Below are 49,136 nucleotides of genomic sequence, written 5' to 3'. Positions count from 1 at the left end.
GATAGCGGTTTTCCCATGATCCACCTCCACATATAGTGAATCACAAACCCTTCCTTATGGGAATCCCCGACTCTGGTTTTCCGCACGAGGCTCTATTCGAACGAAGGCGATCCGCGCGAACCCGTTCATGTGCATGTCATGAAGGACGGTGGCGAAGCCAAGTTCTGGCTCGGACCGCCGGTGACACCCGGGCGGTCCGCCGGCTTTGACGCGCGGACGCTGCGCAGGGTATCAAGGATCGTGAGCGATCACGCCTCGCAGATAGAGGAGGCCTGGAATGAGCACTTCCGCGACTGAGGTCCGGTTCGACGACGACACGATGTGGCTGTCGCTGGAGGATGGCCGGACCCTCGGCGTGCCGCTGGCGTGGTTTCCCCGGCTGCTGAACGCGACGCCGGCGGAGCGGGAGGCCGTCACGCTCAGCCCGTTCGGTCTGCATTGGGAGGCGCTGGACGAGGATCTGTCCGTCGAAGCGCTGCTTGCAGGCGAGCGGCCGGATACGCGGGCCGCCTGACGGGTTTGCGGGCCGCTTGAGGGCGTGGCCCGCCCGTCCGCTACCGCGTCACCAGCAGGACCGCGCCGCCGACCACGAGCGCCGCCACCAGCACCAGCCGCGCCGTCACCCGCTCGCCCCGGAACAGCAGCACGCCGAACAGGAGCGACCAGAACGGGGCGAGCGCCACGAGCGGCGATACCAGCGTCACCTCGCCCAGCGAAATCGCGGCGTTCAGCGACAGGATGCCGAGGCCGTTGATCACCCCGCTCGCCGCGAAGAGGCCGAGGGCGCGGGGGTCGTGCGGGATCGCCGCCGGCGCCCGGCCCGCGCGCCAGCGGACCATGAGCCCCAGCACGGCGGTCGAGGTGGTGGCGGTGACCAGCGCCGCGAAGAACGGGCTGGGCAGGTCGGTCAGGCCGACCTTCAGCGCCGGCTGCACGATGCCGCGCGCCGCGGCCGCCGCCAGCGGCAGGAGCAGCGCCCAGAGCGGCCAGCCGCGCGCCACGCCGCGGCGGCCGATGGCCGAGAGCGACAGCCCGGCGATCATCAGCGCCAGCGCCAGCGCCCCCTGCAGGCCCAGCCGCTCGTCCAGCAGCAGTACCGCCGGCACCACCGCGAAGACCGGCGTGAAGGAGCCGATGGCCGAGGTCAGCGCCGGGCCGACCCGGCCCACGGCGGCGATCTGGAACCCCTGCCCCGCCGCCGGGAAGAACAACCCCACGGCGAGAAACAGCGCCGCCGCGCCGGTCGCGAACCAGTCGAGGCGGATCATGAACGGCGCCAGCAGCCAGAGCATCGCCGCCATGCCGCCGACCGACAGGAACGCGCCGGTCAGCCCGTCGGCGCCGCGGAGCGCGCGGCCCTGCACGAAGACGTTGAAGCCGAAGAGCACCCCCGCCGCCAGCGCCAGCAGGAGCGGCAGCCAGGAGACGCCCATTCAGGTCGGATCCCGCCAGCGGTTCACCACCGGATAGCGGCGGTCGAGCCAGAACGAGCGTTTCGACAGCCGGGCGCCGGGGGCCGACTGGAACCGCTTGTACTCGCTGACATAGATCAGGTTTTCCACCTTCTTCACGACGGCGCGGTCGAAGCCCTTGTCGACCACCTGAGCGACGGAGGACTCGTTGTCGATCAGTTCTTCGAGGATCACGTCGAGCTCTTCGTAGGGCGGCAGCGAATCCGCGTCCTTCTGGTCGGCGCGCAGTTCGGCCGAGGGCGGCTTGTCGATGACGCGGGGCGGGATGACCTCGCCCGCCGGGGCCTTCATCCACGGCCGGTGGTTGGCGTTGCGCCAGCGGCAGGTCTCGAAGACGCGGGTCTTGTAGAGGTCTTTGATCGGGTTGTAGCCGCCGGACATGTCGCCGTAGATCGTGGCGTAGCCCACCGCGACCTCGGACTTGTTGCCGGTGGTCAGGAGCATCTCGCCGAACTTGTTCGACAGCGCCATGAGCAGAAGGCCGCGCAGGCGCGACTGGATGTTTTCCTCGGTCACGTCCGGCTTTGTGCCCTCGAAGAGCGGCGCGAGGGTTTCGGTGACGGCGGCGCGGGGGCCGGAGATCGGGACGTAGTCGTAATGGCAGCCGAGCGCCTTCGCCACGGCCTCGGCATCCTCCAGCGAATGCTCGGAGGTGTATTCCGACGGCAGCATGACGCAGCGCACGTTGTCGGGGCCCAGCGCGTCGGCGGCGATGGTGGCGACGAGGGCACTGTCGACGCCGCCGGAAAGGCCGAGGAGCGCCTTGGAGAAGCCCGTCTTGCGGAAGTAGTCGCGCACGGCCTCGACCATGGCGCGGTAGTCCTGCTCCCACGCATCGCCCTGCGGCACCTCCGTACCCTCGACGATGTGCCAGCCGGCGTCGTCGCGCACCAGTTCGATGGTGCGGATGTCCTCGTCGAAGGCGGGCATCTGGAAGGCCAGCCGGCCGTGGGCGTTCAGCCCGAAGGAGCCGCCGTCGAAGATCTGGTCGTCCTGCGCGCCGACCATGTTGAGGTAGATCAGCGGCAGCCCGGTCTCGACCACGCGGGCGACCATCTTGTTGAACCGCGTCTCCAGCTTGCCGCGGTAATAGGGCGAGCCGTTGGGCACGAAGAGGAACTCGGCCCCGGTCTCGGCGAGCGTTTCGGAGACGTCCGCGTGCCAGGCGTCCTCGCAGACCGGGATGCCGAGGCGCAGGCCGTCCAGGCCGCAGGGGCCGGCGAGCGGGCCGGGGGTGTAGAGGCGGCGTTCGTCGAAGACGGTCTCGTTGGGCAGCTCGTGCTTGCGCACGGTGCAGGCGATGCGGCCGTCCTTCAGGATGAAATAGGCGTTGTAGAGGCGGCCGTCCTCGAAGAGTGGCCCGCCGACGCCCAGCGCGGGGCCGTCGGCGGTGTCGGCGGCCAGCGCCTGCACCGCGTCCATCGCGTGGTGGTGGAAGGCGGGCCTCATCACCAGGTCCTGCGGCTGGTAGCCGGGGATGAACATCTCGGGCAGCGCCACGAGGTCGGCGCCGGCGTCCTTGCCCTGCCGCCACGCCGCGTAGGCGCGGTCGGCATTGGCCGGGATCGCGCCGACGGTGGGGTTCAGCTGTGCCAGGGTCAGGCGAAACCGGTCGGCCATGTCTCTCTCCGCATCGTGAGTTGCGTCTTAACAGATGCTTCGGCCATGGAAAGCCGATTGCCCGGGAAAAACGTTGCCCCCCCGGGGTCAAGCCCTTAAGTTTCAAGCAAGACAAGGATATCCAGGATGAGAACCGTCCGCATGGGAGGCAACGTGCAGAGAGTCCGGGCAGTGTCGGCGCTGGCCGCCGTCGTGGTCGTGGCCGCGGGGGCCGCCGCCGCGCAGGAGGGCGGCGAGGTCCAGGTCAAGCAATACGAGGACGGCGGCGTCTACGAGGGCACGTTCCAGGACGGCAAGCAGCATGGCGAGGGCACCTACCGGCTGCCCAACGGCTACGAGTACACCGGCGACTGGGTCGAGGGCGAGATCCGCGGCCAGGGCGTGGCGCGCTTTCCCAACGGCTCGGTCTACGAGGGCGCCTTCGAGAAGGGGCGGCCGCATGGCGTGGGCAAGATCACCTTCGCCGACGGCGGCACCTACGAGGGCGAGTGGGTCGACGGCAAGATCAACGGCGAGGGCACGGCGGTCTATGCCAACGGCGTGACCTATACCGGCGGGTTCAAGGACGCGATGCATCACGGCCAGGGCCGGATGGAGAGCCCCAACGGCTATGTCTACGAGGGCGACTGGGTCGAGGGCGTCAAGCAGGGCGAGGGCCGGATCATCTATCCCGACGGCGCCGTCTACGAGGGCGACATGGTCGACGGCCAGCGCGAGGGCGAGGGCAAGCTGACCATGCCCTCTGGGCTCGTCTACGAGGGCGAGTGGGAAGACGGCCAGATCAGCGGCACCGGCACCCTGACCCAGCCCAACGGCGACGTCTACGAGGGCGAGTTCGTCGGCGGCGAGCGCGAGGGCCAGGGCACCGTCACCTATGCCAACGGCGACGTCTACGAGGGCCAGTTCCTGGACGACCGTCGCCACGGCCAGGGCACGTTCTACGGCACCGATGGCTATGCCTACCTCGGCGAGTGGGTCGCCGGGCGGATCGAGGGCGAGGGCCAGGTGACCTATCCCGACGGCTCGATCTATGTCGGCGAGTTCCGCGACGACCTGGCCGAGGGCCAGGGGCGGATCATCTATCCCGACGGTTCCAGCTACGAGGGCGAATGGCGGGCCGGCGTCATCGAGGGCGAGGGCCGGGCGGAATACGCCAACGGGCTGGTCTACGAGGGCGAGTTCAAGGACGCCAAGAACCACGGTTACGGCACGATGACCTACACCGACGGTTACACCTACGAGGGCGAGTGGCGCGAGGGCCAGCGCCACGGCGAGGGCACCGCGACCTATGCCGACGGCACCGTCTACGAGGGCGAATTCGTCGACGGCAAGCGCGAGGGCTTCGGCAAGATCGTGATCCCCGACGACCCCGAGACCGAGGAGAACGAGAGCTTCACCTACGAAGGCCAGTGGAAGGACGGCGAGATCCACGGCGAGGGCAAGGCGATCTACTTCAACGGCGACGTCTACGAGGGCATGTTCGAGAACGGCCGCCGCCACGGCCAGGGCACGATCCGCTATGCCTCGGGCCAGGTGGCCAGTGGCATGTGGTCGGACGGCATCCTCGACCAGACCACCGCCGAGATCACCGGCGCGGAGAACGGCGGCGCGGGGAACGGCGGCGACGGCACGGTCACGGACTAGGCGGGTGGTCGCGCCGCGCCCGGTCATCCATCACATCCCGGTCTGCCCGTTCTCGCAGCGGGTCGAGATACTTCTGGAGCTGAAGGGCTGCCGCGACGCGGCGGCCTTCGACGTGATCGACATCACGCGGCCGCGGCCCGACTGGCTGTTGCAGAAGACCGGCGGCACCACGGCGCTGCCGGTGATGGATCTGGGCGGGGGCCGGGTGCTGAAGGAAAGCATGGTGCTCTTGCGCTATGCCGAAGAGGCGCTGCCGGGGCCGGCGGTGGCGCGGACGGACCCCTATGAGCGGGGCGTCGAGCGGCTGATGGCCACCCGCGAGGGGCCGTTCGCGATGTCCGGCTACCTGTTCGTGATGAACCGCGACCGGGCGAAGACGGCGGAGAAGCGCGAGGCGCTGCTGGAGCATTACCGCTGGCTGTCGGCGTTCCTCGACCGGCACAACCCGGAGGGCACCTACCTGTTCGACAGCTTCGGGCTGGCCGAGGCGATCTATACGCCGATGATGGCGCGGTTCTGGTTTCTCGACTATTACGAGGGGTTCGACCTGCCGGAGACCGCCGACTATGCCCGCGTGCGGCGCTGGCGCGACGCCTGCCTGTCGCATCCGGCGGCGCAGCAGGTGAGCTACGAGCGGATCGTGAAGCTCTACTACGACTATGCCGTGGGCTGCGGCAACGGGGCGCTGCCCGAGGGGCGGCGGGTTTCTAGCTTCACCTTTGATCCCGACTGGCGCGACCGGCCGATGCCGCCGCGCGACAAGTACGACCGGATCGCCGGGGACGCGGAGCTGGGGCTGGTGTGAGGGAGGGCGGTTCGGAGTGCGTTGGGCAAGGGCCTTGGAAGGCCCTTCTTGCGCGATTTCGAAATCGCGTGACCAAGCCGCTTCGAAGCGGCTTGCGGGCGCGGCTCGGTGGGAGGATGCTTGTCGGACGGCTGAACGAGGCCCGCGCGGAACAAGGCGAAGCCGCCGCGCAAGCGCCGCCTCTCGGCGATTGCTCTGCAATCGCCTGTCGGCAGGGCATTTCGCCAGCGAAATGCCCGAGAGACGCGCCCCCGAGCGGCGGCGCTGTGGTAGATGTTATCGCAGAGCTTGGAGGTCGCCCGCGTTTGGCCGCCATAAAGTGCGAAGCTCGACGGTCGGAGCGCCCCCGCGCGCGTCGGCCCTTGCGCGGCTTCTGGCAATACGGCCATGCCTTTCGACATCCTGCGCTCAACGAGACCGGCGTTGCCCGTCAGACCCGCGCGCCCTTCGAGAGCCGGTCCAGAAAAACCTCCGCCTCGCGCAGCACCGTCTCGCGCCGGTCCCCGTCCATCCGGTCCCAGGTGCGGTACATCTGGGCCATGCGGGGGTTGCCCTCGAACCGCGCGCGGTGGCGGTCGAGGAATTGCCAGTAGAGCAGGTTGAACGGGCAGGCATCGGGCCCCGTCTTGTCCTTCACCCTGTAGCGGCAGGATCTGCAGTAGTCCGACATCCGGTCGATGTAGCTGCCCGACGACACGTAGGGCTTCGACGCCATCAGCCCGCCATCGGCGAACTGGCTCATGCCGATGACATTGGCCGCCATGACCCAGCCGTAGGCGTCGGCGTAGCTGGCCATGTACCAGTCATGGACCTCGGCCGGGGCCACGCCGGCCAGCAGGGCGAAGTTGCCGGTGACCATCAGGCGCTGGATGTGGTGGGCATAGGCCGCGTCGCGGGTCTGTTCCACCGTCTCGGCGATGCAATGCATGTCGGTCTCGCCGGTCCAGTAGAAGGCGGGCAGCTTGCGCTGGTGGTTCAGGGCGTTGCGGCGGACGTAATCGGGGCCTTCGCGGAAATAGATGCCGCGGATGAACTCGCGCCAGCCGATGACCTGGCGGATGAAGCCCTCGGCGGCGTTGATCGGGACATCGCCGGCCTTCCAGGCGTCCTCGACCGCCCGGCAGATCTCCATCGGCGTCAGCAGGCCGGCGTTGAGGTAGACCGACAGGACGGAGTGGTAGAGGAAGCGCTGGCCGGTCAGCATGGCGTCCTGGTAGTCGCCGAAATGCGGCAGGGCGTGCTTGACGAAATGCGCCAGGGCGCGGCGGGCCTGGCTGCGATCGGTGGCGAACCGGAACGGGCGGAGGGCGCCGAAATTTCGACGAAATTTCGTGCCCACGAGGTCGAGGACCTCGTTCACGGTGTCGTCCGGCGTGAACTGCATCGGCGCCGTTTCGATGCCGTCGGGCGGCGGTTTGCGGTTGTCGTGGTCATAGTTCCACTGGCCGCCGGCCGGTTGGTCCCCGTCCATCAGCAGGCCGGTCTTGCGGCGCATTTCGCGGTAGAAATGCTCCATCCGCAGGGACTTGCGGCCTTCGGCCCAGGCGTCGAACGCCTTGGTGGAACAGACGAAGCGGTCGTCGGCGTGCCAGCGGACGGTCAGCGGGACATCGCCGCCGCGGCCGCCCAGCGCCTCGAACAGGCGCCATTCGCCGGGCTGGGTGACATGGGCCGTGTCGGTGCCGTACTGGTCGGCGCGGCGCAGGAGTTCGCCCGGGATCGAGCCGGTATTCTCCGGATCGTCCAGCCGCGTGTAGGCGACCTGCCAGCCGTCGGCCTCCAGCGCGGCGGCAAACTTGCGCATGGCGGCGAGGCAGAAGGCGATCTTCTTGGGGTGGTGGGGGACGTAGGTGGCCTCTTCCATCACCTCGGCCATGACGACGGTGTCGCGGGCCTTGTCGGCGGCCGCGAGCGCGGCGAGGGACGGGGTCAGCTGGTCGCCCAGCACGAGGACGAGGCTCACCAGGGGATCTCCCGGCCGGCATAGTCGAAAAAGCCCCCCGACTGGTCCGGCGTCAGCCCCTCGATCACGTCGAGCAGGCGGGCGGCGGCTTTGTCCGGCGTCACGGTGGCGTGGCGGCCGGCATAGGGGGCGGTCAGCGGGGTCTCGACGGTGCCGGGGTGCAGGCAGACGGCGACGGCGTCGCGATGGGTGCGGGAGAGCTCGATGGCGGCGCCGTGGATCAGCTGGTTCAGCGCGGCCTTGGAGGCGCGGTAGCCGTGCCAGCCGCCGATGCCGTTGTCGCCGATGGAGCCGACGCGGGCCGAGAGCGCGGCGAAGACCGCCCTGCCCCGCCTGGGCAGCAGCGGCAGGGCGTGCTTCAGCACCAGCATCGGGCCCAGCGCGTTGACGCGGAACAAATCGGTGAGGGCGTCGGGCGTGACCTCCTTGATCGCCTTCTCGGGGTCCGGGCCGGCGGTCAGCGCGCCGCTGGCCACGAAGACCAGGTCGAACGGCCCCTCCAGCGCCCCCAGCACCCGCGCGACGCTGGCCTCGTCGGTCACGTCCAGCCCGTCGGCCGAGCGCGACAGGCCGGTCACCCGCGCGCCGCGCGCCTCTGCTTCGGATACGAGCGCCCGGCCGATGCCGCCGGACGATCCGATCACCAATGCGTGCGCCATTGCCCCTCCTGTCTTGACCGGGGGTGAGCTAGCGCCATCCTCGATCCCGACTAGTCGCGCGGAGACCCGGCCCATGCGCCTGTCCCTGATCCTGGCCCTGATCCTTGCCCTTCTCGCCTGGCCCGCCGCGGCGCTGGAGCTGAAACTGTCGGGCTTCTACAGCCTGAACCGGCCCGCGAGCCTGGAATACGACCCGGCCTTCTGCGGGCTGTGGATCGCCAACGAGGGGCCGGAGACGATCCTGGTGACGCTGGACGGGGTGGAGATGCGGCGCTGGCGCAGCGATCTCTACCGGATCAAGGCCATCGCGTTGCAGGGCAACGATCTGATCGTCGCGGACGGGATGGGCGAATACCAGCGGGTGACCAAGGACGGCACGGCGCTGGGGCCGCCGTTCCGGCTGGGCAGCCTGCGCGCGGCGACCGAAGGCATGGTCGTGCTGCCCGACGGTCTGCTGGTGATCGTCGAGGACGACCCGGCGCGGATCGTCTGGGTGGACGAGGCCGGCGCGGTGGTGCGGCTGCTGCGGGGCGAAAGCTTCGACCCGCCGCTGACCGAGCCGCAGGGCATCGCGCGCGACCCGCGCACCGGGCACCTGCTGATCGTGGACGATTGGGAGGGAACCAATTCGCTCTACGAACTGGATCCGGAGGGGCGGCTTCTGGGCACCCTGCCGCTGATCGAGTACGGCCGCGACCCGGAAGGCATCGCGATCCGGGCCGGCGCGAACCTGCTGTTCCTGGCCTTCGACGGCGGCGCGCGGATCGCGGCGCTGGATTACACGCCGACGGTCGGCGAGAACATGGCGCTGCCCGCCCCGGGCGCCGATTGCGCGATTTCCTGAGCGCTCGGCGGACCCTCACGGTCCGTCTCGCGAGGAAGGCCGGGCACGGGCTGACGAGCGCGCCGAATTTTGGCTTTTGCTCCGGGCCGGTGCCGTGTTATGTCCCGCGGCATGATGACCGAGCCGCATATCGCGACCCTGCCCGCGCCCCGCGCGGTCCTGCCGCTCGGCCTGCTTCTGCTCCTTAGCCGCCTCTGAGCGTGCCCTTCGGCGCGACCGCTCAGAGGAGGACAGCCGCGCCACCCAACGGCTAACGGACAACAGACGGACTTCAGACATGACACGTATCGACCCAGACCGCGCCGCGTTGCAGGCGGAACCGGACCGCGTATTGATCTTCGACACCACGCTGCGCGACGGCGAGCAGTCGCCCGGCGCCACGATGACCAACGCCGAGAAGCTGGAGATCGCCCAGATGCTCGACGACATGGGCGTCGACATCATCGAGGCGGGCTTTCCCATCGCCTCCGAGGGCGACTTCGAGGCGGTCAAGGCGATCGCCCGGGCGTCGCGGAACGCCACGATCTGTGGCCTGGCGCGCGCCAACCTGGCCGATATCGACCGCTGCTGGGAGGCGGTGAAACACGCCGAGAGCCCGCGCATCCACACCTTCATCGGCACCTCGCCGCTGCACCGCGCGATCCCGGACCTGACCCAGGACGAGATGGCCGAGCGGATCCACGAGACCGTGACGCACGCCCGCAACCTCTGCGACAACGTGCAGTGGTCGCCGATGGACGCGACGCGGACCGAGTGGGACTATCTGCGCCGGGTGGTGGAGATCGCGATCAGGGCCGGCGCCACCACGATCAACATCCCCGACACGGTGGGCTATACGGCGCCGGTGGAAAGCGCCGATCTGATCCGCCGGCTGATCGCCGAGGTGGAGGATGCCGACAAGGTGATCTTCTCGACCCACTGCCACAACGATCTGGGCATGGCGACGGCGAACTCGCTGGCCGCCGTCGCGGGCGGCGCGCGGCAGATCGAGTGCACCGTCAACGGGCTGGGCGAGCGCGCCGGCAACACCGCGCTGGAAGAGGTCGTGATGGCGCTGAAGGTGCGCAACGACATCATGCCCTGGCGCACCCATGTCGACAGCCGCAAGATCATGAACATCTCGCGCCGGGTCGCCACGGTCTCCGGCTTCTCGGTGCAGTACAACAAGGCGATCGTCGGCAAGAACGCCTTTGCCCACGAAAGCGGCATCCACCAGGACGGGATGCTGAAGAACGCCGAGACCTTCGAGATCATGCGCCCCGAGGACGTCGGCCTGACCGCCACGAACATCGTCCTGGGCAAGCATTCGGGCCGCGCCGCGCTGCGGTCCAAGCTGAAGGACCTGGGCTACGAGCTGGCGGGCAACCAGCTCAACGACATGTTCGTGCGGTTCAAGGCGCTGGCCGACCGCAAGAAGGAGGTCTTCGACGACGACCTGATCGCGCTGATGCGCGAGTCCGAGATCGAGGGCGCGAACGAGCGGATCAAGGTCAAGTTCCTGCGGGTGATCTGCGGCACCGAGGCGCCGCAATCCGCCGACCTGACGCTGACCATCGACGGCGAGGACCGGCAGACCACGGCCACCGGCGACGGCCCGGTCGACGCCACCTTCAACGCGGTGCGCCAGCTGTTCCCGCATGACGTGGACCTGCAGCTCTACCAGGTGCATGCGGTGACCGAGGGCACGGACGCGCAGGCCACCGTCTCCGTCCGGCTGGAGGAAGAGGGCCGTATCGCGACCGGCCAGGCCGCGGACACCGACACCGTCGTCGCCTCGTGCAAGGCCTATGTCGCGGCGCTGAACCGGCTGCTGGTGCGGCGCGAGAAAACCGGCCCGGATTCGGACGTGAAGGCGGTCAGCTACAAGGACGCGGGCTGAGCCGCCGGGAAATTCTGGTGCGGGCGGCGGAACGGCCGCCCGGCCAGCCCGCCGGCCGCCGGCTTTCACGGATGCCGCAATCCGGAACGTGAATTGCGTATTCTTTACGGCATTTAGCGCACGATTCGAACAATCCCGAGATGCACCGAAGGCGCTGACCGCGCCCGAAACGGCACGGATCCGGGCGCTGCCGGCGGTCTTGGGCGGAAATGCGCGCACCGCCCCCCTTTCCCTCGCTTCGGCCCAACAATATAAGTCCCCCCGGTGCGGCGGCCTGAGTCCCGCGCCCCGGGATGCTTGCCCCAAGACGAAGGTCCGCGCTCATATGTCTTTTCTTTCCGGCCTGTTCTCGTCCGACATGGCCATCGACCTCGGCACCGCCAACACGCTGGTCTATGTAAAGGGCCGCGGCGTCATCCTGAACGAGCCGTCGGTGGTGGCCTACCACGTCAAGGACGGGCGCAAGCAGGTGCTGGCGGTCGGCGAGGATGCCAAGCTGATGCTCGGCCGGACCCCCGGCAGCATCGAGGCGATCCGGCCGATGCGCGAGGGCGTGATCGCCGATTTCGACGTGGCCGAGGAGATGATCAAGCACTTTATCCGCAAGGTGCACCGGCGGACGACGTTCAGTAAGCCGAAGATCATCGTCTGCGTGCCGCACGGCGCGACCCCGGTGGAGAAGCGGGCCATTCGCCAGTCGGTGCTGTCGGCGGGCGCGCGGCGCGCCGGGTTGATCGCGGAGCCCATTGCCGCGGCCATCGGGGCGGGTATGCCGATCACCGATCCGACGGGCTCGATGGTGGTGGATATCGGCGGCGGCACCACCGAGGTGGCGGTGCTGAGCCTCGGCGACATCGTCTACGCGCGCTCGGTCCGGGTCGGCGGCGACCGGATGGACGAGGCGATCATCAACTACCTGCGCCGGCAGCAGAACCTGCTGATCGGGGAATCCACGGCCGAGCGCATCAAGACTTCCATCGGCACGGCACGGATGCCGGATGACGGGCGCGGGTCCAGCTTGCAGATCCGGGGGCGCGACCTGCTGAACGGGGTGCCGAAGGAGACCGAGGTGTCCCAGGCGCAGGTGGCCGAGGCGCTGGCGGAACCGGTCATGACGATCTGCGAGGCGGTGATGACGGCGCTGGAAGCGACGCCGCCGGACCTGGCGGCGGACATCGTGGACCGGGGCGTGATGCTGACCGGCGGCGGCGCGCTTCTGGGCGAGCTGGACCTGGCACTCAGGGAACAGACCGGGCTGGCGATCTCGGTGGCGGACGAGTCACTGAATTGTGTCGCCCTGGGCACCGGCAAGGCGCTGGAATATGAAAAACAGCTTCGGCATGTGATAGACTACGAGAGCTGAGGCGCTCTCTGCGCCCCCAGGGGCGCGCCTCGCGGCGAGGAAGCCCGTGAGGGCTGACGAGCGGCGGAGACGGACATGGCCAGGAACGGCAGCAGCAGCGAGACCTATGTCCGCCCGGTCAGGCGTATCCTGATCGGCGCGCTGGTGCTGTTCCTGTTCGCCGTCTTCCTGCTCTGGCGCATCGACAGCCCGCGGGTGGAGCGGCTGCGCGCGCAGATCGTCGACCAGGTGGTGCCGAGCTTCGACTGGGTGCTGATCCCCGTCGGCAAGGCCGCCGACATGATCGAGAACTTCCGCTCCTACGCCCGCATCTACGAGCAGAACCAGGAACTGCGCCGCGAGCTGCAGCAGATGAAGGCCTGGAAGGAGGCGGCGCTGCAGCTGGAGCAGCAGAACGCCAAGCTGCTGGATCTGAACAACGTGCGGCTCGACCCGAAGCTGACCTTCGTCACCGGCGTCGTGCTGGCCGATTCCGGCTCGCCCTTCCGCCAGTCGGTGCTGCTGAACATCGGCGCGCGCGACGGCATCGTCGACGGCTGGGCCGCGACCGACGGGCTGGGCCTGGTGGGCCGGATCAGCGGCGTTGGGAAATCGACCAGCCGGGTGATCCTGCTGACCGATTCCAACAGCCGCATCCCCGTCACGATCCAGCCCTCGGGCCAGCGGTCGATCCTGTCGGGCGACAACTCCTCGCTGCCGCCGCTGGATTTCGTGGAGAACCCCGACCTCGTGCGCCCCGGCGACCGGGTGGTCAGCTCGGGCGACGGCGGCGTCTTCCCGGCCGACATGCTGGTGGGCACCGTGGTGCAGGGGCGCGACCGGCGGCTGCGCGTGCGGCTGGCGGCCGATTACGAGCGGCTCGATTTCCTGCGGGTGCTGCGGGCGCATCCCAAGGCGGCGCTGGACGACCCCGGCGGGCTGGTGCTGCCCGATGCCGACTCGGCCGGGCTGTACGAGGAGGCGGCCGATGGATAGAAGCCCGGCCGCCAACCGCGCGCTCTATGGCAGCGCCTATCTGGGGCTGAGCCTGGGGCTCATCCTGCTGCACATCATGCCCACCGATATCGGGCCCGACGGCTACCCCGGCCCCGACCTGATGCTCTGCGTCACCTTCGCCTGGGTGCTGCGTCGGCCGCAATACGTGCCGACGCTGTTGATCGCGGCGGTGTTCCTGCTGACCGATATCCTGTTCATGCGGCCACCGGGGCTGTGGACCGCGCTGGTCGTCGTCGCGGTGGAGGCGCTGCGCGCCCGCGAATCCGTCCTGCGCGAGCAGCCCGTGGCGGTGGAGCTGGGCACCGTCGCGGCGGTGCTGATCCTGCTGCACCTGGCCGACTGGCTGCTGCTCCTGCTGTTCGGCGTGCCGCAGGCGCAGTTCGGGCCGGTGTTCCTGCAGGCGATCTCGACCGCCGTGGCCTACCCGATGGTAGTGGTGCTGTCGCGGCTGGTCTTCAAGGTCCAGAAGATGAGCCCCGTGGAATACGACGCCACGCGGCGGGGGGCGCGATGAAGCGGACACCGAAGGACACCGAGGCCAGCGCCCGCGTGGTCAGCCGCCGCGGCCTGATCCTGGGCGGCGGGATGGCGGCCTTTTCCGCGGTGCTGACGGCGCGGATGCGCTACATGCAGGTGGAGCAGGCCGACCAGTTCCGCCTGCTGGCCGACGAGAACCGCATCAACATCCGCTTGGTGCCGCCGTCGCGCGGGCTGATCTTCGACCGTGCCGGCGTGATCCTGGCCGACAACGAGCAGAACTATCGCGTCGTGCTGGTGCGCGAGGATGCCGGGAATGTCGAGGATGTGCTCGCCCGGCTGCAAAAGATCATAAAACTTCCCGAAGAAGAGTTGGAAAAGGTCAAGGAAGAGATCGACCGCCGCAGCCCCTTCGTGCCCGTCACCGTGGCCGACCGGCTGAGCTGGAAGGCGTTCTCCGAGATCGCCGTCAACGCCCCCGCCCTGCCCGGCGTGACGCCCGAGGTGGGCCAAAGCCGCATCTACCCGCTGGACGAGGACTTCGCCCATATCGTCGGCTATGTCGGCCCGGTCAGCGACTACGACCTGACCGAGGGCTACCTGGCCGACGACGACGACCCGCTTTTGCAGATCCCGAAGTTCCAGGTCGGCAAGACCGGGGTCGAGGCCAAGCGCGAGCACGACCTGCGCGGCCAGGCCGGCACCCGCCGGATCGAGGTGAACGCGCAAGGTAGGGTCATGCGCGAGCTGGACCGCGTCGAGGGCCGCTCGGGCCAGGACATCCGCCTGACGGTGGACAGCGCGCTGCAGAACTACCTGCAAGTGCGGCTGGGCGACGAGAGCGCCAGCGCCGTGGTGATGAATGTCGAGACCGGCGACCTGCTGGCCATCGGCTCGGCGCCCTCCTTCGACCCCAACAAGTTCGTCCGCGGGATCAGCGTGGCCGATTACCGCGCGCTTCTGGAGGACGACCACCGCCCGCTGGCCAACAAGTCGGTGCAGGGCGCCTATCCGCCCGGCTCGACCTTCAAGATGGTCACCGCGCTCGCCGCGCTGGAGGACGGGGTGATCGAGCCGGACGAAGAGGTCTACTGCCCCGGCTACAAGGAACTGGGCCGCCGCCGCTTCCACTGCTGGAAACGCTGGGGCCACGGCGACCTCGCGCTGGTCAACGCGCTGGAGCAGTCCTGCGACGTCTACTTCTACGACATCGCCGAACGGGTGGGGATCGAGAAGATCACCGCCATGGCGCGCAAGCTGGGGCTGGGCATCCGCCACGACCTGCCGGTCTCGGCGGTGGTCGGCGGGCTGACCCCGACCAAGGCGTGGAAGCGCGAGAACCGCGACGCCGACTGGCTGATCGGCGACACGCTGAACGCGGGGATCGGCCAGGGCTTCGTGCTGACCTCGCCCCTGCAGCTGGCGGTGATGACGGCGCGGATCGCCTCGGGCCGCCAGGTGGAGCCGCGGCTGGTCCGCTCGATCGAGGCCCAGGACGAAGCGCCGGCGCCGCCGCCGCTGGATATCAACCCGGCGCATCTGCAATTCATCCGCGAGGGGATGTATTCGGTGGTGAACTCCGGCAGCGGCACCGCGCGCGGCAGCCGGGTGGTGGCCGAGGGCCTGCGCATGGCCGGCAAGACCGGCACCAGCCAGGTGCGCAACATCACCGCCGCCGAGCGCGCCCGCGGCGTCACCCGCAACGAGGACCTGCCGTGGGAGCGGCGCGACCACGCGCTGTTCGTCAGCTACGCCCCCGCCGACGCGCCGAAGCTCGCCTGCTCGGTCGTGGTCGAACATGGCGGCGGCGGGTCGCTGGCCGCCGCGCCCATCGCGCGGGACATCCTGCTGCAGGCGCTCTACGGCGGCACCCCGCCCTTGGAGGCTTACCCGACCAGCCAGCGCGGCACGATCCGCACCCGGCAGAAGGACCTGCCGCTGCGCGATCCCTCCAGCTTTACCGAGGGCCGGTCGCGCGCATGAGCTATCTCGAATACACGGTCAAGCGCGTCCCCTCGGGCGCCTCCAAGATCCTCTACCTGAACTGGCCGCTCCTGGTGCTGGTGATCGCCGCGGCAGCGGTCGGCTTCGTCATGCTCTACTCGGTCGCCGGCGGGTCGATGACCCCCTGGGCCGAGCCGCAGATGAAGCGTTTCGCCCTCGGCGTCGCGCTGATGCTCTTCGTCGCGATGGTGCCGATCTGGTTCTGGCGCAACGTCAGCGGGCTGGCCTACTGGCTGTCGATCCTGCTGCTGATCGGGGTGGAGTTCATGGGCGCCATCGGCATGGGCGCGCAGCGCTGGATCGAGATCGGGTCGTTCCGGCTGCAGCCGTCGGAGGTGACAAAGATCACGCTGGTGATGCTTCTGGCCGCCTATTACGACTGGCTCGACATCCGCAAGGTGTCGCGGCCGCTCTGGGTGCTGATCCCCGTGGTACTGATCATGATCCCGACCTTCCTGGTGCTGCGCCAGCCGGACCTGGGCACCGCGCTTCTGCTGGTGATGGGCGGCGGGCTGGTGATGTTCATCGCCGGGGTCCACTGGCTCTACTTCGCGGGCGTCTTCGCGGCGGGCGGCGGCGTGATCACCGCCGTGATCTGGTCGCGCGGGACGTCCTGGCAGCTTCTGAAGGACTACCAGTTCCGCCGCATCGACACCTTCCTGAACCCCGAATCCGACCCGCTCGGCGCCGGCTATCACATCACCCAGTCGAAGATCGCGCTGGGCTCGGGCGGGTTTTCCGGGCGCGGCTTCATGCAGGGCACGCAGTCGCGGCTGAACTTCCTGCCCGAAAAGCACACCGACTTCATCTTCACCACGCTGGCCGAGGAGTTCGGCTTTATCGGCGGTATCTCGCTTTTGGCGATCTACGCGCTGATCATCGTGTTCTGCGTGATCTCGGCGATGGGCAACCAGAACCGGTACGGCGCGATCCTGACGCTGGGGATCGCGACGACCTTCTTTCTGTTCTTCGCCGTGAACATGTCGATGGTGATGGGGCTGGCGCCGGTGGTCGGCGTGCCGCTGCCGCTGGTCAGCTACGGCGGCTCGGCGATGCTGGTGCTGCTGATCGCCTTCGGCCTCACGCAATCGGCCCATATCCACAGACCGAGGATTCGCGCATGATCCGCATCCTGTTCTCCGGCGGCCCCGAGGACCGCTGGGCGACCTATTCCGACGTGCTGCCCCAGGCGCTGGAGGCCGCCGGGATCGAGGCGGAGATCCGGCAGGACTGGCCGCCGGAACAGGTCGACTACATCGTCTACGCCCCGAACGAGGATCTGACCGACTTCTCGCCCTACGTGAACTGCAAGGCGGTGCTGAACCTCTGGGCCGGGGTCGAGGGGCTGACCAAGAACGACACCCTGACCCAGCCGCTGACGCGGATGGTGGACCGGGGACTGACCGAGGGGATGGTGGAATGGGTGACGGGCCACGTGCTGCGCCACCATCTCGGGATGGACGCGCATATCGTGAACCCCGACCACGAATGGAACTGGGCGCCGCCGCCGCTGGCGCGGAAACGCCCGGTGACGATGCTGGGGCTGGGCGAGCTCGGCGAAGCCTGCGCGCGGTCGCTGGCGGCGCTGAACTTCCCGGTCACGGGGTGGAGCCGCAGCCTCAAGGACATCGACGGGATCACCTGCGTGGCGGGCGACGACGGGCTGGCCGGGGCGCTGGCCGCGGCGGAGATCGTCGTGCTGCTGCTGCCGCTGACACCGGAAACGCGCAACCTGATGGATGCCGAGCGGCTGGCCGGGATGAAACGCGGCGCCGTTCTGATCAATCCCGGCCGCGGCCCGCTGATCGACGACGACGCGCTGCTGGCGGCGCTGGACGACGGGCAGATCGCCCACGCCACCCTCGACGTCTTCCGCGAGGAACCGCTGCCGCGGGATCACCCTTACTGGGCCCACCCCCGCGTGACGGTCACGCCGCATATCGCCAGCGCCACCCGCCCCGACACCGCCGCCGAAGTCATCGCCGAGAACATCCGCCGCGCCGAGGCTGGCGAGCCGCTTCTCTACCGCGTCGACCGCGACGCCGGGTACTGACCGCCTCGCACGCACGGCCCGTCCGGATTGGGGGCCAGCCCCCAAACCCCCGGAGTATTTCCGGCCAGAAGAAACCTGGACACACACCCCCTGTTTCTTCTCGTTCGAAATACGCCGGGGGGTCTGGGGGGCTGGCCCCCCAGAATCCGCACGAAGTGCCAGAAAGATTGCGCCGCAGGCGCGCCTTCAGATCACGCCGTGCTGTTTGAAGAGCGTCTTCAGGTCGGTCTCCGCCCGGGCGCCGATATGGCTGATGACCTCCGACGCGGCGACACAGCCCATGCGGCCGCAGGTCTCCAGGTCGTGGCCCTCGGCCAGCCCCCAGAGAAACGCGCCGGCGAACAGGTCGCCCGCGCCGGTGGCGTCGACCACCTCGGTCGGCACCGCCGGGACGTGCCAGCGCTGGCCGCCCGACAGGATATAGGCGCCGTTCTCGCTGTCGGTGCAGACGACCGTCTCGATCTCGGCCGCCGCCTTGCCGAGCGCCGCCTCGAAATCCTCGGTCTCGTACATCGACAGCATCTCGGCGCGGTTGGCGAACAGCAGGTCCACATGGTCCTTCAGCATCGCCGCGAAGGCGGCGCGGTGGCGCTCGATGCAGAACGGATCCGACAGCGTGATCGACACCTTGCCGCCGGCGCCCTTGCAGGCGGCGATCGCCTTGGCGAAGGCCTCGTGGCTGTCCGGCCCGTCGAAGCGGTAGCCCTCGAGGAAGATCCACTCGGCCTGGGCCATCTGCGCCTCGTCGATATCCGAGGGCTCCAGGAACTCGGTCACGCCGAGATAGGTGTTCATCGACCGCTCGCCGTCCTCGCTGACCAGCACGATGCAGCGGCCGGTCTCGGCCGCGTGGTCCTTCGGCGCCAGCGGCGTTTCGTAGACGGCGCCCTGGGCGCGCAGGTCGTGGGCGAAGATCGCGCCCAACTGGTCGTCCTTGACCTTGCCGACATAGGCCGTCCGCCCGCCCAGCGCCGCGGCGCCGGCGATGGTGTTCGCTGCCGAGCCGCCCGAGATCTCGCGGGCGGGGCCGACGCGGGAATACAGGTCCACCGCGCGGTTCATGTCGATCAACTGCATGATGCCCTTTTCGATGCCGTTCTCGGCCAGGAAGGCGTCGCTGGACGAGGCCAGCACGTCCACCATTGCGTTGCCGATGCCGACGATCTGGAAGGATTTGCTCATGTGGTCTTCTCCTCGTAGGGACAAAGGTCCTCGATGGGGCACACGCCGCATTTCGGTTTGCGGGCGGTGCAGATGTAACGGCCGTGCAGGATCAGCCAGTGATGCGCGTGGCGCTGGTAATCCACCGGCACGTTGTCTTCGATGGCGCGCTCGACGGCGGCCACGTCCTTGCCCGGCGCGATGCCGGTGCGGTTGGCGACGCGGAAGATGTGGGTGTCCACGGCCTGCGCCGGAAAGCCCCACCACATGTTCAGCACCACGTTCGCCGTCTTGCGCCCGACGCCGGGCAGCGCGGTCAGCGCCGCGCGCGAACTCGGCACCGCGCCGCCGTAGTCCTCGACGAGGATCCGCGACAGCTTGATGACGTTCTTCGCCTTGTTGCGATACAGGCCGATCGACTTGATGTGGTCGATCAGGCCCGCCTCGCCCAGCTCCAGCATCTTCTCGGGCGTGTCGGCCACCTTGAACAGCTCTGCCGTGGCGCGGTTGACGCCCGCATCGGTCGCCTGCGCCGACAGCGCGACGGCCACCAGAAGCGTGTAGGCGTTCACATGCGCCAGCTCGCCCTTCGGCTCCGGCTCCCGCTCGTGAAACCGGCGAAAGATCTCGCACAGCGTGTTGTAGTCGAGCTGTTTGGCCATGGTAGGGCAATGCACGCTTAGGGCCCGGGCTGCAAGCCGACAGTCCGGCAGGGGCCCCCGGACCGTTGCCCGGATACCAAGGCCGCGGCGGGGCCGGGGCCACCGGACCGCCCGGTCCGCCGCGGTCTGCCGCATGAGCGGGCAGCGCGCGAACCGGCCCCGGGCCCGACCCCCGCGCCCGGCGCCAAAAGCCGCAGGATTCGGGTCGTGCGCCGCGCGCCTCTTGCCTATTTCTACGGGCAAGAGGACGATGACCATGACCGATATGACCGTTGAGACCAGCTACCACTTCGCCGTGATGCGGCGCGCGATCGACCTGATCGACGCAGGGCACCCCGAGCCGATGTCGCTCGACGCGCTGGCCGCCGAGATGCACATGAGCCCCGCCCATTTCCAGCGCCTGTTCAGCCGCTGGGTCGGCGTGTCGCCCAAGCGCTACCAGCAGTACCTGACGCTGGACCACGCCCGCGCCATGCTGCGTGCGAACTTCACCACGCTGGCCGCGAGCCACGAGCTGGGGCTCAGCGGCTCGGGCCGGCTGCACGACCTGTTTCTCAGGTGGGAGGCGATGAGCCCCGGCGATTTTGCCCGCCACGGCGAAGGGCTGACGATCCGCTGGGGCTGGTTCGAGAGCCCGTTCGGCCCGGCGCTCGTCATGGGGACCGACAAGGGCCTCTGCGGGATCGGCTTTGCCGCCGAGACCGGCGAGGAGGCGGCGATGGCGGACCTGCTCGGCCGCTGGCCGAAGGCGGACTTCGTCGAGGATCCGATGTGCCTGCGCCCCTGGGTGCTGAACGCCTTCGGCGTGAAGAACGCGGGCCAGCCGACGCCGCTCTACCTGATCGGGGCGCCGTTCCAGATCAAGGTGTGGGAGGCGCTGCTGTCGATCCCCTCGGGCCGGGTGACGACCTATTCCGAGATCGCCGAGGCCATCGGCAAACCCAGGGCGGTGCGCGCCGTGGGCACGGCGGTGGGGCGCAACCCGATCAGCTGGCTGATTCCCTGCCACCGCGCGCTGCGCAAGTCGGGGGGCCTGGGCGGCTATCACTGGGGTCTGCCGGTGAAACGCGCGCTTCTGGCCTGGGAATCGGCAAGGGCGGAGGGCGCGGAGAGCGGAGAATTGCCGACGAATTGACCTGCCCTCCCTTGGAAGCGCTTGCACTCGGCACTATCCTGCCCGATCGAGAGCAGACCAAAATTTCCAAGGCGGTCCCTACATGACACTCAAGACTCCCCTTCTTCTCGCGAGCGCCGCGCTGCTGGCCCTGACGGCCTGTACCGACCCGGCCGTGCAGACGAACGACCCCAACCAGCGGACCAAGGAAGGCGTCGCCCTGGGCGGCCTTCTGGGCGCGATCACCGGCGCCGCGGTCAGCGACAACAAGGGCAAGGGCGCCGTGATCGGCGGCATCCTGGGCGCCGGCGCGGGCGCGGCCATCGGCTACAACCTCGACAAGCAGGCGGCCGAGTTGCAGCGCGACTTCGACAACGGGCGCATCCAGATCATCAACAACGGCTCCTCGCTGGTCGTGCGGATGCCGCAGGACATCCTGTTCGCCACCGACAGCGCCGCGGTGAACCCGACGCTGCAATCGGACCTGCGGGTGCTGGCCAACAGCCTGCAGCGCTATCCCGCCTCGACAGTGCAGGTCGTCGGCCACACCGACAACACCGGCTCGGCCAGCTACAACCAGGACCTCTCGGTGCGCCGCGCGAACTCGGTCGCCTCGGTCCTGATCGGCGCCGGCGTGCCGTCGCGCCGCATCCAGGCCTACGGCCAGGGCGAGGACGCGCCGATCGCGTCGAACCTGACGGCGGAAGGCCGGGCCAAGAACCGCCGGGTGGACATCACCATCATCCCGAACAGCAACTAAGGCGGTTCGGAAGCGAACGGAAAGGCCGGGCCGGGTGCCCGGCCTTTTCGATTCGGGGTGTCGGGACCGTGCGCTGCGGGACGGTCGCGGTCAGATCGGCGCCAGCCCCGCCGACAGCCAGTCCGCGAAGGCGGCCTCGTCGATCTGTCCCGAGGCCAGGTCCTCCATCATCCTGACGCCCTCGACCGGGTCGGGGCGGAAGGACTGCCCGTTCAGGCGCAGGAACGTCACCGCCGTCACGAAGGCCGTGCGCTTGTTGCCGTCCACGAAGGCGTGGGCCTTGGCGATGCCGAACGCATAGGCCGCCGCGATGTCGGCAAGGCCGGCGGACGCATAGGCGGCGCGATTCGTGGCGCGGGCGCACCCCATCTCCAGCAGGGACATGTCGCGCAGCCCGGGCGCACCGCCGTGGCGGGCGATCTGCCTGTCATGGATGACGACGATGGCGGGGAGCGGAACCCAATTATGGGCCGTCACGCGAGGCCCTGAAGCAGGTCGCGATTCTCGTCCATCACGACCTCTGCGGCCGCCAGAGCCTCGGCCACGGCCGGATCGTGCGCCATGAGTTTGAGGCTTCCGTCGTCGCCGCGCACGACGAAAAGCGTATCGCCTTCCTTGGCATCGAGAATCGTCAGCATTTCCGTCGTCAGGGTCATGACGGCGGAATTCCCGACTTTCCGGATCCGTGTTTCGATCATGTTGCGGCCTCTCCGTATATCTATTGGTATATACGCCAAGACGCATCCCGGGGCAAGGCGCCGGAGGTCGCGCCGAGGGGGCACGCGATCCTTTGCGAGTCGAACGGCGCGACTCGCCCCGCTCCGATGGGGCCGAGTCGCGGCCGGACTCCTCCGCGCCGAGACCGATTTGGCGCCCCGACTCCCTGGTCGCCGACGTTTCCCCGGGGCGAGGCCCTGTCCGGCGCCCCTGCGTTTCAAGAGGCTGCGGCATCGGGGCCATCGTCACACGGCGATCCCCCGACAGCCGCCATCTCTCTGAAAAAGAAAGGATTTCCGGCGCCGCCGCGGGGTCCGTCATCGAATAACACGGCCCCGGTCATCGCCTGACAGGGGGGTGACATTGCGTGACTTGGGCAGTCCCGGCCTTATCGGGTCATCGGCAACACGCCGGCCCCGAAACGAGAAATCGAAACGCGAAACCGCAACACGACCCCGCAACCCGCAACCGAAAGACCCGAACATGACCTTCTGCACCGCACATCGCCCCGCCCCGCACAGCACGCAGCAGACGGCAAGCCTCCCCTCCCCGGCCACCGAGCGCCGCGCCCGCCGGACGCAGCCCCGGCGCACCGCCCCGGGTCAGGTCTTCACCGATTGGGCGAGCATCTAGAGCCTCCTCCCTCCTCTGGCTCGCCCCGCTCCGGGTGGGACGCATTCCTCCCTGTCCCTCCCCTCCCCCAGGCGTCCCCCCGGAGCCCCTTATTTCAGCACCAAACCTTTTCAGCACGACCGCCCGGTCCCCTTTCGGGGGCCGGGCCTTTTCATGGCCCGAGGCGCCTCCGCCCCGGCCTCCCGCGCCGCCGTCCGAGGCCACGCTACACGACACGACTTCCTCGGCGTTGCCAGGTAGCGGCCCCTATCGAGCGGAACGCCGTGCAGCGCCGGCCCGCCGGGGCGCGGTCGAACTTTGCGATGTCGGAGACATAAGCATGTAGATCGGACACTTGGCACCGTCCTCGCCGGAAGCGCCGCCCCGGTGGGGGCGGGGCGGCGCTGCACGGCGTTCCGCCGCGCGATGCAGGTGGAAATGTCCCACGGAAAACCCTGTGTCATACAGTGTGGTCCGAAGGGTACAGTTACCGCTATCATCATAAAAAACAGCACGTTAACCTAGCGTCCAACCTCGGACGCTCCCCCGCCGCGGCCCCGCGCCAAAGAAAAACCCGGCCACGAGGGCCGGGTTCATTCCGTGCCGCCAGGCCGACGCCGCTCAGTGCAGCTTGGCCTCCACGGTCGAGATCGACTCGTCGATCAGCTTGTTCGCATCGGTCGCCGTCATCTTCTTGGCGATCACGTCGCGGGCCGCGGCCACGGCGACGTTGACGGCCTGGTCCCGGACCTCCTTCACCGCCTTGGCCTGGGCCGAGGCGATCTGGTCCTCCGCCGCCGCCATCCGGCGCTGCATCGAGACCTCCAGGTCCTTCTTGGCCTGCTCGCCCGCCGCGCGCGCCTCTTCCTTGGCGTTCTCGACGATGCGGGCCGACTGTTCCTCGACCTCCTTCTGCTTGCGCTCGTAGGAGGCCAGGACCGTCTGCGCCTCTTCGCGCAGCGCCTTGGCTTCGTCCAGCTCCGAGCGGATGCCGTCCGCCCGCTTGTCCAGCATGTTGCCCAGGATGCGCGGCACGCCCAGGAAGACCAGGGCGCCGACGAAGATCAGGAAGGCGATGAGGACCACGAAGTTCGTGTTCCACAGCGACACGAACGGTCCGGTGGCGGCCAGCGCCGGGCCGGCCGTCAGCAGCGCCGCTGCCAGGGTAAGCATCCGCATGGCTCAGGCCCCCTTCAGGTTCGCGTCGACGGCCTTGTCGATGGCCGCCTTGTCCGCATCGTGCCCCAGCGCCGCGACGATCTCGGCCGCGGTGGACTTGGCCACCTCCTCGACCGATTGCAGCGCGTTTTCGCGGATCTCGGCGATCGCCTTCTCCGATTCCGCGGTCTTCGCCGCGATCTCGGCATCCGCCTTGGCGTTGGCGTCGTCCAGCTCCGCCTGGATCTCGGCCTTCGCCTCGCCGATGATCTTGTTCGCCTCGGCCCGCGCGTCGGCCAGCGCCTTGTTATAGGCCTCTTCGGCCTCCTGCGCCTTGAGCTTCAGCTCTTCCGCCGCCGCGATGTCGTTGGTGACGGTCCCCGCCCTTTCCGCCAGCACCGCCGCGATGCGGGGCAGCGCGATCCGGCTGAGGATCAGGTAGATGGCCACCAGCGCGATGACCAGCCAGAAGATCTGGTTCGGCCAGCTGGAGAAGTCGAGCTGCGGCATGCCGACAGCTTCGCCGCCGCCATGCGCCGCGGCTTCGACGCCGTGCTCGCCCTCGGCCGCGTGGGTCGCCGCCTCGGCGGCTTCTGTCGTGTGTTCTGCCATGTCGTTCTCCTGACACCTCGTAAGTCACGGACGGGCGCTGTTGCCCCCGTCCGCGCGTAAGGAGTTCAGAGACGTCTCAGACGGCGAACATCAACAGCAGCGCGACGAGGAACGAGAAGATCCCCAGCGCTTCGGCGAACGCGATACCGATGAACATCGTCGCGGTCTGGCCGCCGGCGGCCGACGGGTTGCGCAGGGCGCCCGACAGGAAGTTGCCGACCACGTTGCCCACACCGACGGCGGCGCCGCCCATGCCGACCGAGGCCAGGCCCGCGCCGATGAAAGCGCCCATTTGTGCGATATCGCCTTCCATATTCGTTTCTCCTTACAGTCTGGAAGTTGGCGTAGGATGGGTGCTGGCACCCATCGCGTTCAGTGAGACGGGTGCAGCGCGTCCTTGAGGTACACGCAGGTGAGGATCGTGAAGACATAGGCCTGGATGAAGGCCACCAGCGTCTCCAGCGCGTAGATGGTCGAGATCGCAAGGATCGACAGCGGTGTCACCAGCACCCCGATGCCCGACAGCAGGATCAGCGGCGCGAAGGCGGCGAACACCTTGATGACGGCGTGGCCGGCCATCATGTTGCCCATGAGACGAATGGAGTGGCTGACCGGGCGCACGAAGTAGGAAATCACCTCGATGATCGCCAGGATCGGCCGCAGCGGCAGCGGCGCGGCCGACACCCAGAAGAGGCCCAGGAACTTCGCCCCGTGCAGCACGAAGCCGACGATGGTCACGGTGAAGAACACCGCCAGTGCCAGGAGCACGGTCACCGCCAGGTGCGAGGTCGTGGTGAAGGCCAGCGGCAAGAGCCCCAGGAAGTTCGACATCACGATGAACATGAAGACGGTGAAGATGTAGGGGAAGAAGCGCACCGCGTCCTTGCCGGCCACGTCCTCGACCATCTTGTAGATGAAGCCGTAGGACAGCTCCGCCACCGACTGGATCTTCGACGGGATCACCGCGCGGCCCCGGGTGCCCATCACCAGGAGAAGCGAGATCGCCACCACCGTCAGGAACAGCCACAGCGTGACGTTGGTCACGGTGTACCAGTGCACCGGATCGCCGGCCTCGCCGAACAGCGGCTTCACGATGAACTGGTCCATCGGGTGGAATACCAGGCCTTCGCTTTGTTCTTCCGTCGCCACGTTCCTAATCCTCGTCCTCGTCGAACGCGCCGCGTTCGCTGTCGTTTCTGCCGGGCGCGCGCCCGCCGTCCTCGCCGGCCGGCCCTTCGCGGGCGGCCTTGTCCTGCGCCGCGCGGGCGGTGCGCATCATCGTCTGCACCCCGGCCGCGAAGCCGAACAGGGTGAACAGAACCAGCAGGATCGGCAGCGTCCCGAACAGATAGTCGAGCCCGTAGCCGATGCCGAAACCGATCACGATCCCGGCCACCAGTTCGATCACCATCCGCCAGGCCAGCTCTGCGCCGCCGGCGGCTTGTGTCGTGTCCTGCCGGGGTTTCGGCGCCTTGTCCTTCTTCAGCGCGTCGATCCGCTCGCCCAGGCGCTTCAGCTGCGCCCCGCTGGTCGGATCCTCATCCGGAACGGTCATGGAAACCGGCCCCCCGTCATTCGCGGCGGAAGCTAGTCAGGCCCCGTCACGGAGTCAAGCTGCGAAACGCGGCGGCGCGGCATAGTCAAGGCTTTGATTATACTGTATTATCAAGACCCGCCGAAGATGTCGCACACGCTCCGACAGCCCCCGGCGCCGAAACCCCAAATTCAACCGAACGGTTGACCATGGCCGCGCCGCCTGCCAATCGACATCCATGCAGCCCGACCTCGACACCGTCTTCGCGGCGCTGGCCGATCCCACGCGCCGCGCGATCCTCCAGATGCTGCTGGAGGACGACATGGCCGTGACGGACGTGGCAGAGCCGTTCGACATGTCGCTGGCGGCGATCTCCAAGCATCTCGCGATCCTCACCCGCGCCGGGCTGATCAGCCAGGAAAAGCGCGGGCGCCTCAAGTGGTGCAAGCTGGAACCCGACGCGCTGAAGGACGCCTCGGTCTGGATGCAGAGCTTCGGCCAGTTCGACGCCATCAACCTCGACGCCTTCGAACGCTTCCTCGAACAGGAGCTCCGGCCCGCCGACCCCTGAACTTCCCCCCTGATCTTCTTCTCGTTCAAAATACGCACGGGGGTTTGGGGGCAGAGCCCCCAACGCGCACGAAGTGCCAGAAGGCTTGCGCCGCAGGCGCTCCGTCAACCGGCGCTAGCAGACGGGCCACTCCTTGACCTTCTCCTTCAGAAACGCCGTAAACGCCTGCACCTTCATCGTCCGGTGCAGGTCGACATGCGTCACCAGCCACAATGGCGCCGTCCAGTCCTCGCGCGGGCCCCAGACCTCCACCAGGTCCGGGTCGCCCCGGCCCGAACACAGCGGCATATAGCCGATCCCGGCCCCGGCCCGCACCGCCGCCATGTTGATCGACTGCTCGGTGGAGCGGAACACGATCTGCTCGGGCGGCACATGCGCGCGCAGCCAGCGGTCGAACGGCGCGCGCGGCGTCTCACTGTCATAGGAGACGAAGGCGTGGCCGGCGATCTCGCTCTCGTCCGCCGGCAGGCCGTGCGCCTCGGCATAGCTCCGCGCGGCGAAGAACGCGCCCACCTCGCGGTGGAACGGCTGCACCACGTTGTCGGGCTCTTCCGGAGGGCTGCCCGCGCGGATCGCCACATGCGCCTCGCCGTATTCCAGCCGGAACAGCCGCTCGCCGGTCAGAAGCCGCACGATCAGCCCGGGATGCATCGCCTGGAACGCCGCCACCGCCGGCATCAGCATCGGCACCAGCCCCGCCAGCGTCGTCAGGATCAATTCGCCCGTCACCGCCTCGCCCCGGCCGCGCACGCGGCTGGCGAACTGGCTGAACTGGTCGTCGGTCGCCTGCGCCACCTGCAACAGGTCGCGCCCCGCCTCGGTCGGCGTGTAGCCGCGCGCGTGGCGCTGGAACAGCTTGACGCCCAGCCGGTCTTCCAGCGCGTCGACATGGCGGATCACCGTCGAATGGTGAACCCCCAGCGCCTCGGCCGCGCCGCTGACCGTGCCCATCCGCGCCACCTGATAGGCGGTGCGGATCTCGTCCCAGTTTCCTACCGCCATTTCATCTGTGCATCCATTGACATGACGACCCCGGTTTACCGCATATCTGTTCGAATGCGCAATGGCACCCTCCCGGCCGCCGCCCGGCGCGGACGCGCCGCGGCGGTTTGACAGCACCGCCGCCGGCCTGCCAGACAGCGAAGAATGAAGATCGCGGAGAATACCGACACCCGCTTCGTGCTGGACCGCCGCCCCTGGATCCTGTCGGCCTTTCTGGCGCTTCTCTGGCTCGGCGTGCTCTGGGCGGGGCTCGACACCATCCTGTCGCTGGGCGAGCCGACGATCGGGCTGATCTATATCGGCCTCGGCACCGCCTTCCTGGCGCCGTTCCTCTATGGCTTCGTCCGCCGCAGCCGGCTGATCCTGGACCGCCCCGCCGGCCTCGTGATCCGGCGCCACCGCACCCTGTTCGGCGTCAAGCAGGACGAACACCCGCTGGACACGCTCGACCGCGCGGTGGTCGAACGCCGCCGCTGGGACAACTCCACCACCTACCGGCTGTCGCTGCGCCTCGGCGAGCGGACGGTCCCGGCGCTCGGCGGCTGGAACAGCGGCGGCGCCGGCCACGACGCGGCGAAGGCGATCAATCGCTGGCTCGACGTGCCGGAGCCCGACACGGTCGAGGTCTGAGCCCCCGCGCGCCGGCGCCCCGCGGGCCGCCTTGACAGCCGCCCGCCGCTCCTCTATCGACCCGTCCGACTATCCGGAAGTGCCAGCGCTTCCGGTCCCCGCCCGCCGCGGGGATCGCCCCCTGCCAGCGAGTTTCGCCCGCAGGGGCGCTTGGCGTATTCCGGTGCGCTCCCTACCTCGGGGGCAACGGAACCAGACGAAAGGCCACGGCCCCATGTTCGAGAACCTGTCAGAGCGCCTCTCCGGCGTCTTCGACCGCCTCACCAAGCAGGGCGCGCTCAGCGAAGACGACGTGAAGACCGCGCTGCGCGAGGTGCGCGTCGCGCTCCTGGAGGCCGACGTGTCGCTGCCCGTGGCGCGCGACTTCGTCAAGGCGGTGCAGGACAAGGCCACCGGCCAGGCGGTGACCAAGTCGGTCACCCCGGGCCAGCAGGTCGTCAAGATCGTGCATGACGAGCTGGTCCACGTCCTGGCCGGCGACAACCCCGCGCCCGGCGAGCTGAAGGTCGACAACCCGCCCGCGCCGATCCTGATGGTCGGCCTGCAGGGCTCGGGCAAGACCACGACCACCGCCAAGATCGCCAAGCGCCTGCAGGAGAAGGACCACAAGAAGGTCCTGATGGCCTCGCTCGACACCAACCGCCCCGCGGCGATGGAGCAGCTCCAGATCCTCGGCCAGCAGATCGGCGTCGACACCCTGCCGATCCAGCCCGGCCAGACCGCCCAGCAGATCGCCAAGCGCGCCAAGCAGCAGGCCACGCTCGGCGGCTACGACGTCTACATGCTGGACACCGCCGGCCGGCTGCATATCGACGAGGAACTGATCCGCCAGGCCGCCGAGGTCCGCGACATCGCCACCCCGCGCGAGACGCTGCTGGTGGTCGACGGCCTGACCGGCCAGGACGCGGTCAACGTGGCCGAGGCCTTCGACCGCGATATCGGCGTGTCGGGCGTCGTCCTCACCCGGATGGACGGCGACGGCCGCGGCGGCGCGGCGCTGTCGATGCGCGCGGTCACCGGCAAGCCGATCAAGTTCGTCGGCCTGGGCGAGAAGATGGACGCGCTCGAGGAATTCCACCCCGAGCGGATCGCCGGCCGCATCCTCGGCATGGGCGACATCGTTTCCCTCGTCGAAAAGGCGCAGGAGACAATCGAGGCCGAACAGGCCGAGCGCATGATGAAGCGGTTCCAGAAGGGTCAGTTCAACATGAACGACCTGAAAATGCAGCTGGAACAGATGATGAAGATGGGCGGCATGGAAGGCATCATGGGGATGATGCCGGGCATGAAGAAGATGGCCAAGCAGATGGACGAGTCCGGCATGGACGACACCGTCATCCGCCGCCAGATCGCCCTGATTCAGTCGATGACCAAGCGCGAACGCGCCAACCCGCAGATCCTGCAGGCGAGCCGCAAGAAGCGCATCGCGAAGGGCGCCGGTCTCGAAGTGTCCGAACTCAACCGCTTGCTGAAGATGCAGCGGCAGATGTCGGACATGATGAAGAAGATGGGCAAGATGAAGGGCGGCATGATGAAACAGGCCATGAAGGGCATGTTCGGCAAGGGCGGCATGCCCTCCGAGGCCGAGATGCAGGCCGCCGCCAAGCAGATGGGCGGCGGCATGCCCGGCGGCGGCATGCCCGGGATGGGCGGCGGCGGCTTCGGCGGCCAGCAACTGCCCCCCGGCCTCTCGGGTTTCGGAAAGAAGAAATGACCGTTTCTTCTCGTTCCAAATACGCACGGCCCGCCGGCGCCACAGGCACGACGCCCGCTGCGGCGCGTCGCCTCGCCACTGGCGGCAACAGCGCCGCGCGGCAGCGCGTCCTTTTCGCAGCGGCGCCGTGAGCGGAACGGCCGTTCATATCCCGACGCTCCACACCGAGCGCCTGATCCTGCGCGCGCCCGAGCCGCGGGACTGCCCGGCCTGGGAGGCGTTCCTGTGCAGCGACCGCGGCCGCTTCGTCGGCGGCGGCCCCGAGACGACGCCGGGCCGCGCCTGGCGCGCCTTCGCGTCGATCACCGGCCACTGGGCGCTGCGCGGCTGCGGCATCTTCGTCGTGACCCGCCGCGACACCGGCGCGCCGATCGGCAGCTGCGGGCCGTGGTTCCCCGGCGACTGGCCCGAACGCGAGATCGCCTGGAGCGTCTGGGACGCCGCCCACGAGGGCCACGGCTACATGGCCGAGGCGGCGCGCGCCGTGCTGGCCCACGCCTTCGGGCCGCTCGGCTGGGACACGGCGGTCAGCTACATCGCCCCGGACAACGCCCGCTCCCGGGCGCTCGCCGAACGGCTGGGCGCCATTCCCGACCCGGACGCGGCGCTGCCGCCGGGCGACGGCGACACGCTGGTCTTCCGCCACCGCGCCCCCGAGACCGACAGCGACGCCGCAGGCGGGATGGAGGCCTACGCATGACGGCGCTGACCACCGACCGGCTGACCCTGCGCGCGCCCGTCCCGGCGGACGAGGCGCCGGTCGTCGCCTATTACACCTCGGACTACCGCGCCGAACATGCCCGCCGGCTGACCCGGGACGAGGCGCAACACCGCTTCCGCGATGTCGTCCTGGCCCATTGGCAGACGCGCGGCTACGGCCGCTACATCGTCAGCTTCACCGGCGCGGACCGCCCGCTCGGCCTGGTCGGCCCGCATTTCCCCGGCGACTACCCCGAGCCCGAGATCGCCTGGCACATCTTCGCGCCCGACCTGCAGGGCAAGGGCGTCGCCTACGAGGCCGCGATGGCGAGCCGGGCCCATGCCTTCGCCGCGCTCGGCTGGACCGGCGCGGTCAGCTACATCCTGCCGTCGAACGCCCGCTCGCAGGCGCTGGCCCGCCGGATGGGGGCCGTCGCCGACCCCGACGCGCCCTGGCCCGCCTCGATCGGCCCGCATGTCGCCTGGCGCCACCCCGCCCCGGAGGCGCGGCCATGACCGCACTCGCCCACGAGATCCCGCGCCCCGGCCCCGCCTCGGCGCTGGCCGCCGCGCTGCAGGCCCGGATCCCGGTGCTGACCACCGACCGGCTGACCCTGCGCGCCCCGCGGCTGGAGGATTTCGCACTGCATGCCGAGATCGCCTGCTCCCCGCGCGGCGCCGGGATCGGCGGCCCGATGAGCCGGGGCGAGGCCTGGGCCGACTTCATCCAGCTCACCGGAACCTGGCTGCTGCGCGGCCACGGCGCCTGGACGGTGACGGAGGGCGGCACGCCCGTCGGCTTCGTCCTGATCGGCTTCGAGCCCGGCGACGAGGAGCCCGAGCTGGGCTACATGTTCACCGAGGCGGCCGAGGGCCGCGGGCTGGCGCAGGAGGCCGCCCGCGCCGTCATCGCCCATGCCCGCGACGCGCTGAAGATGACCACGCTGGTCAGCTGCGTCGCGCTCGACAACGACCGCTCCGCCCGGCTGGCCGAGCGGCTGGGCGCCACGCGCGACGCGGTCGTCGAGGCCACCGGCGACGGCGCCACCCGGATCTACCGCTACGACCTGACGAAAGGCTCCGCCCCGTGACCACCGACACTTCTTCCCGCGCCGCCGATCTGCTGGCCGATCATCGCGCCAGCATCGACCGGCTGGACGCGATCCTCGTCTATACCCTGGCCGAGCGGTTCCGGCACACCCAGGAGGTCGGCCTGCTGAAGGCCGAGCACGACCTGCCGCCCTCGGACCCGGCGCGCGAGGACAAGCAGATCGCGCGGCTGGAGGCCCTGTCGCGCGAGGCCGGGCTCGACCCGGCCTTCGCCAAGAAATTCCTCGCCTTCATCATCGAGGAAGTCATCCGTCATCACCGGAAACACCAATCGTAGGGGCCGCGCGCCCCGACCCACGCCATTCAAAGGAGACCACGACATGGCAATGAAGATCCGACTGGCCCGCGGCGGCTCGAACAAGCGTCCGCACTACTCCATCGTCGCCGCCGACTCGCGGATGCCCCGCGACGGCCGCTTCATCGAGAAGCTGGGCACCTACCACCCGCTCCTGCCGAAGGACAGCGAGCATCGCGTCAAGATGGACGTGGAGCGGGTGCAGTACTGGCTCGACCACGGCGCCCAGCCGACCGACCGGATCGCCCGGATGCTGGAAGCCGCCGGCGTGCGCGAGAAGGCCACGCGCAACAACCCGCAGAAGGCCAAGCCCGGCAAGAAGGCCCAGGAACGCGCCGACGCCCGCGCCGCCAAGGCCGCCGAAGCCGCCGCCCCGGCCGAGGAAAGCGCGGAGTAATCCGCGCCGTCCGCCATGCGGTATTTCGTCGGCGTCGTGCACCGCAGACAGGCGGCGATGGCCCGCGCGGCGGGCATCGTCGCCTTCAGCCACGGCCGCGCGGCACCGGTGAAGTCGCTCGCGCCCGGCGACCGCGTGGTGTTCTACGCGCCGAAAACCGACTTCGACGGCGACCCGGTGCAGGCCTTCGTGGCCCATGCCCGGGTCACCGGCGACGCCCCGCGCGAGCGGGACTTCGCCACGGGGATGACCGGCTGGTGCCGCGACGCGGCCTTCGACGAGGTGACCGCGGCGCCGGTGCGGCCGCTGCTCGACCACCTGAGTTTCGTCAAGAACCCGCGTCACTGGGGCATGGCGTTCCGGCAGGGAAAGTTCGAAATCTCCGGGTCGGACTACCGGCTGATCGCCGACGCGCTGGGAGTGGATGCATGATCCGTACCATGATCCAGGTGCAAATCCGCAAGAGTCCGGCGGCGACTCCCGGTTTCGTGCAAGTTCGGCAGCCGATCCGTCCGTCCCGACCACGTCCCGCCCGTTGCCGGAATTTTCCAAAAATTCCGTCCCGGATTATTGCCAATAATCCGCCGCGCCCGGAGCCGGCGTCATGAGCGCCGACCGGGTCTGCGTCGGCGCGCTGGCGGGCGCTTTCGGGGTGAACGGCGAGGTGCGCGTCAAGAGCTTCTGCGCCGAGCCGGAGGCGGTCGCCGACTATGGCCCGCTCTGGTCCGAGGACGGCACGCGGCGCTTCGCCCTGACCCTGACCCAGCCGATCAAGACCGGCTTCGCCGCCCGCATCGACGGCGTCGCCACCAAGGAGGACGCCGACGCGCTGCGCGGCATCCGGCTCTATGCCGACCGCGACGCGCTGCCCGAGCTGCCGGAGGACGAGTTCTACCATGCCGACCTCGTCGGGCTGGAGGTGCGCGACACCGGCGGCGCGGTGCTGGGCCGGGTCCGCGCGGTGCTGAACCACGGCGCCGGCGACCTGCTGGAAGTGGCCGGGCCCGAGCTGGGCGAGCCGGTCCTTCTGCCCTTCACGCAGGAGGCGGTGCCCACCGTCGACCTCGCCTCGGGCCGCATCGTCGCCGACCCGCCGGAGGGGCTGTTTCCGGACGGCTGACCGGCCCGCGGCCGCCGCGCTCGGCCATGGCGCGGAACACCCGGTCGTGCACCGACGTTGATCCGCCGACGAGACGCGCGGCACCCACGCCGCGCGTCGTTCAGAAAGGACGGATCAATGATCGAGTGGATTCTCATACTTCTCGCCATCGCGGCGGTGGCGGCAGTGCTGGGCTTCGGCCGGATTTCGGGGGTGGCGCTGACCGGCGCCAAGATCCTGATCGTCGTGGCGCTGGTGCTGTTCCTGCTGGTGCTGTTCGGCGTGATCGCCATCGGCGCCTGACACGGGCTTGTCGCGTTCGATGCGATTCACGCAATCTCCGGCCATCCCGCGGCAGCGTTCGCGCAAGCGAATGCGTTCGGCGCGGCCGGAGACCACAATTGAACGCGACATGCTCCAGGGGCGCCCCGGGGGCTGGCACGCGCCGCGCTTTCAGCTAACAAGCGCGCATGAGCCAGCCCCCGAACTCCCCCTCGAAATCCCACGGCCGCCTGTCGATCGGCGCGAGCCTTCAGCCCCGCGACCTGATGGCCGACCGCCCGGACCTGCACGGCGTCTGGACGGCGAAGGTCGTCACCCTGTTTCCGCAGGTCTTCCCCGGCGTGCTCGGCGCCTCGCTCACCGGCCGCGCGCTGGACCAGGGGCTGTGGCGGCTCGATCCGATCGACCTGCGGCTCTTCGGCGAGGGCCGGCACCGCAACGTCGACGACACCCCCGCCGGCGGCGGCCCCGGCATGGTGCTGCGCGCCGACGTGATGGGCGCAGCGCTCGACCACACGATGCGTGGGCGGCCCGACGACCGCGCCCGCTGGCCGCTGATCTATCTGTCGCCGCGCGGCCGGCCCTTCGACCAGGCCATGGCCCGACGCCTGTCGCGGACCGAGGGCGTCACGCTGATCTGCGGCCGGTTCGAGGGGCTCGACCAGCGGGTCATCGACCATTACGGGATCGAGGAAGTCAGCCTGGGCGACTTCGTCCTGACCGGCGGCGAAATCGCGGCGCAGGCGGTGCTGGACGCCACCGTGCGGCTGCGCCCCAACATCCTGGGCAACGAGGCCTCGACCGAGGAGGAAAGCTTCTCGGCCGGCCTGCTGGAGCATCCGCACTACACCCGCCCGGCCACCTGGCGCGGCCACGACATCCCCCCCGTCCTGCTGTCGGGCCATCACGGCGAGATCGCCAAGTGGCGGCAGGCGCAGGCGGAAGCGATCACGCGGGCGCGGCGGCCGGACCTCTGGGCCGCCTATGACCGAAGCCGGGACGAGGACTGACCGCGCCGGCGGTTCCCCTCTTGCCAAGCCGGCGCCTATTGCCCTAAAAGCGCCGCACCTGCCGGGCCAGCCCGAGTCAGGTGTTTTTGCTGTCCGCCCATGGTCCCGGATCAGGGGTTTCTTCGCCCTGCCCTTTCCGGCACCGGCGGATCGCAGACCAAAGGAACGACGACCTGTACCTCCGGCGGGCACCGCGGTGAACCCGACAGAAGACCAGGAGCTCTGAGGCGGCAGCAACACCCGCGGGAAAACCCGGGGCAGAATAGGAGTGGATCAGATGGACCTGATCGCTGAACTGGAAGCCGAGCAGATCGCAGAGCTCGGCAAGACCATTCCGGATTTCAAGGCCGGCGACACCGTCCGCGTCGGCTACAAGGTGACCGAGGGCACGCGCACCCGCGTGCAGAACTACGAAGGCGTCTGCATCAGCCGCAAGAACGGCGACGGCATCGCCGGGTCGTTCACGGTGCGCAAGATCTCCTTCGGCGAGGGCGTGGAGCGTGTCTTCCCGCTCTACTCGACCAACATCGAACAGATCACCGTCATCCGCCGCGGCAAGGTGCGCCGCGCGAAGCTGTACTACCTGCGCTCGCGCCGCGGCAAGTCGGCCCGGATCGCCGAACAGACCAACTATCGCCCGAAGACCAACGGCAAGACGCCGGCGCAAGGATCCGCGACATGAAAAAAGACACCCATCCCGACTATCATATCGTCGACGTAAAGCTGGTCGACGGCACCGTGGTCCAGATGAAATCCACCTGGGGCAACGAGGGCGACACGATCTCGCTCGACGTCGACCCGTCGGTGCACCCGGCCTGGACCGGCGGCGGCACCCGCCTGATGGACACCGGCGGCCGCGTATCGCGGTTCAAGAAGAAATACGAGGGCCTGGGCTTCTGAGCCCTTCGACCCACCGCTTTTCCGGAACGCCGCTCCCTCGGGGGCGGCGTTCTTCGTTTCGGGGGGTCCGAACCCAGCGATTCCCCGTGAAATTCGCCCTCCGACATGCGATACTTGGAACGATCCGTTTCATGGCCGCCATTGCCCGACATGCCAGACACGCGCCCGCATCCCCGGCTGACCCTGCATCTGAGCGGCGCCTTTCGGGCCACCGACGCCACCGGCAGCGACGTCACGGGCCTGTCCCGCCGCGGCCAGGCGCTTCTGGCGGTGCTGTCGCAGCACCCCGACATGCGGGCCGAGCGTGGCCATCTCGCCGACCTTCTGTGGAGTGACCGGGGCGAGGAGCAGGCCCGCGCCTCGCTCCGCCAGGAGCTGACCACGCTGCGCAAGGCGCTGCCCGATGGCGTGCTCGAAACCGACCGCCACTGCGTCCGGCTGGACCCGACCTGCGTGGAGGCCGTCATCGTCCCCGGCGCCACCTTCCTCGAAGGCTTCGACCTGGCCTCCGAGGGGTTCGAGGACTGGCTGCGCGACACCCGCGCCGCGCTGACCGACACGCCGCAGGCGCCCGCGCCGCCCTCCGACGTGCTGTTCTCGCGCCCCGCCGTCCTGCTTTTCGCCTTCGAGACGCTGTCCGAGGACGACCGCGACCGGATGATCGCCGCCGGCCTCGCCGACGACCTGCGCACCACGCTCAGCTACTGGCGCTGGTTTCCCGTCATCGGCCCCGAGGCCATCGGCTGGAAGACCGCGAAAGAGGCCGACCTGCGGGCCACCGCGGCCGAGGTCGACGCCGCCTATGCGGTGACCGGCACGATCCGCTGCCTCGGCAACCGGGTGAAGATCACCGTGGGGCTGACCGAGGCGGAGACCGGCCGCTCGCGCTGGTCGGGGCAGTTCGCCGGCACGCTCGACGACATCTTCGCCTTCCAGGAGGATGTCAGCCGCGCCATCGTGGCCCAGCTCGAACCCCAGATCTCGCGCGTCGAGGCGGTGCGTATCGCCCGCACGCGCCCCTCGTCGGTCGGGCCCTGGCAGCTCCTGGCGCAGGCGGACGAGGTCGACCGCCGCGGCGGCGAGGGCTACGGCACGCCCGAGAGCAACTGGGAACAGGTCCGCCTGATGGAGCGGGCGCTGGAGCTGGCGCCGGATTTCGCGCCGGCCCACGCCCGGATCGGCTGTATCCAGTTCCGTGCCGGCCTGCTGGGCTGGGTCGAGGACCGGACCGCCGCCTTCGACACCTCGCTGGAGCACACCTCCCGCGCCCTCGCCATCGACCCCGACAACTGGGAGGCCCACGCCTATAGCGGGCTCGTGGGCATCTTCGGCCGCCAAGAATACTCGAGCGGCCGGTTTCACAGCCAGGAGGCGGTGCGCCTGAACCCCTCGGCCGCGCTGGCCCGCCACGCGCTGGGCTGCGCGCTGGAATGGCTGGGCGAGCCGGAAACGGCGCTGGAACACCTCCACCTGATCTTCCGCCTCAACCCGAATCACAAGGGCCGCGCCGCCGCGCTGGGCGACATCACCACCTGCGAGATGTTCATCGGCCACCGCGACGCTGCGCTTGACGCCGCCGAACGCCTGCTGGCCATCGCGCCCGGCTATGCCCGCGGGCTGCAGCGCTGCGTGGTGACCTTCGGCTATTTCGACGTGACCGAGCGGGCCGCCCACGCGCTGGACATGCTGCGCCGGGAACAGCCCGATTTCGGCGAGGCCTATGTCCGCGAGACCTATCCCTATGCCCGGCCCGAGCACCTGGAGATGATCCTGGAGGGATTCCGCAAGGCCGGCGCCTTCGGCCCGTGACCGGCCTCTCCCGCCAGAAGCGGGGGTCGGGCACCGCATAACCGCAACATTTAAGCGAAATCCGCATCACCCGCGCTTCCAAAAGGGCGAGACACCAAATATAGTGGCGCGAAACGGGCAAACGGACCCTCTTGCGGCCGGGAAAAGGGACGGGGCCATGGCGCATATCATCGTCGTGGGGAACGAGAAGGGCGGTGCGGGGAAATCCACCGTGTCGATGCACGTGGCCACGGCGCTGGCGCGGCTGAAGCATCGCGTCGGGGTGATCGACCTCGACCTGCGGCAGAAGACCCTGACACGCTACCTGGAAAACCGGCTGCTCTACATGCAGAAGCACGCGCTCGACCTGCCGGTGCCGGAATTCCGCGACCTGCCGGACGTGGAAAAGCGCGAGCTTGCGGCGGGCGAGAACATCTATGACCGCCGCCTGTCGATGGCCGTGTCGGGGCTGGAGCCGATCTGCGACTTCATCCTGATCGACTGCCCCGGCTCGCATACGCGGCTCAGCCAGGTCGCGCATTCGCTGGCCGACACGCTGATCACGCCGCTGAACGACTCGTTTCTCGACTTCGACCTGCTCGCCCAGACCGACGGCGAGACGCACGAGATCCTCGGCCCCTCGGTCTATTCCGAGATGGTGTGGAGCGCGCGGCAGCTGCGCGCCCAGGCCGGCCTGACGCCGATCGACTGGGTCGTCGTGCGCAACCGCGTGGGCCCGCAGCGGATGGTGAACAAGGAGCTGATGATCGCCTCGCTCAACAAGCTGGCCCGGCGGCTTGGCTTCCGCATCGCGCCCGGCTTCACCGAGCGCGTGACCTTCCGCGAGCTGTTCCCGCGCGGCCTGACGCTGCTGGACCTGCGCGACATCGGGGTGAAGCAGTTCAACATCTCGATGGTCGCCGCCCGGCAGGAGCTGCGCGACCTGATGACCGAGCTGAAGCTGCCCGGCGTCTCCATCGACTTCTGACCCCGTTTTCTTTCAAAGAAAACGGCCCGGATCGCTTCCAACGATCCGCCCCGGACGATTGGAAATCGTCCGCCCCTACGCCAGCATCGCGCGGATCGACCGCTCGATCTGTCCGCCGCAATAGAGATCGCCGTAGTCCGCCTCGGTCGCCGCCCGCAACTCGGCCAGCGCCGGCGTCTCGCCCAACCGGTCGCTCAGTGCCGCCACCGCCGGCGCATGCGCGTCCAGCATCGGCCGCAGCGCGGGCAGCTTGTCGGTCATCGTCCCCCACAGCACGCAGGCCACCAGGTCCGCCAGCCCGGGCGCATCGGTGCCCAGCATCGTGCCGCCCTCTTCGGTCAGCCCGTGTCGCTGGCCGGTCTCCTCGAAGATCGCCATCCAGCGCGCCAGCCGCGGGCGAAACGCCTCCCAGTCCGCGCGGTCCCACATCATCCGCCCGCCATAGCGCGTGATCTCGTCCAGCACGTCGTTGGCGTCCGCCACCAGCTTCGCCGTCAGCGCGTCGCGCACCGCATCGCCCGGCATCAGCCCGAACCTGTCGCCCAGGTACAGCAGGATCGCCCCCATCTGCGCCAGCGTCGCGTCGGCGCCGTGGTCGGTCAGCACCGGCGGCGCCATCGCCGGCACCGGCTGCGCATCGACCGACAGGTCCTTCACCCGCGCGGTCTCGTCCACGCCCGCCTCGGTCCAGTCGGCGCCCGCATGGGCCAGAACCGCCCGGATGAACGCCCCGCGGAACGGCAAAGGCCAGTAATACAGCGTGTAGTCGGTCATCAGGTCACCTTGATCGCCACGTTCTTGGTCTGGACGTAGTTCCAGAGCGCCTCGCGCCCCTTCTCGCGCCCGTATCCCGACTGACCGTAGCCCCCGAACGGCGTCTCGACACCGCCCGCGAACCATTCGTTGACAAAGACCTGGCCGGCGCGCAGCCGCCCTGCCGTCCGCGCCGCGCGATCCAGGTCGCGGCTGAACACTCCGGCCACCAGCCCGTAGGGCGTGCCGTTGGCGATCCGGATGGCATCGGCCTCGTCCCGGTAGGGCATCAGGCAGGTGACCGGCCCGAACACCTCCTCCTGCGCGATCTCGGAGGCCGGGTCCACGTCCACCATCAGCGTCGGCTCCATGAAATGCCCCGGCCGGTTCAGCCGCCGCCCGCCGGTCGCTACCCTGGCGCCCCCGGCCTCGGCGCGCGAGACCATGCCGACGGCCCGCTCGCATTGCGCGTCCGAGACCACCGGCCCCATCCCCTCCAGCGGCACCTCCCGCTCGATCCCCGGCCCGACAGAGATCGACCCGGCCAGCGCCACGATCCGCTCCGCCAGCTCGTCATGCACGGAGGGATGCGCCACGATCCGCGACATCGCCGAACAGATCTGCCCCGCGTTCACGTAGACACCCTTGCGCACCGAGGCGACGACGGCGTCGAGATCGGCATCCTCGCAGACCACCGCCGCCGACTTGCCACCCAGCTCCAGCACCGCCGGCACGATGTTGCGCGCCGCCGCCTCGCCGATCTTGCGCCCCGTGGCCACCGACCCGGTGAACACCACCATGTCCACGCCCGCATGCGCCGCCAGCGCCGCCCCCGCCTCGGCCCCGTAGCCGGTCAGGACGTTCAGCGCGCCCTTGGGCAGCCCCACCGCCTCGCCGGCCCGCGCGAAGAACGACGACGACAGGGGCGTCATCTCGGACGACTTCACGACACAGGCATTGCCCGTCGCGATCCCGCAGGCGATCGAGCGCGCCGCGATCTCCAGCGGGAAGTTCCACGGGATGATCTGCGCCGACACGCCGTAGGGCTCCAGCAACGTGAAATCGAGATACCCCGCGCCCAGCGGGATCGACTTCCCCTCCACGGTCGAGGCCTGGTTGCCGTAATACTCGAAATACCGCGCCGCGTTCGACACCTCGGCCCGCGCCTCCCACAGGGGCTTGCCCTGTTCGCGCGTCAGAACCCCCGCGATCTCCTCGGCGTGGTCCGTCACCCACGCCCCCATTGCCTGCACCAGCCGCCCCCGCTCCAGCGGCCGCATGTCGGTCAGCGCCCCGCTGTCGTGACAGGCCCGCGCGGCCCGCACCGCGCGATCCACGTCGGCGGCATCGGCCAGCGCCTGCTCGGCCAGCACGTCGCCCGTCGCCGGATCCTCGACGGCGATCCGCCCGGCCCCGCCATCGACCCAGGCTCCATCGATATGGTTCTGCCAGAACTCGGACATCTCGGTCATCGGCGATCCTCCTTTTGAGAAAGGATAGACCACCCAATCGCCGGCCGGACAAGGGCGCACGACCCCTGCTTCTTCTCGTTCCAAATACGCATCGGGCGCGCCCCGTCGGCTCAAGAGCCAATGGCGACGGGGCAAAGCCCCCAGGCAGTCGTCGCGCCTGCGCGGCGGGCTCGGGCCGGTATCCGCTCCGCCCACGGAATGCCGGGGGCGCCGCGCCGGCGCGCGGCCCGTCAGCCCCAGAGCGTCACGGACAGACCGCCTCCCCTACAGGTGCCCGGCCCAGACCAGATACGCCACGAAGCCCGAGCCCACCGCCAGCAGGTTGAAGGCGTTCACCGTCAGAAGGTTCAGCGCCGCCTCGCGCCGCCGCTTCTTCAGGTCGACGCCCTTCAGCCACCGGGCGCAGCGGGCATAGGAGGCCTCCAGCGCCCCCGCATCGACCTGCATGCGCAGCTTCGGATGGTCGGCGAACCGCTGCGCCTCGACCAGCCGTTCGGCCTCGCGCCGCACCTTCGCCGGCATCCGCCGCCGGCCGCGGCGCAGCTTGGCCTCCAGCCCGTCGCCCTTCACCCGCAGCTTCTTCTCGATCAATGCCGCCAGAGACGCCGCCCGCGCCTCCAGCCTCTCGGCCGTCATCATCTGCACTATCCCCCAATAGCAGCTTCGCCCAGACTACCGGCCGCGCCGCCCCTTTCCAGCCCCGGCCGGGCGCGCTAAGCAGCCCGCATGCTCAATACCCTCGTCACTGGCGCACAGACGCAACACCCGCCGCTCCTGATCGCGCACGGCCTGTTCGGCTCGGCCCGCAACTGGGGCGTCATCGCGAAACGGCTGTCGGACACGCGGCAGGTGCTGACCGTGGACATGCGCAACCACGGCGACAGCCCGTGGCACGACAGCCACCGATACCCCGACCTCGCCGCCGACCTGGCCGAGGTGATCGCGGCCCATGGCGGGCAGGCCGACGTGTTGGGGCACTCGATGGGCGGCAAGGCGGCGATGGTGCTGGCGCTGGAGCATCCCGAGACGGTTCGCCGCCTGACCGTCGCCGACATCGCCCCCGTCGCCTACGGCCACAGCCAGCGTCCCCTGATCGAGGCGATGCGCGCCGTCGACCTGTCCTCCATCGACAGCCGCTCGGATGCCGAGGCGCAGCTGGCCGAGACCATCGACGACCGCGGCGTCCGCGCCTTCCTGCTGCAGTCGCTCGACCCCAAGGAGAAATGCTGGCGCTTCAACCTCGACGCGCTGGACGCCGAGATGGACCACATTACCGGCTGGCCCGAGATCTCCGGCCAGGCCGACACGCCGACGCTGTTCCTCTCCGGCGCCGAGAGCGACTATGTCGGCCCCGAGCACCGCGACCGGATCAAGGGCTACTTCCCCAACGCGCGCTTCGCGAAGATCCCCGGCGCCGGCCACTGGCTCCACGCCGAAAAGCCGCGCGAATTCGAGGCGGCGATGCGCAGCTGGCTGGACGCAGAGGCGTAAGGTGGGGGCGTAAGGTGCCCCCCCGTTCCCCAGCGCGGAACAAGGCCGATAGGCCGCCGCGCAAGCGCCGCCTCTCGGCGATTGCCCTGCAATCGCCTGTCGGCAGGGCATTTCGCCCGCGAAATGCCCGAGAGACACGCCCCGGTGCGGCGGCGCTATGGTAGCCGTTATCGCAGAGCTCCGAGGTCGCCCGGATTTGGCAACGATAAAGCGCGCCGCTCGGACACCGGAGCGCCACCGCGCGCGTCGGCCCTTGCGCGGCTCCTCACTCTGCTCGGACGTACCCAGAAGCGCTCCACCGCCCGCCCCTCCTACAGATCGTCCTCCCCGATCACCGGGTTCACCAGCGTGCCCACCGGCCCCAGATCCACCTCGGCCAGATCGCCCGGCCCCATATAGACCGGCGGCACCCGCTTGTCGCCCACGCCGCCCGGCGTGCCGGTGGCGATCACGTCGCCCGGCGCCAGCGCGGTGAAGGTCGAGCAATAGGCGATCAGCCGCTCCAGCGGGAAGATCAGGTCGGCCAGGGTCGCCTCCTGCATCACCTTGCCGTTCAGCCGGCTGGTGATCGGCAGCGTCCTGTAATCCTCCACCTCGTCGGCGGTCAGCATCCACGGCCCGAACCCGCCCGAAGCCGGGAAGTTCTTGCCCGGGGTGAACTGCCCCGTATGCCGCTGCCAGTCGCGCACCGAGCCGTCGTTGAAACAGGCATAGCCCGCCACATGCTCCAGCGCGCGGTCCTCGGGGATGTTCCGCCCGCCGCGCCCGACGATCACGGCGAGTTCCCCCTCCAGGTCGAACCGGTTGGAGAAATGCGGCTTCACCAGCGGCTGGCGATGGCCCAGGAGCGTGTCGGCGAAGCGCGTGAAGACGGTGGGATGCTCCACGTCCGGCCGCCCGGTCTCGGCCTTGTGCTCGGCATAGTTCACGCCGATGCACAGCACCTTGGCCGGGTCCGGGATCACCGGCAGGAAGGTGACGTTGGAAAAGGACAGCTCCGCCGCCCGGCCCTCCAGGTAGTCGGCGATCTCCTCGGCCATGTCGGCGGCGATGGCCTCGCGCAGGGTCTCCACCCCGCCAAGGCCCGTCAGGTCCACGATCCCGCCCTCGACCGCGGCGCCGAAGCGCGCCTCTCCCAGATGGACATAGCTGATCAGTTTCATGCGCGCTTCCTTCCGCTGCCCCGACGATCCGGTGCCCTCTCCTAGCGCGGATCGCCCCGGCCGGAAACCGGCAACGCACGGCTCACGCCAGCTGCCGCGCCACCAGCCACGCCACGGGGACGGCCGCGACGAACCCGGCGCCGGCGGCCACCAGGATCGGCACCAGCGTGTCGTAGCCGGCAACCAGCGCGACGACCACGAAACTGCCCATCAGGGTCGTGGCGATCACCGAAAACAATGTCATGGCCAGGCGCAGCATTTCTCGTCCCTCCGTTCGTATACCGTTCGAATACCGGTCGAATACCTGTCGCGACCCATATGCACGAAAAAAGATGTGAACCTTGCGACAGGTCAACACGACGCATGGATACGAAGATTTCGGACAGCCCGCGCTTGCCTGATCCGCAGGCCCCATGCAAAACTTGCACCAATCGATTTTCCTGGAGGCACAGATGCGCATCACATCCATTGCCCTCGTCCTGGGCCTGTCTCTCGCCACGGCAGCCCCGGCGGCCGCGCAAGGGGACAACGATTTCTGGAAGGCCGTCGGCGACTGGGACATCAACATCGACCCGACGGTCGGCAACGGCTGCTACGCCATCGCGAGCTGGAACGGCGGCACCGTGCTGCGCATCGGCCGCAACCCCGAGCGGGACAACTTCTACTTCCTGATCGGCAATCCGAAATGGGCCTCGCTGCAGCCCGAGGCGAAATACGACATCCAGATCCAGTTCGGCAACCGTCCGGTCTGGGACGTCTCGGCCACGGGGCTGCAGTTCAACCCCGGAGAGACGGTCTATCTGCACGCCCAGTCGAACAAGATGGAGTTCATCTCCGAATTCCAGGAGGCGCTGAACATGTCGATCTCCTACAACGGAAGCGAGATCGACAAGCTCAAGCTCACCGGCTCGATGCGCGCCTGGAACGAGGTGGAGGTGTGCCAGCAGGAGATGAACCGCCGCGCCCCGTCCGTCTCGCCGCCGGTCAGCGAGGACCCGTTCTCCGAGGATCCCTTCGGCAACGGCGCGGGCCAGACCAAGAACTCGTCGTCGAAGAACCGCGCCCGGAAGGAGTGAGGCCGGGGGCGGTGTTGCCCGGCCTACGCGAGCGCTCGAACGGTGGCCCGCGCGGGACATGGCGAAGCCGCCGCGTGCGCCGCCTCTCGGCGATTACACTATTATGGGCGGCGGCGCTGCCCTGCCCACCCCACCATTCGATCTGTACCCAGCGCGGAACAAGGCGAAGCCGCCGCGCAAGCGCCGCCTCTCGGCGATTGCTCTGCAATCGCCGAGAGGCAGGGCATTGGCAATGCCCGAGAGACGCGCCCCGGTGCGGCGGCGCTGTGGTCGACGTTATCGCAGAGCTCGGAGGTCGCCCGCGTTTGGCAGCCATAAAGTGCGCCGCTCGGAAGTCGGAGCGCCGCCGCGCGCGTCGGCCCTTGCACGGCTCCTTACACTGCTTGGAAATGCCCAAAGGGGCCCCGCGCTTCCGGGGCTCCGCCCGTTCGCGCCAAATAACTGCCCTGCATGTTCCCTTCGTCGATGCGACCCGTGCGCGTCGGCCGGTGACTGAACGGTGGGGCAAATACGATAGCCCCTTATGAACGATGCCCAGCGCGGAACAAGGCGAAGCCGCCGCGCAAGCGCCGACGCGCACCCGAGCGGCGGCGCTGTGGTAAACGTTATCGCAGAGTTCAGAGGTCGCCCGAACCTGGCAGCCATAAAGTGCGCCGCTCGAACTCCGGAGCGCCCCCGCGCGCGTCGGCCCTTGCCCGGCTCCTCATGCTGCTCGGACGCCCCAATGACACCCAGCGCCTCCGGGGTTCCGCCCGTCCACACCGGAAAACTGTCCTGCATGTTCCCGTCGTCGATGCGACCCCGTGCGCGTCGGCGTGTGACTGAACGGTGGGGCACATACGATAACCCCTTATGAACGGTGCCCAGCGCGGAACAAGGCGAAGCCGCCGAGCAAGCGCCGCCTCTCGGCGATTGCTCTGCAATCGCCTGTCGGCAGGGCATTTGCAATGCCCGAGAGACGCGCACCCGAGCGGCGGCGCTGTGGTAGCCGTTATCGCAGAGTTCAGAGGTCGCCCGGACCTGGCAGCCATAAAGCGCGCCGCTCGAACTCCGGAGCGCCCCCGCGCGCGTCGGCCCTCGCGCGGCTCCTCACAGGGCTCGGACATGCCCGAAGGCGCCCAGCACCCTCGCGCCGCTCCCTAAGGCGCCACGCGGAACCCGTCCCCGGCATCCTCGCCACTCGCCTCGGTCTCCACCTCGGCCACCACGGCCCGCTCCGGCCCGTGCTTCAGCGCCTCCAGGAACCGCGCCACCGCGTCCTCCGGCCCGGCCGCCACGCCGCTGACCGACCCGTCGTCTTCGTTGCGCACCCAGCCGCGCAGGCCCAGCTCCTCGGCCGTACGCTGTGTCCACGCACGGAACCAGACGCCCTGCACCCGGCCCGTCACCCGGAACTTCCGGCACATATCGCTCATCGCACGCTCCACCCGTTCACTCGCCGCGATCGCGCCGCTGCCGCAGCCCGACGCCCAGCGCCACGCCCGAGGCCACGCCGATGGCGATCCCCGCGGCTAGGTCGTCCATCGCGACGCCCAGCCCGACACCGACGGCGATCCCGATCGCAACTCCGACACCCATGTTCATTGCGGCACCTCCTGCCCCCCAGGTGGCCCCGCACACCGCAGGTTCAAGCCGTCACCGACCGCTGCACCCAGAGGGGCGGCCCGTAGGATGGGTGGTCCTGCGCCCGCAGGCGCAGGTTCACCCATCGCCCCCGTGCCAGCCCCCATCAATGCAACCGCGCGCGCACCACGTAGCCTTCCACCGTCGCCTCGCCCAGCGCCCGCAGCGCCTCCAGTCGGTGGAACCCCTCAATCAGCACATAGCCGTCGCCGTCCGCGCGCACCCGGATCGGCGTGGTCTGTCCGCGTTCCAGCATGTCCTCGGCCAGCGACTGGACCTTGTCCGCGTCCAGCGTCTTGCGCCGCTTCACCGGCACGCGGACGCGCTCGATGGGCAATGTGTGTGTCTCCAGCATGGCCGCCAGTCTGCCCCGCTTTGCCCCGGATTGCCAGAAATGCGGGCTCGTCCATGGACAGTTACCGCTACCATCATAAATAACAAATACTTACCCCCCTGTCCAACCTCGGACGCCCCCGCGGACCCCATTGACGGCGCCTTGAAAGAGCCGCATATGCCAGCGTCATGACCGACCCTCGCTACATCCGCAATTTCTCCATCGTCGCCCATATCGACCACGGGAAATCCACCCTCGCCGACCGGCTGATCCAGCTGACCGGCACCGTGGCCGAGCGCGACATGCGCGACCAGATCCTCGACGCGATGGACCTGGAACGCGAACGCGGCATCACCATCAAGGCCAACTCGGTCCGGATCGACTATCCGGCCAAGGACGGCCACACCTACGTGCTCAACCTCATCGACACGCCGGGCCATGTCGACTTCTCCTACGAGGTCTCCCGCTCGATGCAGGCCGTCGAGGGCTCGCTCTTGGTCGTCGACGCCACCCAGGGGGTCGAGGCGCAGACGCTCGCCAACGTCTACCAGGCGATCGACGCCGATCACGAGATCGTGCCGGTCCTCAACAAGATCGACCTGCCGGCGGCCGAGCCCGAGCGCGTGAAGGAGCAGATCGAGGACGTCATCGGCATCGACGCCTCCGACGCCATCGAGATATCGGCCAAGACCGGCCTCGGCATCCCCGACGTGCTGGAAGCCATCGTCCACCGCCTGCCGGCCCCCGAGGGCGACCGCGACGCGCCGCTCAAGGCGATGCTGGTGGATTCGTGGTACGACCCCTATCTCGGCGTCGTCGTCCTGATCCGCGTGATGGAGGGCGTGATCCGCAAGGGCGACCAGATCAAGATGCTCAAGACCGGCGCGGCCTACAAGCTCGACCGCCTCGCCGTGCTGAAACCCAGCATGACCAACATCGCCGAGCTCGGCCCCGGCGAGATCGGCGTCTTCACCGCCTCGATCAAGCAGGTCCGCGACACCCGCGTCGGCGACACCATAACGCATGTGAAGAAGCCCTGCGCCAAGGCGCTGCCCGGCTTCAAGCCCTCGGTCCCGGTGGTCTTCTGCGGCCTCTTCCCGGTCGACGCCGCCGATTTCGAGGATCTGCGCACGGCCATCGAGAAGCTCGCCCTCAACGACGCCTCCTTCACCTACGAGATGGAGACCTCGGCCGCGCTCGGCTTCGGCTTCCGCTGCGGCTTCCTGGGGCTTCTGCACCTCGAAGTGGTCCGCGACCGGCTCGAACGCGAATACGACATCGACCTGATCACCACCGCCCCCTCGGTCGTCTACCACGTCCACATGAAGGACGGGACGATGGACGAGCTGCACAACCCCGCCGACATGCCCGACCTGACCGATGTCAGCCATGTCGAGGAGCCGCGCATCAAGGCCACGATCCTGGTGCCCGACGAGTTCCTGGGCGACGTGCTCAAGCTCTGCCAGGACCGCCGCGGCATCCAGGAGGATCTGACCTATGTCGGCGGCCGGGCGATGGTGGTCTACGACCTGCCGCTGAACGAGGTGGTCTTCGACTTCTACGACCGGCTGAAATCGGTCACCAAGGGCTATGCCTCCTTCGACTACCACCTGACCGGCTACCGGCAGGACAACCTGGTCAAGATGCAGATCCTGGTGAACGAGGAGCCGGTGGACGCGCTGGCGATGATGGTCCACCGCGACCGGGCGGAGATGCGCGGCCGGGCGATGGTCGAGAAGCTGAAGGACCTGATCCCCCGTCACATGTTCAAGATCCCGATCCAGGCGGCCATCGGCGGCAAGGTCATCGCCCGCGAGACGCTGGCGGCGCTCCGCAAGGACGTGACGGCCAAGTGCTACGGCGGCGACGCCACCCGGAAGAAGAAGCTTCTGGAGAAGCAGAAGGCCGGCAAGAAGAAGATGCGGCAGTTCGGGAAGGTTGATATCCCGCAGGAGGCGTTTATTAACGCCTTGAAAATGGACAGCTGAAGCTGTTCATTTTCAAGGTGAGTGGGCGAAAGCGGTTCGCGAAGCGAATTGCGTGCCCACGCGGTGGGCGCAGACAAATCTATCTGTCTCCATCCCCAAATTTTAATATGATTTCAAAGGATTTCGCCTTCCACATAGCGGAAACAGTTTTCCCATAAGGAGAGCCAAGACTACCACAGCCCCGGCGACTATCATTCCAGCCATCACCAAAAGCTGCACATCAGACACCCTATTCTTCTCCTTTGGAAGCGCCCAGAATAAACTTTGCCCGATGATAGTCTTTGGATAGAAGCGCGGACATATAGGCGGTTTGATCAGTCACCCTGTATTGTGCGGAGATGTTGGGTATACTTTGTGTCCCATCAAGAAATGGTATGGGGCAGAGAAATGCATAAGCGAACGCATCCGCCTCCTCTTCCAAATCCGAGTTTCTGATTTTCGGATTATAGAACGCCGAACTCTCTCGAAACTCGACGTCTCGCGCTGCCCGAGCGCTCGTCTGCCCTCCTCTGTGCTTGGCGCGGCTACGCACCTTTCTCTTGTGGCTCTTTAGAGCGTTTGCCCACCGACATGAATCGATTGGGGATTCCCATTCGGCCGAGGGACTGATTCACTGACCCTGGGGCAGATACTGGGGGCAGC

The 49,136-nt window shown here is 68.7% G+C and carries 55 protein-coding genes; 33 read left to right on the top strand and 22 right to left on the bottom strand.

Annotation, left to right across the window (positions count from 1 at the left end):
- Positions 1-138 precede the first annotated feature (138 nt).
- Both P1J78_RS13710 and P1J78_RS13705 read left to right on the top strand, forming a co-directional pair.
- Complete coding sequence (locus P1J78_RS13710) at positions 139-297, top strand: DUF4160 domain-containing protein (protein ID WP_275567939.1); 159 nt, start codon at positions 139-141, stop codon at positions 295-297.
- Positions 278-514 carry a DUF2442 domain-containing protein gene (locus P1J78_RS13705; RefSeq protein WP_275567938.1) on the top strand — a complete coding sequence of 79 codons (237 nt, stop codon included), beginning with the start codon at positions 278-280 and terminating at the stop codon, positions 512-514. Before P1J78_RS13710 ends, P1J78_RS13705 begins: the two co-directional genes overlap by 20 nt.
- A 40-nt stretch (positions 515-554) precedes the next feature.
- Here P1J78_RS13705 and P1J78_RS13700 read toward each other — a convergent pair whose 3' ends face one another.
- Complete coding sequence (locus tag P1J78_RS13700; protein WP_275567937.1) at positions 555-1,433, bottom strand: DMT family transporter; 879 nt, start codon at positions 1,431-1,433, stop codon at positions 555-557.
- A complete protein-coding gene (locus P1J78_RS13695) occupies positions 1,434-3,092 on the bottom strand; it encodes an NAD+ synthase (protein ID WP_275567936.1) in 1,659 nt (552 codons plus the stop codon). It abuts the gene before it with no gap.
- 141 nt (positions 3,093-3,233) lie between these two features.
- On the opposite strand from P1J78_RS13695, the gene P1J78_RS13690 reads away from it, so the two are divergent.
- Positions 3,234-4,736, top strand: coding sequence for a 2-isopropylmalate synthase (locus P1J78_RS13690; protein WP_374213281.1), 1,503 nt, complete (start codon positions 3,234-3,236; stop codon positions 4,734-4,736).
- A 4-nt stretch (positions 4,737-4,740) separates the two neighbouring features.
- Positions 4,741-5,541: a glutathione S-transferase family protein gene (locus P1J78_RS13685; protein WP_275567934.1), complete on the top strand. Its 801-nt coding sequence runs from the start codon at positions 4,741-4,743 to the stop codon at positions 5,539-5,541.
- Positions 5,542-5,971: 430 nt separating this feature from the next.
- Here the strand turns inward: P1J78_RS13685 and P1J78_RS13680 are convergent, their stop codons facing one another.
- Positions 5,972-7,507, bottom strand: a complete 1,536-nt coding sequence (locus P1J78_RS13680; protein ID WP_275567940.1) for a cryptochrome/photolyase family protein — start codon at positions 7,505-7,507, stop codon at positions 5,972-5,974.
- Positions 7,501-8,163 carry an SDR family NAD(P)-dependent oxidoreductase gene (locus P1J78_RS13675; RefSeq protein ID WP_275567933.1) on the bottom strand — a complete coding sequence of 221 codons (663 nt, stop codon included), beginning with the start codon at positions 8,161-8,163 and terminating at the stop codon, positions 7,501-7,503. Before P1J78_RS13675 ends, P1J78_RS13680 begins: the two co-directional genes overlap by 7 nt.
- A gap of 73 nt (positions 8,164-8,236) precedes the next feature.
- On the opposite strand from P1J78_RS13675, the gene P1J78_RS13670 reads away from it, so the two are divergent.
- From P1J78_RS13670 to P1J78_RS13635, 8 genes are all read left to right on the top strand, one after another.
- Positions 8,237-9,007, top strand: coding sequence for a YjiK family protein (locus P1J78_RS13670; protein ID WP_275567932.1), 771 nt, complete (start codon positions 8,237-8,239; stop codon positions 9,005-9,007).
- A 277-nt stretch (positions 9,008-9,284) separates the two neighbouring features.
- Positions 9,285-10,886 (top strand): 2-isopropylmalate synthase, encoded by a 1,602-nt coding sequence (locus P1J78_RS13665; protein WP_275567931.1) that lies wholly within the window; start codon positions 9,285-9,287, stop codon positions 10,884-10,886.
- Positions 10,887-11,211: 325 nt separating this feature from the next.
- The gene (locus P1J78_RS13660) at positions 11,212-12,249 is read left to right on the top strand and encodes a rod shape-determining protein (protein ID WP_275567930.1); all 1,038 of its coding nucleotides are present in this window, start codon (positions 11,212-11,214) and stop codon (positions 12,247-12,249) included.
- A gap of 75 nt (positions 12,250-12,324) precedes the next feature.
- Complete coding sequence (mreC, locus tag P1J78_RS13655; protein WP_275567929.1) at positions 12,325-13,224, top strand: rod shape-determining protein MreC; 900 nt, start codon at positions 12,325-12,327, stop codon at positions 13,222-13,224.
- Positions 13,217-13,759 carry a rod shape-determining protein MreD gene (locus P1J78_RS13650; RefSeq protein WP_275567928.1) on the top strand — a complete coding sequence of 181 codons (543 nt, stop codon included), beginning with the start codon at positions 13,217-13,219 and terminating at the stop codon, positions 13,757-13,759. The genes mreC and P1J78_RS13650 overlap by 8 nt, the downstream gene beginning before the upstream one ends.
- Positions 13,756-15,705 carry a penicillin-binding protein 2 gene (gene mrdA, locus P1J78_RS13645; protein WP_275567927.1) on the top strand — a complete coding sequence of 650 codons (1,950 nt, stop codon included), beginning with the start codon at positions 13,756-13,758 and terminating at the stop codon, positions 15,703-15,705. Before P1J78_RS13650 ends, mrdA begins: the two co-directional genes overlap by 4 nt.
- Positions 15,702-16,850, top strand: coding sequence for a rod shape-determining protein RodA (gene rodA, locus P1J78_RS13640; protein WP_275567926.1), 1,149 nt, complete (start codon positions 15,702-15,704; stop codon positions 16,848-16,850). The genes mrdA and rodA overlap by 4 nt, the downstream gene beginning before the upstream one ends.
- Positions 16,847-17,779, top strand: coding sequence for a 2-hydroxyacid dehydrogenase (locus tag P1J78_RS13635; protein WP_275567925.1), 933 nt, complete (start codon positions 16,847-16,849; stop codon positions 17,777-17,779). The genes rodA and P1J78_RS13635 overlap by 4 nt, the downstream gene beginning before the upstream one ends.
- A gap of 186 nt (positions 17,780-17,965) precedes the next feature.
- On the opposite strand, the gene P1J78_RS13630 is transcribed toward P1J78_RS13635, so the two are convergent.
- The gene (locus P1J78_RS13630) at positions 17,966-18,961 is read right to left on the bottom strand and encodes an adenosine kinase (RefSeq protein WP_275567924.1); all 996 of its coding nucleotides are present in this window, start codon (positions 18,959-18,961) and stop codon (positions 17,966-17,968) included.
- Positions 18,958-19,602: an endonuclease III gene (nth, locus tag P1J78_RS13625; RefSeq protein ID WP_275567923.1), complete on the bottom strand. Its 645-nt coding sequence runs from the start codon at positions 19,600-19,602 to the stop codon at positions 18,958-18,960. The genes P1J78_RS13630 and nth overlap by 4 nt, the downstream gene beginning before the upstream one ends.
- A gap of 256 nt (positions 19,603-19,858) precedes the next feature.
- Between nth and P1J78_RS13620 the strand changes: the two genes are divergently transcribed.
- Together P1J78_RS13620 and P1J78_RS13615 are read left to right on the top strand one after the other, a co-directional pair.
- Positions 19,859-20,737 (top strand): bifunctional helix-turn-helix domain-containing protein/methylated-DNA--[protein]-cysteine S-methyltransferase, encoded by an 879-nt coding sequence (locus tag P1J78_RS13620; protein ID WP_275567922.1) that lies wholly within the window; start codon positions 19,859-19,861, stop codon positions 20,735-20,737.
- A gap of 82 nt (positions 20,738-20,819) precedes the next feature.
- Positions 20,820-21,476 (top strand): YiaD family glycine zipper/OmpA-like lipoprotein, encoded by a 657-nt coding sequence (locus P1J78_RS13615; RefSeq protein WP_275567921.1) that lies wholly within the window; start codon positions 20,820-20,822, stop codon positions 21,474-21,476.
- Between the two features lie 90 nt (positions 21,477-21,566).
- On the opposite strand, the gene P1J78_RS13610 is transcribed toward P1J78_RS13615, so the two are convergent.
- The 7 genes from P1J78_RS13610 to P1J78_RS13580 form a co-directional block, all read right to left on the bottom strand.
- Positions 21,567-21,953, bottom strand: coding sequence for a type II toxin-antitoxin system death-on-curing family toxin (locus P1J78_RS13610; protein WP_275567920.1), 387 nt, complete (start codon positions 21,951-21,953; stop codon positions 21,567-21,569).
- Positions 21,950-22,174, bottom strand: coding sequence for an AbrB/MazE/SpoVT family DNA-binding domain-containing protein (locus tag P1J78_RS13605; RefSeq protein WP_309568132.1), 225 nt, complete (start codon positions 22,172-22,174; stop codon positions 21,950-21,952). Before P1J78_RS13605 ends, P1J78_RS13610 begins: the two co-directional genes overlap by 4 nt.
- A 1,252-nt stretch (positions 22,175-23,426) precedes the next feature.
- Positions 23,427-23,984 (bottom strand): F0F1 ATP synthase subunit B, encoded by a 558-nt coding sequence (locus tag P1J78_RS13600; RefSeq protein ID WP_275567918.1) that lies wholly within the window; start codon positions 23,982-23,984, stop codon positions 23,427-23,429.
- A gap of 3 nt (positions 23,985-23,987) precedes the next feature.
- A complete protein-coding gene (locus tag P1J78_RS13595; RefSeq protein WP_275567917.1) occupies positions 23,988-24,575 on the bottom strand; it encodes a F0F1 ATP synthase subunit B' in 588 nt (195 codons plus the stop codon).
- 76 nt (positions 24,576-24,651) lie between these two features.
- Positions 24,652-24,888 (bottom strand): F0F1 ATP synthase subunit C, encoded by a 237-nt coding sequence (locus tag P1J78_RS13590; protein ID WP_172292286.1) that lies wholly within the window; start codon positions 24,886-24,888, stop codon positions 24,652-24,654.
- A 59-nt stretch (positions 24,889-24,947) separates the two neighbouring features.
- Complete coding sequence (locus tag P1J78_RS13585; RefSeq protein ID WP_275567916.1) at positions 24,948-25,724, bottom strand: F0F1 ATP synthase subunit A; 777 nt, start codon at positions 25,722-25,724, stop codon at positions 24,948-24,950.
- 4 nt (positions 25,725-25,728) lie between these two features.
- Entirely contained in the window at positions 25,729-26,130 is a 402-nt protein-coding gene (locus P1J78_RS13580) for an AtpZ/AtpI family protein (protein ID WP_275567915.1), read from the bottom strand.
- A gap of 217 nt (positions 26,131-26,347) precedes the next feature.
- On the opposite strand from P1J78_RS13580, the gene P1J78_RS13575 reads away from it, so the two are divergent.
- Positions 26,348-26,680: an ArsR/SmtB family transcription factor gene (locus tag P1J78_RS13575; protein WP_275567914.1), complete on the top strand. Its 333-nt coding sequence runs from the start codon at positions 26,348-26,350 to the stop codon at positions 26,678-26,680.
- Positions 26,681-26,794: 114 nt separating this feature from the next.
- Here P1J78_RS13575 and P1J78_RS13570 read toward each other — a convergent pair whose 3' ends face one another.
- Positions 26,795-27,682 carry a LysR family transcriptional regulator gene (locus P1J78_RS13570; RefSeq protein WP_275567913.1) on the bottom strand — a complete coding sequence of 296 codons (888 nt, stop codon included), beginning with the start codon at positions 27,680-27,682 and terminating at the stop codon, positions 26,795-26,797.
- A 144-nt stretch (positions 27,683-27,826) separates the two neighbouring features.
- Between P1J78_RS13570 and P1J78_RS13565 the strand changes: the two genes are divergently transcribed.
- From P1J78_RS13565 to P1J78_RS13495, 15 genes are all read left to right on the top strand, one after another.
- On the top strand, positions 27,827-28,312 hold the full coding sequence (locus P1J78_RS13565; protein WP_275567912.1) for a hypothetical protein: 486 nt from the start codon (positions 27,827-27,829) through the stop codon (positions 28,310-28,312).
- 214 nt (positions 28,313-28,526) lie between these two features.
- Positions 28,527-30,026 (top strand): signal recognition particle protein, encoded by a 1,500-nt coding sequence (ffh, locus tag P1J78_RS13560; RefSeq protein ID WP_275567911.1) that lies wholly within the window; start codon positions 28,527-28,529, stop codon positions 30,024-30,026.
- Positions 30,027-30,153: 127 nt separating this feature from the next.
- A complete protein-coding gene (locus tag P1J78_RS13555) occupies positions 30,154-30,726 on the top strand; it encodes a GNAT family N-acetyltransferase (protein ID WP_275567910.1) in 573 nt (190 codons plus the stop codon).
- Positions 30,723-31,241 carry a GNAT family N-acetyltransferase gene (locus P1J78_RS13550; RefSeq protein WP_275567909.1) on the top strand — a complete coding sequence of 173 codons (519 nt, stop codon included), beginning with the start codon at positions 30,723-30,725 and terminating at the stop codon, positions 31,239-31,241. The genes P1J78_RS13555 and P1J78_RS13550 overlap by 4 nt, the downstream gene beginning before the upstream one ends.
- Positions 31,238-31,816: a GNAT family N-acetyltransferase gene (locus tag P1J78_RS13545; RefSeq protein ID WP_275567908.1), complete on the top strand. Its 579-nt coding sequence runs from the start codon at positions 31,238-31,240 to the stop codon at positions 31,814-31,816. The genes P1J78_RS13550 and P1J78_RS13545 overlap by 4 nt, the downstream gene beginning before the upstream one ends.
- Positions 31,813-32,112: a chorismate mutase gene (locus tag P1J78_RS13540; RefSeq protein WP_275567907.1), complete on the top strand. Its 300-nt coding sequence runs from the start codon at positions 31,813-31,815 to the stop codon at positions 32,110-32,112. The genes P1J78_RS13545 and P1J78_RS13540 overlap by 4 nt, the downstream gene beginning before the upstream one ends.
- A gap of 43 nt (positions 32,113-32,155) precedes the next feature.
- Positions 32,156-32,527: a 30S ribosomal protein S16 gene (rpsP, locus tag P1J78_RS13535; RefSeq protein WP_275567906.1), complete on the top strand. Its 372-nt coding sequence runs from the start codon at positions 32,156-32,158 to the stop codon at positions 32,525-32,527.
- A gap of 15 nt (positions 32,528-32,542) precedes the next feature.
- Positions 32,543-32,959 carry an EVE domain-containing protein gene (locus P1J78_RS13530; RefSeq protein WP_275567905.1) on the top strand — a complete coding sequence of 139 codons (417 nt, stop codon included), beginning with the start codon at positions 32,543-32,545 and terminating at the stop codon, positions 32,957-32,959.
- A 172-nt stretch (positions 32,960-33,131) separates the two neighbouring features.
- Positions 33,132-33,647, top strand: coding sequence for a ribosome maturation factor RimM (rimM, locus tag P1J78_RS13525; RefSeq protein ID WP_275567904.1), 516 nt, complete (start codon positions 33,132-33,134; stop codon positions 33,645-33,647).
- A gap of 117 nt (positions 33,648-33,764) precedes the next feature.
- Complete coding sequence (locus tag P1J78_RS13520; protein ID WP_275567903.1) at positions 33,765-33,929, top strand: DUF1328 family protein; 165 nt, start codon at positions 33,765-33,767, stop codon at positions 33,927-33,929.
- A 167-nt stretch (positions 33,930-34,096) separates the two neighbouring features.
- Positions 34,097-34,918 carry a tRNA (guanosine(37)-N1)-methyltransferase TrmD gene (gene trmD / locus P1J78_RS13515; protein WP_275567902.1) on the top strand — a complete coding sequence of 274 codons (822 nt, stop codon included), beginning with the start codon at positions 34,097-34,099 and terminating at the stop codon, positions 34,916-34,918.
- Positions 34,919-35,195: 277 nt separating this feature from the next.
- A complete protein-coding gene (gene rplS / locus P1J78_RS13510; RefSeq protein WP_275567901.1) occupies positions 35,196-35,600 on the top strand; it encodes a 50S ribosomal protein L19 in 405 nt (134 codons plus the stop codon).
- Complete coding sequence (rpmE, locus tag P1J78_RS13505; protein ID WP_275567900.1) at positions 35,597-35,818, top strand: 50S ribosomal protein L31; 222 nt, start codon at positions 35,597-35,599, stop codon at positions 35,816-35,818. Before rplS ends, rpmE begins: the two co-directional genes overlap by 4 nt.
- 150 nt (positions 35,819-35,968) lie before the next feature.
- Positions 35,969-37,627 (top strand): hypothetical protein, encoded by a 1,659-nt coding sequence (locus tag P1J78_RS13500; protein ID WP_275567899.1) that lies wholly within the window; start codon positions 35,969-35,971, stop codon positions 37,625-37,627.
- A gap of 157 nt (positions 37,628-37,784) precedes the next feature.
- Positions 37,785-38,594 carry a division plane positioning ATPase MipZ gene (locus P1J78_RS13495; RefSeq protein WP_275567898.1) on the top strand — a complete coding sequence of 270 codons (810 nt, stop codon included), beginning with the start codon at positions 37,785-37,787 and terminating at the stop codon, positions 38,592-38,594.
- A gap of 75 nt (positions 38,595-38,669) precedes the next feature.
- Here P1J78_RS13495 and gst read toward each other — a convergent pair whose 3' ends face one another.
- The 3 genes from gst to P1J78_RS13480 all read right to left on the bottom strand — a co-directional run bounded on the left by gst (position 38,670) and on the right by P1J78_RS13480 (position 41,458).
- Complete coding sequence (gene gst / locus P1J78_RS13490) at positions 38,670-39,368, bottom strand: glutathione transferase, Atu5508 family (protein WP_275567897.1); 699 nt, start codon at positions 39,366-39,368, stop codon at positions 38,670-38,672.
- Positions 39,368-40,819: an aldehyde dehydrogenase family protein gene (locus P1J78_RS13485; protein ID WP_275567896.1), complete on the bottom strand. Its 1,452-nt coding sequence runs from the start codon at positions 40,817-40,819 to the stop codon at positions 39,368-39,370. Before P1J78_RS13485 ends, gst begins: the two co-directional genes overlap by 1 nt.
- Positions 40,820-41,083: 264 nt before the next feature.
- Positions 41,084-41,458 (bottom strand): hypothetical protein, encoded by a 375-nt coding sequence (locus tag P1J78_RS13480; RefSeq protein ID WP_275567895.1) that lies wholly within the window; start codon positions 41,456-41,458, stop codon positions 41,084-41,086.
- Positions 41,459-41,545: 87 nt separating this feature from the next.
- Here P1J78_RS13480 and P1J78_RS13475 point away from each other — a divergent pair, with 87 nt between their 5' ends.
- Entirely contained in the window at positions 41,546-42,310 is a 765-nt protein-coding gene (locus P1J78_RS13475) for an alpha/beta fold hydrolase (RefSeq protein ID WP_275567894.1), read from the top strand.
- 311 nt (positions 42,311-42,621) lie between these two features.
- Here P1J78_RS13475 and P1J78_RS13470 read toward each other — a convergent pair whose 3' ends face one another.
- Together P1J78_RS13470 and P1J78_RS13465 are read right to left on the bottom strand one after the other, a co-directional pair.
- On the bottom strand, positions 42,622-43,473 hold the full coding sequence (locus P1J78_RS13470) for a fumarylacetoacetate hydrolase family protein (RefSeq protein ID WP_275567893.1): 852 nt from the start codon (positions 43,471-43,473) through the stop codon (positions 42,622-42,624).
- A gap of 82 nt (positions 43,474-43,555) precedes the next feature.
- Positions 43,556-43,732 (bottom strand): CTP synthetase, encoded by a 177-nt coding sequence (locus P1J78_RS13465; RefSeq protein WP_275567892.1) that lies wholly within the window; start codon positions 43,730-43,732, stop codon positions 43,556-43,558.
- 193 nt (positions 43,733-43,925) lie between these two features.
- Between P1J78_RS13465 and P1J78_RS13460 the strand changes: the two genes are divergently transcribed.
- Positions 43,926-44,549, top strand: a complete 624-nt coding sequence (locus tag P1J78_RS13460; protein WP_275567891.1) for a hypothetical protein — start codon at positions 43,926-43,928, stop codon at positions 44,547-44,549.
- Positions 44,550-45,688: 1,139 nt separating this feature from the next.
- Here the strand turns inward: P1J78_RS13460 and P1J78_RS13455 are convergent.
- The 3 genes from P1J78_RS13455 to P1J78_RS13445 all read right to left on the bottom strand — a co-directional run bounded on the left by P1J78_RS13455 (position 45,689) and on the right by P1J78_RS13445 (position 46,527).
- On the bottom strand, positions 45,689-45,964 hold the full coding sequence (locus tag P1J78_RS13455; protein WP_275567890.1) for an acylphosphatase: 276 nt from the start codon (positions 45,962-45,964) through the stop codon (positions 45,689-45,691).
- 16 nt (positions 45,965-45,980) lie between these two features.
- The gene (locus P1J78_RS13450) at positions 45,981-46,133 is read right to left on the bottom strand and encodes a glycine zipper domain-containing protein (RefSeq protein ID WP_275567889.1); all 153 of its coding nucleotides are present in this window, start codon (positions 46,131-46,133) and stop codon (positions 45,981-45,983) included.
- Positions 46,134-46,278: 145 nt separating this feature from the next.
- Entirely contained in the window at positions 46,279-46,527 is a 249-nt protein-coding gene (locus tag P1J78_RS13445) for a ParB N-terminal domain-containing protein (RefSeq protein ID WP_275567888.1), read from the bottom strand.
- Between the two features lie 167 nt (positions 46,528-46,694).
- On the opposite strand from P1J78_RS13445, the gene lepA reads away from it, so the two are divergent.
- On the top strand, positions 46,695-48,494 hold the full coding sequence (gene lepA / locus P1J78_RS13440; RefSeq protein WP_275567887.1) for a translation elongation factor 4: 1,800 nt from the start codon (positions 46,695-46,697) through the stop codon (positions 48,492-48,494).
- Positions 48,495-49,136: the final 642 nt, after the last annotated feature.

Origin of the sequence: Psychromarinibacter sediminicola (assembly GCF_029168335.1) — a bacterium.
GTDB lineage: Bacteria > Pseudomonadota > Alphaproteobacteria > Rhodobacterales > Rhodobacteraceae > Psychromarinibacter > Psychromarinibacter sediminicola.
This window is presented reverse-complemented; position numbering and strand designations above follow the sequence as displayed.

Coding starts and splice junctions, on each gene's coding strand:
- P1J78_RS13710 (WP_275567939.1), top strand. CDS start 139: ATGAAGGACGGTGGCGAAGCCAAGTTCTGGCTCGGACCGCCGGTGACA.
- P1J78_RS13705 (WP_275567938.1), top strand. CDS start 278: ATGAGCACTTCCGCGACTGAGGTCCGGTTCGACGACGACACGATGTGG.
- P1J78_RS13700 (WP_275567937.1), bottom strand. CDS start 1,433: ATGGGCGTCTCCTGGCTGCCGCTCCTGCTGGCGCTGGCGGCGGGGGTG.
- P1J78_RS13695 (WP_275567936.1), bottom strand. CDS start 3,092: ATGGCCGACCGGTTTCGCCTGACCCTGGCACAGCTGAACCCCACCGTC.
- P1J78_RS13690 (WP_374213281.1), top strand. CDS start 3,234: ATGGGAGGCAACGTGCAGAGAGTCCGGGCAGTGTCGGCGCTGGCCGCC.
- P1J78_RS13675 (WP_275567933.1), bottom strand. CDS start 8,163: ATGGCGCACGCATTGGTGATCGGATCGTCCGGCGGCATCGGCCGGGCG.
- P1J78_RS13670 (WP_275567932.1), top strand. CDS start 8,237: ATGCGCCTGTCCCTGATCCTGGCCCTGATCCTTGCCCTTCTCGCCTGG.
- P1J78_RS13665 (WP_275567931.1), top strand. CDS start 9,285: ATGACACGTATCGACCCAGACCGCGCCGCGTTGCAGGCGGAACCGGAC.
- P1J78_RS13660 (WP_275567930.1), top strand. CDS start 11,212: ATGTCTTTTCTTTCCGGCCTGTTCTCGTCCGACATGGCCATCGACCTC.
- mreC (WP_275567929.1), top strand. CDS start 12,325: ATGGCCAGGAACGGCAGCAGCAGCGAGACCTATGTCCGCCCGGTCAGG.
- P1J78_RS13650 (WP_275567928.1), top strand. CDS start 13,217: ATGGATAGAAGCCCGGCCGCCAACCGCGCGCTCTATGGCAGCGCCTAT.
- mrdA (WP_275567927.1), top strand. CDS start 13,756: ATGAAGCGGACACCGAAGGACACCGAGGCCAGCGCCCGCGTGGTCAGC.
- rodA (WP_275567926.1), top strand. CDS start 15,702: ATGAGCTATCTCGAATACACGGTCAAGCGCGTCCCCTCGGGCGCCTCC.
- P1J78_RS13635 (WP_275567925.1), top strand. CDS start 16,847: ATGATCCGCATCCTGTTCTCCGGCGGCCCCGAGGACCGCTGGGCGACC.
- P1J78_RS13630 (WP_275567924.1), bottom strand. CDS start 18,961: ATGAGCAAATCCTTCCAGATCGTCGGCATCGGCAACGCAATGGTGGAC.
- nth (WP_275567923.1), bottom strand. CDS start 19,602: ATGGCCAAACAGCTCGACTACAACACGCTGTGCGAGATCTTTCGCCGG.
- P1J78_RS13620 (WP_275567922.1), top strand. CDS start 19,859: ATGACCGATATGACCGTTGAGACCAGCTACCACTTCGCCGTGATGCGG.
- P1J78_RS13615 (WP_275567921.1), top strand. CDS start 20,820: ATGACACTCAAGACTCCCCTTCTTCTCGCGAGCGCCGCGCTGCTGGCC.
- P1J78_RS13605 (WP_309568132.1), bottom strand. CDS start 22,174: ATGATCGAAACACGGATCCGGAAAGTCGGGAATTCCGCCGTCATGACC.
- P1J78_RS13600 (WP_275567918.1), bottom strand. CDS start 23,984: ATGCGGATGCTTACCCTGGCAGCGGCGCTGCTGACGGCCGGCCCGGCG.
- P1J78_RS13595 (WP_275567917.1), bottom strand. CDS start 24,575: ATGGCAGAACACACGACAGAAGCCGCCGAGGCGGCGACCCACGCGGCC.
- P1J78_RS13590 (WP_172292286.1), bottom strand. CDS start 24,888: ATGGAAGGCGATATCGCACAAATGGGCGCTTTCATCGGCGCGGGCCTG.
- P1J78_RS13580 (WP_275567915.1), bottom strand. CDS start 26,130: ATGACCGTTCCGGATGAGGATCCGACCAGCGGGGCGCAGCTGAAGCGC.
- P1J78_RS13575 (WP_275567914.1), top strand. CDS start 26,348: ATGCAGCCCGACCTCGACACCGTCTTCGCGGCGCTGGCCGATCCCACG.
- P1J78_RS13570 (WP_275567913.1), bottom strand. CDS start 27,682: ATGGCGGTAGGAAACTGGGACGAGATCCGCACCGCCTATCAGGTGGCG.
- P1J78_RS13565 (WP_275567912.1), top strand. CDS start 27,827: ATGAAGATCGCGGAGAATACCGACACCCGCTTCGTGCTGGACCGCCGC.
- ffh (WP_275567911.1), top strand. CDS start 28,527: ATGTTCGAGAACCTGTCAGAGCGCCTCTCCGGCGTCTTCGACCGCCTC.
- P1J78_RS13550 (WP_275567909.1), top strand. CDS start 30,723: ATGACGGCGCTGACCACCGACCGGCTGACCCTGCGCGCGCCCGTCCCG.
- P1J78_RS13545 (WP_275567908.1), top strand. CDS start 31,238: ATGACCGCACTCGCCCACGAGATCCCGCGCCCCGGCCCCGCCTCGGCG.
- rpsP (WP_275567906.1), top strand. CDS start 32,156: ATGGCAATGAAGATCCGACTGGCCCGCGGCGGCTCGAACAAGCGTCCG.
- P1J78_RS13530 (WP_275567905.1), top strand. CDS start 32,543: ATGCGGTATTTCGTCGGCGTCGTGCACCGCAGACAGGCGGCGATGGCC.
- rimM (WP_275567904.1), top strand. CDS start 33,132: ATGAGCGCCGACCGGGTCTGCGTCGGCGCGCTGGCGGGCGCTTTCGGG.
- P1J78_RS13520 (WP_275567903.1), top strand. CDS start 33,765: ATGATCGAGTGGATTCTCATACTTCTCGCCATCGCGGCGGTGGCGGCA.
- trmD (WP_275567902.1), top strand. CDS start 34,097: ATGAGCCAGCCCCCGAACTCCCCCTCGAAATCCCACGGCCGCCTGTCG.
- rplS (WP_275567901.1), top strand. CDS start 35,196: ATGGACCTGATCGCTGAACTGGAAGCCGAGCAGATCGCAGAGCTCGGC.
- rpmE (WP_275567900.1), top strand. CDS start 35,597: ATGAAAAAAGACACCCATCCCGACTATCATATCGTCGACGTAAAGCTG.
- P1J78_RS13500 (WP_275567899.1), top strand. CDS start 35,969: ATGCCAGACACGCGCCCGCATCCCCGGCTGACCCTGCATCTGAGCGGC.
- P1J78_RS13495 (WP_275567898.1), top strand. CDS start 37,785: ATGGCGCATATCATCGTCGTGGGGAACGAGAAGGGCGGTGCGGGGAAA.
- gst (WP_275567897.1), bottom strand. CDS start 39,368: ATGACCGACTACACGCTGTATTACTGGCCTTTGCCGTTCCGCGGGGCG.
- P1J78_RS13485 (WP_275567896.1), bottom strand. CDS start 40,819: ATGACCGAGATGTCCGAGTTCTGGCAGAACCATATCGATGGAGCCTGG.
- P1J78_RS13480 (WP_275567895.1), bottom strand. CDS start 41,458: ATGATGACGGCCGAGAGGCTGGAGGCGCGGGCGGCGTCTCTGGCGGCA.
- P1J78_RS13475 (WP_275567894.1), top strand. CDS start 41,546: ATGCTCAATACCCTCGTCACTGGCGCACAGACGCAACACCCGCCGCTC.
- P1J78_RS13470 (WP_275567893.1), bottom strand. CDS start 43,473: ATGAAACTGATCAGCTATGTCCATCTGGGAGAGGCGCGCTTCGGCGCC.
- P1J78_RS13465 (WP_275567892.1), bottom strand. CDS start 43,732: ATGCTGCGCCTGGCCATGACATTGTTTTCGGTGATCGCCACGACCCTG.
- P1J78_RS13460 (WP_275567891.1), top strand. CDS start 43,926: ATGCGCATCACATCCATTGCCCTCGTCCTGGGCCTGTCTCTCGCCACG.
- P1J78_RS13455 (WP_275567890.1), bottom strand. CDS start 45,964: ATGAGCGATATGTGCCGGAAGTTCCGGGTGACGGGCCGGGTGCAGGGC.
- P1J78_RS13450 (WP_275567889.1), bottom strand. CDS start 46,133: ATGAACATGGGTGTCGGAGTTGCGATCGGGATCGCCGTCGGTGTCGGG.
- P1J78_RS13445 (WP_275567888.1), bottom strand. CDS start 46,527: ATGCTGGAGACACACACATTGCCCATCGAGCGCGTCCGCGTGCCGGTG.
- lepA (WP_275567887.1), top strand. CDS start 46,695: ATGACCGACCCTCGCTACATCCGCAATTTCTCCATCGTCGCCCATATC.